At 63.5% G+C, this 55,817-nt stretch carries 56 protein-coding genes (1 of these 56 cut by a window edge); 35 read left to right on the top strand and 21 right to left on the bottom strand.

What is annotated here, in order from left to right:
• The first annotated feature begins 131 nt into the window (after window positions 1-131).
• From KIO74_RS28945 to ilvA, 14 genes are all read left to right on the top strand, one after another.
• Window positions 132-833 (top strand): GntR family transcriptional regulator, encoded by a 702-nt coding sequence (locus tag KIO74_RS28945; RefSeq protein WP_213338879.1) that lies wholly within the window; start codon window positions 132-134, stop codon window positions 831-833.
• 223 nt (window positions 834-1,056) lie between these two features.
• Window positions 1,057-1,857 (top strand): GntR family transcriptional regulator, encoded by an 801-nt coding sequence (locus tag KIO74_RS28940; protein WP_213338877.1) that lies wholly within the window; start codon window positions 1,057-1,059, stop codon window positions 1,855-1,857.
• 35 nt (window positions 1,858-1,892) lie between these two features.
• A complete protein-coding gene (locus KIO74_RS28935) occupies window positions 1,893-3,395 on the top strand; it encodes an ABC transporter substrate-binding protein (protein ID WP_213338875.1) in 1,503 nt (500 codons plus the stop codon).
• An 89-nt stretch (window positions 3,396-3,484) separates the two neighbouring features.
• Complete coding sequence (locus KIO74_RS28930; protein ID WP_213338874.1) at window positions 3,485-4,987, top strand: ABC transporter substrate-binding protein; 1,503 nt, start codon at window positions 3,485-3,487, stop codon at window positions 4,985-4,987.
• A gap of 494 nt (window positions 4,988-5,481) precedes the next feature.
• Window positions 5,482-6,411, top strand: coding sequence for an ABC transporter permease (locus tag KIO74_RS28925; protein ID WP_213338872.1), 930 nt, complete (start codon window positions 5,482-5,484; stop codon window positions 6,409-6,411).
• The gene (locus KIO74_RS28920; RefSeq protein WP_213338870.1) at window positions 6,408-7,277 is read left to right on the top strand and encodes an ABC transporter permease; all 870 of its coding nucleotides are present in this window, start codon (window positions 6,408-6,410) and stop codon (window positions 7,275-7,277) included. The genes KIO74_RS28925 and KIO74_RS28920 overlap by 4 nt, the downstream gene beginning before the upstream one ends.
• An 8-nt stretch (window positions 7,278-7,285) precedes the next feature.
• On the top strand, window positions 7,286-8,077 hold the full coding sequence (locus tag KIO74_RS28915) for an SDR family NAD(P)-dependent oxidoreductase (protein ID WP_213338868.1): 792 nt from the start codon (window positions 7,286-7,288) through the stop codon (window positions 8,075-8,077).
• 11 nt (window positions 8,078-8,088) lie between these two features.
• Window positions 8,089-8,991, top strand: coding sequence for a polysaccharide deacetylase family protein (locus tag KIO74_RS28910; RefSeq protein WP_213338867.1), 903 nt, complete (start codon window positions 8,089-8,091; stop codon window positions 8,989-8,991).
• 5 nt (window positions 8,992-8,996) lie between these two features.
• Complete coding sequence (locus KIO74_RS28905) at window positions 8,997-10,550, top strand: gamma-glutamyltransferase (protein WP_213338866.1); 1,554 nt, start codon at window positions 8,997-8,999, stop codon at window positions 10,548-10,550.
• Window positions 10,540-11,538, top strand: a complete 999-nt coding sequence (locus KIO74_RS28900; RefSeq protein ID WP_213338865.1) for an ABC transporter ATP-binding protein — start codon at window positions 10,540-10,542, stop codon at window positions 11,536-11,538. The genes KIO74_RS28905 and KIO74_RS28900 overlap by 11 nt, the downstream gene beginning before the upstream one ends.
• 13 nt (window positions 11,539-11,551) lie before the next feature.
• Window positions 11,552-12,574 (top strand): oligopeptide/dipeptide ABC transporter ATP-binding protein, encoded by a 1,023-nt coding sequence (locus KIO74_RS28895; RefSeq protein WP_213339330.1) that lies wholly within the window; start codon window positions 11,552-11,554, stop codon window positions 12,572-12,574.
• A gap of 12 nt (window positions 12,575-12,586) precedes the next feature.
• Window positions 12,587-12,994: a RidA family protein gene (locus tag KIO74_RS28890; protein ID WP_213338864.1), complete on the top strand. Its 408-nt coding sequence runs from the start codon at window positions 12,587-12,589 to the stop codon at window positions 12,992-12,994.
• A 250-nt stretch (window positions 12,995-13,244) separates the two neighbouring features.
• Complete coding sequence (locus KIO74_RS28885; protein WP_213338858.1) at window positions 13,245-13,712, top strand: RidA family protein; 468 nt, start codon at window positions 13,245-13,247, stop codon at window positions 13,710-13,712.
• A 307-nt stretch (window positions 13,713-14,019) separates the two neighbouring features.
• Window positions 14,020-15,546, top strand: a complete 1,527-nt coding sequence (ilvA, locus tag KIO74_RS28880; protein WP_213339328.1) for a threonine ammonia-lyase, biosynthetic — start codon at window positions 14,020-14,022, stop codon at window positions 15,544-15,546.
• Window positions 15,547-15,684: 138 nt separating this feature from the next.
• On the opposite strand, the gene KIO74_RS28875 is transcribed toward ilvA, so the two are convergent.
• Together KIO74_RS28875 and KIO74_RS28870 are read right to left on the bottom strand one after the other, a co-directional pair.
• Window positions 15,685-15,927, bottom strand: coding sequence for an HP1242/YdcH family protein (locus KIO74_RS28875; RefSeq protein ID WP_213338856.1), 243 nt, complete (start codon window positions 15,925-15,927; stop codon window positions 15,685-15,687).
• 116 nt (window positions 15,928-16,043) lie between these two features.
• Window positions 16,044-16,274, bottom strand: a complete 231-nt coding sequence (locus tag KIO74_RS28870; RefSeq protein WP_213338855.1) for a hypothetical protein — start codon at window positions 16,272-16,274, stop codon at window positions 16,044-16,046.
• A gap of 142 nt (window positions 16,275-16,416) precedes the next feature.
• Between KIO74_RS28870 and KIO74_RS28865 the strand changes: the two genes are divergently transcribed.
• Window positions 16,417-17,841 carry a helix-turn-helix domain-containing protein gene (locus tag KIO74_RS28865; protein WP_213338854.1) on the top strand — a complete coding sequence of 475 codons (1,425 nt, stop codon included), beginning with the start codon at window positions 16,417-16,419 and terminating at the stop codon, window positions 17,839-17,841.
• A gap of 207 nt (window positions 17,842-18,048) precedes the next feature.
• Here KIO74_RS28865 and KIO74_RS28860 read toward each other — a convergent pair whose 3' ends face one another.
• On the bottom strand, window positions 18,049-19,200 hold the full coding sequence (locus KIO74_RS28860) for an ABC transporter ATP-binding protein (RefSeq protein ID WP_213338853.1): 1,152 nt from the start codon (window positions 19,198-19,200) through the stop codon (window positions 18,049-18,051).
• A 326-nt stretch (window positions 19,201-19,526) separates the two neighbouring features.
• On the opposite strand from KIO74_RS28860, the gene KIO74_RS28855 reads away from it, so the two are divergent.
• Window positions 19,527-20,258 carry a glyoxalase superfamily protein gene (locus KIO74_RS28855; RefSeq protein ID WP_213338851.1) on the top strand — a complete coding sequence of 244 codons (732 nt, stop codon included), beginning with the start codon at window positions 19,527-19,529 and terminating at the stop codon, window positions 20,256-20,258.
• A gap of 47 nt (window positions 20,259-20,305) precedes the next feature.
• Here the strand turns inward: KIO74_RS28855 and KIO74_RS28850 are convergent, their stop codons facing one another.
• Together KIO74_RS28850 and KIO74_RS28845 are read right to left on the bottom strand one after the other, a co-directional pair.
• Window positions 20,306-21,211 carry a DMT family transporter gene (locus KIO74_RS28850; RefSeq protein ID WP_213338850.1) on the bottom strand — a complete coding sequence of 302 codons (906 nt, stop codon included), beginning with the start codon at window positions 21,209-21,211 and terminating at the stop codon, window positions 20,306-20,308.
• A gap of 226 nt (window positions 21,212-21,437) precedes the next feature.
• Complete coding sequence (locus tag KIO74_RS28845) at window positions 21,438-23,531, bottom strand: copper-transporting P-type ATPase (RefSeq protein ID WP_502762137.1); 2,094 nt, start codon at window positions 23,529-23,531, stop codon at window positions 21,438-21,440.
• 111 nt (window positions 23,532-23,642) lie between these two features.
• Between KIO74_RS28845 and KIO74_RS28840 the strand changes: the two genes are divergently transcribed.
• Complete coding sequence (locus KIO74_RS28840) at window positions 23,643-23,876, top strand: hypothetical protein (protein WP_213339360.1); 234 nt, start codon at window positions 23,643-23,645, stop codon at window positions 23,874-23,876.
• A 110-nt stretch (window positions 23,877-23,986) separates the two neighbouring features.
• Here KIO74_RS28840 and KIO74_RS28835 read toward each other — a convergent pair whose 3' ends face one another.
• The gene (locus KIO74_RS28835) at window positions 23,987-24,367 is read right to left on the bottom strand and encodes a hypothetical protein (protein WP_213338848.1); all 381 of its coding nucleotides are present in this window, start codon (window positions 24,365-24,367) and stop codon (window positions 23,987-23,989) included.
• 424 nt (window positions 24,368-24,791) lie between these two features.
• Here KIO74_RS28835 and KIO74_RS28830 point away from each other — a divergent pair, with 424 nt between their 5' ends.
• From KIO74_RS28830 to KIO74_RS28815, 4 genes are all read left to right on the top strand, one after another.
• Window positions 24,792-25,079: a UxaA family hydrolase gene (locus KIO74_RS28830; protein WP_213338847.1), complete on the top strand. Its 288-nt coding sequence runs from the start codon at window positions 24,792-24,794 to the stop codon at window positions 25,077-25,079.
• Between the two features lie 12 nt (window positions 25,080-25,091).
• Window positions 25,092-26,333 (top strand): UxaA family hydrolase, encoded by a 1,242-nt coding sequence (locus tag KIO74_RS28825; protein WP_213338842.1) that lies wholly within the window; start codon window positions 25,092-25,094, stop codon window positions 26,331-26,333.
• 82 nt (window positions 26,334-26,415) lie between these two features.
• Window positions 26,416-27,351 (top strand): hydroxyacid dehydrogenase, encoded by a 936-nt coding sequence (locus KIO74_RS28820; protein WP_213338840.1) that lies wholly within the window; start codon window positions 26,416-26,418, stop codon window positions 27,349-27,351.
• A gap of 20 nt (window positions 27,352-27,371) precedes the next feature.
• Complete coding sequence (locus tag KIO74_RS28815; protein ID WP_213338838.1) at window positions 27,372-28,364, top strand: Ldh family oxidoreductase; 993 nt, start codon at window positions 27,372-27,374, stop codon at window positions 28,362-28,364.
• A 338-nt stretch (window positions 28,365-28,702) separates the two neighbouring features.
• On the opposite strand, the gene KIO74_RS28810 is transcribed toward KIO74_RS28815, so the two are convergent.
• A complete protein-coding gene (locus KIO74_RS28810; RefSeq protein ID WP_213338837.1) occupies window positions 28,703-29,680 on the bottom strand; it encodes a tripartite tricarboxylate transporter substrate-binding protein in 978 nt (325 codons plus the stop codon).
• 509 nt (window positions 29,681-30,189) lie between these two features.
• Between KIO74_RS28810 and KIO74_RS28805 the strand changes: the two genes are divergently transcribed.
• Window positions 30,190-30,924 (top strand): GntR family transcriptional regulator, encoded by a 735-nt coding sequence (locus KIO74_RS28805; protein WP_213338834.1) that lies wholly within the window; start codon window positions 30,190-30,192, stop codon window positions 30,922-30,924.
• A 76-nt stretch (window positions 30,925-31,000) separates the two neighbouring features.
• Here KIO74_RS28805 and KIO74_RS28800 read toward each other — a convergent pair whose 3' ends face one another.
• Together KIO74_RS28800 and pxpB are read right to left on the bottom strand one after the other, a co-directional pair.
• A complete protein-coding gene (locus KIO74_RS28800; RefSeq protein ID WP_291978340.1) occupies window positions 31,001-32,023 on the bottom strand; it encodes a 5-oxoprolinase subunit C family protein in 1,023 nt (340 codons plus the stop codon).
• On the bottom strand, window positions 32,020-32,754 hold the full coding sequence (gene pxpB / locus KIO74_RS28795) for a 5-oxoprolinase subunit PxpB (RefSeq protein WP_249731515.1): 735 nt from the start codon (window positions 32,752-32,754) through the stop codon (window positions 32,020-32,022). Before pxpB ends, KIO74_RS28800 begins: the two co-directional genes overlap by 4 nt.
• 398 nt (window positions 32,755-33,152) lie before the next feature.
• On the opposite strand from pxpB, the gene KIO74_RS28790 reads away from it, so the two are divergent.
• Window positions 33,153-34,238, top strand: coding sequence for a tartrate dehydrogenase (locus KIO74_RS28790; protein WP_213338825.1), 1,086 nt, complete (start codon window positions 33,153-33,155; stop codon window positions 34,236-34,238).
• Between the two features lie 168 nt (window positions 34,239-34,406).
• Here the strand turns inward: KIO74_RS28790 and KIO74_RS28785 are convergent, their stop codons facing one another.
• The 5 genes from KIO74_RS28785 to KIO74_RS28765 all read right to left on the bottom strand — a co-directional run bounded on the left by KIO74_RS28785 (window position 34,407) and on the right by KIO74_RS28765 (window position 38,905).
• Window positions 34,407-35,525, bottom strand: coding sequence for a L,D-transpeptidase family protein (locus KIO74_RS28785; RefSeq protein WP_213338823.1), 1,119 nt, complete (start codon window positions 35,523-35,525; stop codon window positions 34,407-34,409).
• A gap of 243 nt (window positions 35,526-35,768) precedes the next feature.
• A complete protein-coding gene (locus KIO74_RS28780; protein WP_213338822.1) occupies window positions 35,769-36,350 on the bottom strand; it encodes a DUF924 family protein in 582 nt (193 codons plus the stop codon).
• Window positions 36,351-36,363: 13 nt separating this feature from the next.
• Window positions 36,364-37,566, bottom strand: coding sequence for a low temperature requirement protein A (locus KIO74_RS28775; RefSeq protein WP_213338817.1), 1,203 nt, complete (start codon window positions 37,564-37,566; stop codon window positions 36,364-36,366).
• A 10-nt stretch (window positions 37,567-37,576) separates the two neighbouring features.
• The gene (locus KIO74_RS28770) at window positions 37,577-37,837 is read right to left on the bottom strand and encodes a hypothetical protein (RefSeq protein WP_249731514.1); all 261 of its coding nucleotides are present in this window, start codon (window positions 37,835-37,837) and stop codon (window positions 37,577-37,579) included.
• 294 nt (window positions 37,838-38,131) lie between these two features.
• Complete coding sequence (locus KIO74_RS28765; RefSeq protein WP_213338814.1) at window positions 38,132-38,905, bottom strand: SDR family oxidoreductase; 774 nt, start codon at window positions 38,903-38,905, stop codon at window positions 38,132-38,134.
• 143 nt (window positions 38,906-39,048) lie between these two features.
• On the opposite strand from KIO74_RS28765, the gene KIO74_RS28760 reads away from it, so the two are divergent.
• Window positions 39,049-39,966 (top strand): LysR family transcriptional regulator, encoded by a 918-nt coding sequence (locus KIO74_RS28760; protein ID WP_213338813.1) that lies wholly within the window; start codon window positions 39,049-39,051, stop codon window positions 39,964-39,966.
• A 208-nt stretch (window positions 39,967-40,174) separates the two neighbouring features.
• On the opposite strand, the gene KIO74_RS28755 is transcribed toward KIO74_RS28760, so the two are convergent.
• A complete protein-coding gene (locus KIO74_RS28755; protein ID WP_213338812.1) occupies window positions 40,175-40,924 on the bottom strand; it encodes an SDR family NAD(P)-dependent oxidoreductase in 750 nt (249 codons plus the stop codon).
• A 247-nt stretch (window positions 40,925-41,171) separates the two neighbouring features.
• On the opposite strand from KIO74_RS28755, the gene KIO74_RS28750 reads away from it, so the two are divergent.
• Complete coding sequence (locus KIO74_RS28750; protein WP_213338811.1) at window positions 41,172-42,035, top strand: IclR family transcriptional regulator; 864 nt, start codon at window positions 41,172-41,174, stop codon at window positions 42,033-42,035.
• Window positions 42,036-42,180: 145 nt separating this feature from the next.
• Here the strand turns inward: KIO74_RS28750 and KIO74_RS28745 are convergent, their stop codons facing one another.
• The gene (locus tag KIO74_RS28745) at window positions 42,181-43,185 is read right to left on the bottom strand and encodes a LacI family DNA-binding transcriptional regulator (RefSeq protein WP_213338810.1); all 1,005 of its coding nucleotides are present in this window, start codon (window positions 43,183-43,185) and stop codon (window positions 42,181-42,183) included.
• 128 nt (window positions 43,186-43,313) lie between these two features.
• Between KIO74_RS28745 and KIO74_RS28740 the strand changes: the two genes are divergently transcribed.
• From KIO74_RS28740 to KIO74_RS28705, 8 genes are all read left to right on the top strand, one after another.
• Window positions 43,314-44,270: a DUF6772 family protein gene (locus tag KIO74_RS28740; RefSeq protein WP_213338808.1), complete on the top strand. Its 957-nt coding sequence runs from the start codon at window positions 43,314-43,316 to the stop codon at window positions 44,268-44,270.
• 11 nt (window positions 44,271-44,281) lie between these two features.
• On the top strand, window positions 44,282-44,626 hold the full coding sequence (locus KIO74_RS28735) for a DUF6385 domain-containing protein (protein ID WP_213338806.1): 345 nt from the start codon (window positions 44,282-44,284) through the stop codon (window positions 44,624-44,626).
• A 49-nt stretch (window positions 44,627-44,675) separates the two neighbouring features.
• A complete protein-coding gene (locus KIO74_RS28730; RefSeq protein ID WP_213338804.1) occupies window positions 44,676-45,968 on the top strand; it encodes an ABC transporter substrate-binding protein in 1,293 nt (430 codons plus the stop codon).
• Between the two features lie 90 nt (window positions 45,969-46,058).
• Entirely contained in the window at window positions 46,059-46,928 is an 870-nt protein-coding gene (locus KIO74_RS28725) for a carbohydrate ABC transporter permease (protein ID WP_213338802.1), read from the top strand.
• Window positions 46,921-47,748 carry a carbohydrate ABC transporter permease gene (locus KIO74_RS28720; protein WP_213338801.1) on the top strand — a complete coding sequence of 276 codons (828 nt, stop codon included), beginning with the start codon at window positions 46,921-46,923 and terminating at the stop codon, window positions 47,746-47,748. The genes KIO74_RS28725 and KIO74_RS28720 overlap by 8 nt, the downstream gene beginning before the upstream one ends.
• 6 nt (window positions 47,749-47,754) lie before the next feature.
• A complete protein-coding gene (locus tag KIO74_RS28715) occupies window positions 47,755-48,564 on the top strand; it encodes an SDR family NAD(P)-dependent oxidoreductase (RefSeq protein ID WP_213338799.1) in 810 nt (269 codons plus the stop codon).
• A complete protein-coding gene (locus KIO74_RS28710) occupies window positions 48,564-49,097 on the top strand; it encodes a cupin domain-containing protein (RefSeq protein WP_213338790.1) in 534 nt (177 codons plus the stop codon). The genes KIO74_RS28715 and KIO74_RS28710 overlap by 1 nt, the downstream gene beginning before the upstream one ends.
• Before the next feature lie 13 nt (window positions 49,098-49,110).
• The gene (locus tag KIO74_RS28705; RefSeq protein ID WP_213338787.1) at window positions 49,111-50,745 is read left to right on the top strand and encodes a GMC family oxidoreductase; all 1,635 of its coding nucleotides are present in this window, start codon (window positions 49,111-49,113) and stop codon (window positions 50,743-50,745) included.
• A 14-nt stretch (window positions 50,746-50,759) separates the two neighbouring features.
• On the opposite strand, the gene KIO74_RS28700 is transcribed toward KIO74_RS28705, so the two are convergent.
• The gene (locus KIO74_RS28700; RefSeq protein WP_213338786.1) at window positions 50,760-51,092 is read right to left on the bottom strand and encodes an ArsR/SmtB family transcription factor; all 333 of its coding nucleotides are present in this window, start codon (window positions 51,090-51,092) and stop codon (window positions 50,760-50,762) included.
• A gap of 267 nt (window positions 51,093-51,359) precedes the next feature.
• On the opposite strand from KIO74_RS28700, the gene KIO74_RS28695 reads away from it, so the two are divergent.
• On the top strand, window positions 51,360-51,785 hold the full coding sequence (locus KIO74_RS28695; RefSeq protein ID WP_213338785.1) for a YeeE/YedE family protein: 426 nt from the start codon (window positions 51,360-51,362) through the stop codon (window positions 51,783-51,785).
• Between the two features lie 6 nt (window positions 51,786-51,791).
• Window positions 51,792-52,247 carry a DUF6691 family protein gene (locus KIO74_RS28690; protein WP_213338784.1) on the top strand — a complete coding sequence of 152 codons (456 nt, stop codon included), beginning with the start codon at window positions 51,792-51,794 and terminating at the stop codon, window positions 52,245-52,247.
• 82 nt (window positions 52,248-52,329) lie between these two features.
• Here the strand turns inward: KIO74_RS28690 and KIO74_RS28685 are convergent, their stop codons facing one another.
• From KIO74_RS28685 to KIO74_RS28670, 4 genes are all read right to left on the bottom strand, one after another.
• Window positions 52,330-53,865 (bottom strand): ABC transporter substrate-binding protein, encoded by a 1,536-nt coding sequence (locus KIO74_RS28685; RefSeq protein WP_249731513.1) that lies wholly within the window; start codon window positions 53,863-53,865, stop codon window positions 52,330-52,332.
• Between the two features lie 74 nt (window positions 53,866-53,939).
• On the bottom strand, window positions 53,940-54,776 hold the full coding sequence (locus KIO74_RS28680; protein ID WP_213338782.1) for an ABC transporter permease: 837 nt from the start codon (window positions 54,774-54,776) through the stop codon (window positions 53,940-53,942).
• A complete protein-coding gene (locus KIO74_RS28675) occupies window positions 54,773-55,750 on the bottom strand; it encodes an ABC transporter permease (RefSeq protein ID WP_213338780.1) in 978 nt (325 codons plus the stop codon). Before KIO74_RS28675 ends, KIO74_RS28680 begins: the two co-directional genes overlap by 4 nt.
• Window positions 55,747-55,817 carry the end of an ABC transporter ATP-binding protein gene (locus KIO74_RS28670; protein ID WP_213338779.1) on the bottom strand. 1,633 nt of this gene lie beyond the right edge of the window, so the window shows 71 of its 1,704 coding nt (coding positions 1,634-1,704); its start codon lies beyond the right edge, outside the window; it ends in the stop codon at window positions 55,747-55,749. Before KIO74_RS28670 ends, KIO74_RS28675 begins: the two co-directional genes overlap by 4 nt.

Here is a 55,817-nt window from a genome sequence, read left to right as displayed (position 1 = left end):
GCATGAACGGGAGACGGCTTGGATCAGAGACGGCTTGGACCTAGCGAAGACGTTGGACCCGCCCCCGACGGTTCGCGCGGCCCTGTCGGCTTTCCGCTTTCGAGAATCGGCCAAAGGCTATAAAGGTCACGATGATGGAGCCCATACGCGAGCCCGCTTTGCCCCCTTCCGACCGACCCGGCCGGAGCGATCTGCAGCGCTCCAATCTCGTCGACCAGATCCACGACGAACTGCATCGTCGCATCACGGACAGGTTGATGGCGGCGGGGGAGCGCATCATCATCGACAAGCTCGCGGCCGAATTCGGCGTCAGCCTCATTCCCGTGCGGGAGGCGCTCGCCCGTCTCAAGGTCGAACGGCTGGTCACTCATGAATCGAACAAGGGCTATCGTGTCGCCCCGGCCCCCGAGGGCTTCGAGATGCGCAAGCTCTTCGAGGCACGGCTCGTCGTGGAACTGGGGGCGCTCGAGCAAGGCTTCGCCAACCTCACCGACGCACTCGTCGAACAGCTCGCCGCCATCAATGCGACCATTCGCAACGGCGACTATGGCCCGGAGTTCGCGAGCTTTCGCGACTTCATCGATCGCAATGCCCATTTCCACCGGCTGATCGTCGGGCTCGCCCAGAATCCGTTCATCGACGAGGCCTACAGCACGCTGGGTTATCATCAGCGTGTCGCCCAGACGCTGTTCGGGCGCGGTCCCGACAATCTGGATATGATCGTGAGCGAACACGACACCATCGTCGAGGCTTTGCGCAGGCGCGACCTCGCCGCCGCGAAGCAGGCACTCGGCGACCATATTCGCCACGGCATGGACCCTTATCTGGCATAGAGCGCGGCGCTCCGGGCCCTTCCTGGAACGACAGGCGGTCGCGTGAGCGGGCCACGTCAGATCGCGCCTTCCGCGCCTCCTTTTTCATGACGGCAACACACATCGCGCTTTCCTAGCTCAACGCGAGGATGCGGAAAGCTCCCGCCATCTTGAGCACAAACGCGCCTGCCAATTTGTGAGATCTCACAAATCTCTTGTGAGATCTCACAAGCTGTGCTCAGCTATGCATATGCTTGACCGATCGTCTCCGTTTCTGACCACGGCACCTCCCGGGCCTGCGACCAAGAACGCAGTTGCCGGACAGGTACTCCGCCACGCCCTTCTGACCTGTGACATCGTGCCGGGCTCCGCCTTTTCCGAGGTCGAAGTCGAGCTCCGTTACAGGTTGGGGCGAGCGAGCATCCGTGGGGCGCTCGCTGGCCTTGCGGGAGAAGGCCTCGTGACGCCCCTGCCGCGTCAGGGTTGGCGCGCCGCGCCGATAACCGGGGCTTTGATCAGCAGCCTCATTGCGGCGCGGCGCCAGATCGAGCCAATGCTGGCTAAACGCAAGCTTTCGACCGCCGAAATATCCCGCCTTGAATCGCTCGTGATGCTCGATGTCGCGCTCGCAGGCAGGGAAGACTTGCAGGCCATCACGACCGCGCGCGTCACCGATCGCCAGATCATGGACGTCATCGCCATCGACAGCGGGGTCTTCCAGCGCAAATGGCTCACGGAGGTTTGGGACCATTGCACCCGTGTTCTCGCCTTCCTCGAGACCGGTGAGGACAAGTATCATCCGGCATCGCGAGCCGATCTCGTTGCCGCGCTCAGGGCTGGCGACGCGAGCCGAGCCAGTGCGGAACTGCTTCGCGATATCGATGCCTTTGAACATTTTGTCGGGCAGGCGGCCCTGAAGCGCTCGGATTTTTCCATGGGTGCTATGGAAAAGCGGTCCGCGCGCCGTGTTCGCGACAAGTCGACATCAAATGCAACGACGAGCGTGCCACCCATCGGGACATTGGATACGCCACGCAGATCTTGAGCATGACAGTCTAGCGCGTTTCGGGGAGAACTCAGATGACGTCACTTAGCTCTAAAGTCGCAGCAATTTTACTCGGGTTTTCTGTCGCGGCCGCGCCGGGTGCGCTTCTCGCCAAGGACAGGCTGACGGTGGATCTCGTCAATGAGCCTTCCTCGCTCGATCCGCAAGTGCAATGGAACCCGGACAGCTACTACGTCTACCGCAACATCTTCGACAATCTGCTGACCCGGGACGACAAGGGCGACATCATTCCCCAGGTCGCAACATCCTGGAAATACCTGTCCGACACCGAGATCGAATTTCAAATCCGTGACGACATCACCTTCCATGACGGCAAGAAACTGACTGCCGAGGATGTGGCTTTCAGCGTGCAACGCATCACCGATCCGAAGTTCGGCAGCCCTCAGCTCGGGCAGTTCAACAAGATCATCAAGGCCGAGGCTACAAGCCCGACGACGGTGAAGTTGACGACCGACGGCGCCTATCCCGCGCTGCTCGCCCAGCTCACCAAGCTGTCGATCGTACCGAAACACGTGGTCGAGGCCCTCGGCAAGGATGCCTTCAACCTGAAGCCGATTGGCAGCGGGCCTTACAAGTTCGACAACTGGCAGCGCGGCGTGCAGGTGACGCTCACGGCGAACGCCGACTATTGGGGGGACAAGGGCCCCTTCCCGACCGCCGTGTTTCGCGCGGTGCCGGACGCCTCGACGCGCGTCGCCAATCTGCAGGCAGGCACCAGCGACATCGCCGTCACGCTCGATTCCGATCTGGCCGAGCAGCTCAAGTCCTCCGCGAGGGCCAAGGTGCTCTCGGTGCTGACCGAGCGCGTCGCCTATCTTCGTCTCAACCCGACGAAAGCCCCCTTCGACAACACGAAGGTGAGGCAGGCGGTTGCTTACGCGATTGACAAGGATGGCCTGATCGACGGGATTCTCGGCGGGTACGACAAGCCCGTGCCGGAGATGCTGACCCCCTCGCATGTGGGATGGGTCGCCGATATCAAGGCCCCCTCCTATGATCTCGCCAAGGCCAAGGCCCTGGTGGCCGAAGCCGGCCCCGCGGCCAAGGCCGAGATCGAACTCGCGACGTCACCCGTGTTCGACCAGCGGATCGTGCAGGCGATCCAGCAGATGCTGGCGGAGGCCGGTTTGAACGTGAAGATCAACATGTCCGACATGGCCAATTACCTGAAGCGCGCCCAGGGTGGCGTCGACGCGACGCCCGCGCTCAGCTTCGGCCGGTGGTCGTGCTCGTGCCAGGATGCCGACGGTGTTCTCTTCCCGCTTCTCCACAAGAGCAGCTCCTGGTCCGTCTATCGCAATGACAAGGCCGATGCCTTGCTCGAGGACGCCCGCGCCACCCTTGATGAGAAGAAGCGGCTCGAGGACTATCGGCAGGTCCACGAGATCGTCGCCGAGGACGTGCCGCTTGTGCCGCTTTACCAGGTCGCGGCGATCTATGGCGCTGCAAAGCCTCTACAGTGGCAGCCCTCACCCGGTGAGAGCCTCTTCCTCAACCGCATGAGCTGGAAAGAATAGCCGAAGACTGGGGATGCCCGCCCCTCTTTTGAACCAATAATGACGGGCTTCACAACACATTTCAGACGGAACTCAATGGGAGAACTGATATGTCGATGCGAGGCAGGGGGCTCGTGGCGGCCCTTCTTGGGTTATGCCTGACGGTCGCGCCAGGTGCGCTGATGGCGAAGGACAAGCTGACGGTGGATCTCGTCAACGAGCCGTCGTCACTTGATCCGCAGGTGCAATGGAATCCGGACAGTTACTTCGTCTACCGCAATATCTTCGACAATCTCGTCACGCGTGACGACAAAGGCGAGATTGTCCCGCAGATCGCGACATCCTGGAAATACCTGTCCGATACGGAAGTCGAATTCCAGATCAGGGATGACGTCACCTTCCATGACGGCAAGAAACTGACTGCCGAGGATGTGGCTTTCAGCGTTCAGCGCATCACCGATCCAAAGTTCGGCAGCCCGCAGCTCAGCCAATTCAACAAGATCATCAAGGCGGAGGCCGTCAATCCGACGACGGTGAAGTTGACGACGGATGGCGCCTATCCCGCGCTGCTCGCCCAGCTCGTCAAGCTGTCGATCGTGCCGAAGCACGTGGTCGAGGCCGTCGGCAAGGACGCGTTCAACCTGAAGCCCGTCGGAAGCGGCCCCTACACATTCGACAACTGGCAGCGCGGCGTGCAGGTCACCCTCAGCGCCAACCCCACTTACTGGGGCCAGAAAGGCCCCTTCCCCACCGCCGTGTTCCGCGCCGTTCCGGATGCCGCGACCCGCGTCGCCAATCTCCAGGCCGGCACCACGGATCTCGCCGTGACGCTCGATTCCGACCTCGCGGCGCAGCTCAAGAATTCGCAGAGGGCGAAGGTTCTTTCGGTCCTGACCGAACGCGTCGCCTATCTCGCCATGAATGTGCAGAAGGCGCCGCTCAACGATCCGAAGCTGCGTGAGGCCATTGCCTATGCCATCGACAAGGAGGGGCTCGTCGACGGCATCCTCGGCGGTTATGACAAGGCGGTTCCGCAGATGCTCTCGCCAGCCCATGTCGGCTGGGTCGAAGGCATCGAGGCCCTGCCCTTCGATCTCGCCAAGGCCAAGGCTCTCGTGGCGGAAGCCGGCCCCAAGGGAAAACAGGAGATCGGGCTCCTGACCTCGCCGGTCTATGACCAGCGGGTGGTGCAAGCCATCCAGCAGATGCTGCGCGAGGCCGGCCTGAACGTCAAAATCGACATGACGGACATGGCGACCTGGCTGAAGCAGATGCAGAGCGGGCCGGATGTCATTCCGCAGATGGCGTTCAGCCGCTGGTCCTGCGCCTGTCAGGATGCGGATGGGGTGCTATTTCCGATCCTGCATTCGTCGAGCGGCTGGGCCAACGCCAACGACAAGGCGATCGACAGCCTCCTGGTGGACGCACGCCAGACACTTGACGAGAAAAAGCGTCTTGACGCCTATCGCGGCGTGCACGAGCGGGTGCGGACCGAGCGGTTCATCATTCCGCTCTACCAGGTCGGCATCGTCTATGGCGCCGCCAAGGGCCTGCAATGGACGCCGACGCCCAACGAGAGCCTGTTCATCAACCGCATGAGCTGGAAGGACTAAGGTCGATCGATATTCAGCGGAAAGGATGCGTTCTCGGCTCCTGTCATCCCCGGCGGCCAGCATAGCTGGCCGGGAAGGCGATCCATGAAGCGGCGCCTTGATGTCTGGATCCCCTTCCCGGCGCGACGCGCCGCCGGGGATGACAACGGGGAGCCGTCGCGGTTGATCTCTCCCCCCTCGGGGGGGAGGGTGGCCTCGCGTCAGCGAGGTCGGGTTGGGGCGCGCGGGCGGAGACGATACTTCTGGCCAGCAAGTAATATTGCCTTTCGGTCGGGGCAGCGTCGGGTGGCCCCACCCGGCGCCTACGGCGCCACCCTCCCCTTGAGGGGAGGGATCGGCCCGTTGCGAGGGGCTTGATGACACAGGGGTTGCCAAGCCTCGTCCCGGCTGAAGGACCAAACGTCGGTCGATCCCGCAGACCTCCCCGGGGGTCCTTCGGGATCCCCAGACGCGATACCATCACGTTTCACCTTGATCGGCAGGAATGCAGATAGATGCGGCGGTTCCTCATTAGGCGGATAGGACAGGTGATCGGCACGATTTTCGGTGTCGTTACCCTGATCTTCTTCCTGCAGCGCCTGACCGGAGATCCGACGTTCCTGCTCGTGCCGGAGACGGCGACGCAGGCGGATATCGACGCCCTGCGTCATTCGCTGGGTTTCGATCGCCCGCTGATCGTGCAGTATCTGGATTTTCTGGGGCAGATCGCCAGGTTCGACCTCGGCCGTTCGGTCATTCAGAACATTCCGGTCTGGGATATCATCGCCTCGCGCCTGCCCTACACATTGCAGCTCGCGGGCGGCGCCTTCCTCGTCGCCTTCGGGCTCGGCATTCCCGTCGGCATCGTGCTGGCCTTGCATCGCGAACATATCGCGGCACGCCTGCTCGCCGGCATCGTGCTGTCCGCCCAGAGCATGCCGACGTTCTGGAGCGGCATCCTCCTGATCATGATCTTCGCGGTCACACTTGGCTGGCTGCCGCCGTCATCGGCGGGGGGCATCGACCATCTCATCATGCCATCCTTCGCGCTCGGCCTCCTCAGCATGGCGACCTTCGCGCGCATCACACGCACATCGCTGCTTGATGAACTGTCGAAGGACTATGTACGGACGGCACGCTCGCGCGGCGTCCCGATCGGCAGGCTGCTCGTCCGCCACCTCGCCCGCAACGCCTCCATCCCCATCATCACGGTCTCGGCGCTGGAAATTTCCAACCTGCTCGCCGGTGCCGTGATCGTCGAGACCGTCTTCGCCTGGCCGGGCCTCGGGCAGGTCACCGTCCAGTCCATTCTTGCGCGCGATTTTCTCGTCGTCCAAGGTGTCGTCCTGCTCGGCGCCTTCGTGACCGTCGCGCTCAATCTCGCCGCGGACCTCCTCTACAGCGCCGTCGATCCGCGCATCCGTCTTGACGGAGCGGGCCGATGAGCGCGGTGATATCAGCGCCCACCCGCCGCAAGCCGCGCGCTCACCTCGCCAGACGGGCGCTGCGCTGGGCTCCCGTTGCCCTGATCGTATTCGCCATCCTTGTTGCCGTATTCGCGCCGTTCATCGCCCCCTATGATCCCAACGCGCAGAATCTTCTCGGCCGGATGAAGCCTCCGGGCACGGTCTCCCGCAGTTTTCACTACCTCCTCGGCAGCGATGAACTAGGACGGGACCTGCTGAGCCGGTTGATCTTCGGCGCGCGCGTCTCGTTGTTCGTTGCCTTCGCTTCCGTCATCCTGTCCGGTGTCATCGGCGTCCTGCTCGGAATGCTGGCGGGCTACCTGCGCGGCTGGGTGGAAGTGGTCGTGATGCGGCTCGTCGATGTCTTTCTGTCGATTCCGGCGATCCTGCTGGCCATCATCACGGTCGCCGTGCTCGGCCCGGGCCTCATCAACGTCATCGTGGTGCTGGCGCTGACGCGTTGGCCGCGTTACGCCCGCATCGCCTACGGCCAGACCCTCGGCGTCGCCAATATGCCCTATGTCCGGCTCGCGGCCTTCATGGGCGCCTCCGCGCCGCGCATCCTGCTGCGGCATATCCTCCCCAATATCATCGGCGCCGTCACGGTGGTGGCGACGCTCGAGTTCGGGCTCATGGTCCTGTTCGAGGCGGGCCTCTCCTTCCTCGGCATGGGCGTGCAGCCGCCGACATCGAGCTGGGGCGCCATGTTGAGCTCAGGCCGCAACTATCTCGCCACCGCCTGGTGGATCGCCACCTTCCCCGGCATCTGCTTGTTCCTGCTCGTCCTGGCCGTCAATTTGATCGGCGACGATCTGCGTGATCGTTTCGATCCTCGTTCACAGTGAGGCATTTCATGGATTTCTTCTCCGATATTGCCGGCAAGCGCGCTGTCGTTACCGGCGCCTGCGGGGTCATTGGCCGCTGGATAGCCCAGTCGTTGCGCGACGCGGGCGCGGATCTCTGCCTCACGGACACGGATGGCGATGCCCTCAAGGCCTACGCGGACGAGCTTGGTCTCGGCGGCGCGGGGTTCACCCATGCCGCCGATCTGACGGACGAGGCTTCGATCAACGGCCTCGTCAATGCCATCGACCAGCATTGGGGAGCGGCGGATATCCTCGTCAACAACGCGGGCATATATCCAAGCGGCTTCCTGCTCGACATCTCCACGCAGGATTTCGACCGGATCTTCGCGATCAACCTGCGCGCGCCTTTCATCCTGACGAAGGGCATTGCCTTGCAGATGATCGCCAAGGGCATCAAGGGCTCGGTCATCAACATCTCATCCGGCGCTTCGCGCAAGATGCGGCGCACCGTCGTGCCCTACTGCACATCGAAGACGGCGCTCGATCGGCTGACGAAGGGCTTTGCCATCGAGCTCGCCGAATTCGGCATCCGCGTCAATGCGCTGGAGCCGGGCTTCGCGGCCGGTTCATCCGTCAGCAGCCTCACCGAGGACCATATCAGTAACACCATCGCGGCGATCCCGCTTGGCCGGCCTTCCTCGCCGGGTGACGTGGCCAATGGGCTCCTCTATCTCGCAAGCGATGCCTCCGCCTATGTCACCGGCGCGACCCTGACGATCGACGGCGGCAATTCCATCGGCTCGCTCGCCGTCCACCAGGCCAAGAAGCACCCGTTGTGAGCGAGGCCGAAATGCCTGATCAGTCTTCCCGCGCCAATCCCTCACCGCGCTATGTCTGGCCGGAGGGCAAGCAAAGCGCCTTTGCCTTCTCCATCGACGTGGATGCGGACGCGCCCCTTCTGTGGAACGTCCGGGACGAGCCGCCGTCACGCCTGCTCGGCCATATGGAGCAGCGGCTGTTCGGGCCGCGCGTCGGCATCTGGCGGATCCTCGATCTGCTCGACCGCTTCGGGGTCAAGGCAAGCTTCTATGTGCCCGGCGCCGTGGCGGAACAGCACCCGGACCTCCTGCCCGCCTTCGTCGCGCGCGGCCATGAGATCGGCCTGCACGGCTATTTCCATGAGATCGTTTCCCAAGTCTCCGACGACGAGTTCACGGGCGCGCTCGAAGCCTCCCTGGCGATCTTCCAGGCGCAGGTCGGCATCAAGCCGAAGGGCTTTCGCTCGCCGGCCTGGGAAATGACGCCGCATATGCTGGCCGAGATCAGAAAGTACGGGCTGTATGACAGCTCGCTCTCCGGCTTCGACCATCCCTATACGATCGGCGATGTGGTCGAGGTGCCGGTGCAGTGGGCGATCGACGACGCGATCTATTTCAAGTTCCTCGGCGGCGGCGCCGATGCCTGGCCCCCACAGGCAACCCAGCCCATCCTCGACAACTGGCTCGACGAATGGGACATGCTGCATGCCGAAGGCGGCCTTTTGATGCTCACCGTCCATGACTGGATCTCAGGGCGCGCCCATCGCATCCGCATGCTGGAGCGGCTGCTGACGCGCATCACGGCGACGTCGGGGGCCTGGATCGCGACTGTCGGCGAGATAGCCGCCTACCACGCGAGTTCCACCAATGCCGCGCGGTTCACAGTCCCCGTGAGAACGCCCGAGCCGATCGCCGATCGGCGTTTCGGAAGATAGACATCATGCAGACCTTCTCGATCCACAAGCCGGCCGTGCGCTCCCGCCACGGTCTCGTCGCCGCCCAGAACCGCTACGCGGCGGAAGCGGGCGCCGCCGTTCTCGCCCGTGGCGGCAATGCCATGGACGCGGCCATCGTCACGGCGCTGGTACTCAGCATTGTGGAGCCCTGGCTCTCCGGCATCGGCGGCGGCGGTTTCCTGCTCCATGCCGATGGCACGACTGGCGAGGTCTCGACGCTCGATTTCAACGTCATGTCGCCGCGCGCGCTCGACCCGGCGGATTATCCCCTGTCCCGCGCCAAGATCGGCAACTGGTTCGACTGGCCGACCGTCGAGGGTGAGCGCAACGTCTCCGGCTATACCTCCATGTGCGTTCCCGGCGCGATCGCCGGCTTCGCGGAAGCCCTGGCGCGCTTTGGCACCCTGTCCTGGGAGGAAGCGCTGCAGCCGGCGATCGCCCATGCGGAACGCGGGCTGGAAGTCGATTGGTTCACATCCCTTTCGCTTGCGGTCGAGGCGGCGGCCCTCGCCCACTATCCGGCGAGCGCGGCCCTTTTTCTCGAAAACGGCCGGGCGCCCCGCGCCGGCGACGCCAATAATCCCCACTTCCGCCCCATGCCCGAAAAGGCAAAGCTCCTGAGGCGCCTCGCCCATGCCGGCGCGCGAGATTTCTATGAAGGCGAGGTAGCCCGCACCCTCCTCGCTGATCTCACGGACGGCGGTTGCGTTATCGACGCACGGGATCTCGCCGACTACCGCCCTGTCTGGCGGGCGCCCGCAACCGGCCGTTACCGCGACCTCGACATTCACGTCATTCCCGGCCTGAGCGGCGGGCCGACCTTCCTCGACGCCTGCCGGCGGCTCGCGAAGCATGATCTCGCGGCGAGCGTGCCGATGGCCGATGCCGCGCTCGCCTATGCCACGGCGATCCGACAGGCCTATGAGGAGCGGCTGACCACGATGGGCCATGCGGCGACGCCTGCGGCGGGCTGCACCAGCCATCTCAGCGTCGTGGACTCCAAGGGCACGATGGTTTCGCTCACCAACACCCTGCTGTCGCGCTTCGGGTCCAAGGTGGTGCTGCCGCGCGCCGGTATCCTGATGAACAATGGCGTGATGTGGTTCGACCCGCGCCCCGGCCAGCCCAATGCGATCAAGGGAGGGGTGAAGCCGCTCGCCAACATGTGCCCGCTCATCGCGAGCCGGCGGGGCCAGCCGCTGCTCGCGATCGGCGCGGCCGGCGGACGGACCATCTTCCCCACCGTGCTCCAGATCATGTCCTATATGGCGGACCGTGGGCTGACACTGGAGGAAGCCTTCCATACGCCGCGTCTCGACGCGAGCACGCCAACCATCCGCGTCAATACCAAGGCTGATCGGGGCGTCGCGGCCAGAGTCGGAACGCGCTATCCCGTGGAGATCGTCGAGGATACGCTCTATCCCGTCAATTTCGCGGTCCCCTCCGCCGTCATGCGCGAGGGCGCCGACAATATCGGCATGGCTCATCCGACAAGCCCCTGGGCCTCTGTCGCGGTCGGAGCACCCGATGGCCGCTGACATCGCCGCCCGTGGCAACGAGCCCCTGCTCGCGATCGATAACCTGCGCATCGCGATCGCCGGTGTCAACGTGGTGGACGGCGTGTCGCTTACGGCCGATGCGGGACGCATTCTGGCGATCGTCGGCGAAAGCGGTTGCGGCAAGAGCCTGACCGCGCTCTCGATCCTGCGTCTTCTCCCCAAGGCCGCCAGCGTCACCGGGGGCACGATCGATCTCGAGGGCACGGATCTCATCCGCATCTCCGATGGCGAATTGCAGACCATCCGTGGCAATCGCGCGTCGATCATCTTCCAGGAGCCGATCGCCTCGCTCAACCCCCTGATGCGTGTCGGCACACAGGTCGAGGAGGCGCTGCGCCTGCATCGCGGGTTGTCGCATGGGCAAGCGCGGCGCGAGGCTGTCGCGATGCTGGCGAGCGTTGGCATTCCGGACCCGGAGCGGCGCGCCGGCCAATATCCGTTCGAGATGTCCGGCGGGATGTGCCAGCGTGTCATGATCGCCGCCGCGCTCATCTGCCGCCCGCGCCTCCTGATCGCCGACGAGCCGACCACGGCGCTCGATGTGACGATCCAGGCCCAGATCCTCGATCTCATGAAGCGGCTTCGCGACGAGGTGGGCACCTCGATCATCATCATTACTCACGACATGGGCGTGGTGGCCGAAATGGCTGACGATGTCGCTGTCATGTACGGCGGACGTGTCGTCGAGAAAGGGACGGCCGACGCGGTGTTTTCAGAGCCGGCGCATCCCTATACGCGCCTGTTGCTGGCAACGGTTCCGCGCCTCGATGGACATCGCAAGGAGATTTTGCGCACGATCGAAGGTATCGTACCGAGCGTCGACCAGTGGCCGCGGGGGTGCCGCTTCCGCAGCCGTTGCCCGTTGGAGAGCGAGATCTGCGAGACGCGGCCACCGCTCAACCCTGTCGGAACGCCGGCTCACGCGGCAGCGTGCTGGCACACCGACCGCGTCGCGGAACTGGCTTGAGGGAGAGCGCATGATGAACGCCGCAGGGCTGCTCCTCAGCGTCCGCGATCTCAAGGTTCATTTTCCGGTGCGCGACGGCCGCAACGGCGTCGTGAAAGCCGTCGACGGCATCACATTCGATGTGCCGGCGGGGCGCACGATTGCCCTGGTCGGCGAAAGCGGCTGCGGCAAGTCCACGACCGCCTACGGCATTATCGGGCTGGAACCGGTCACATCAGGCTCGATCCTCTTTGAGGGGCGCGAGATAGCGCGGCTCGACAGGAAGGCTCGCCGCGCGCTCGCAACCGAAATGCAGATCGTGTTCCAGGATCCGAGCGCGGCTCTCAATCCCAAGATGACGATAGGCGAGAGCATCGCCGAACCGCTGATCGTGCAGGGATGGCGCAAGCGGGACTGGCGCAAGCGGGTCGCGGAGCTGCTCGACAGGGTCGGGCTGCCCGCCGCCTATGCCGAGCGCACGCCCAACGCGTTGTCCGGCGGCCAGCGCCAGCGCGTCGTGATCGCCCGGGCGCTTGCGCTGTCACCAAAGCTGCTCGTGCTCGACGAGCCGGTATCGGCGCTCGACGTCTCCATTCGCTCGCAGATCCTCAACCTGCTCATGGTTCTGCAGAAGGAGCTCGGTCTCGCCTATCTCTTCATCTCGCATGACCTGTCGGTCGTCCGCCATATCGCGGACGAGGTCATCGTCATGTATCTCGGCACTGTCGCCGAGCGCGGGGAAACGGGCGTCCTCTTCGATCATCCGTGCCATCCTTATACCCAGGCGCTCATCTCGGCGATCCCGTTGCCGGACCCACGGGCGCAGCGCGCACGCGAGCGCATCATCCTCAAGGGCGACCTGCCGAGCCCGTTCAATCCGCCTGTTGGCTGCCCCTTCGTCAGCCGCTGCCCCATCCGGATTGAGCCCTGCGACACGATGCGCCCCAGCCTGCAATCGGTTCCGACCGGTACGGAAGCCGCCTGTCTCGTCAGGGCGCCGGCGCCGCTGGCCGGTCACGCACAAACGTCCACCCGCGCCAAGATCCTCAGTGCATAAGCGAACAAGACCATGATCGAACGCAAGAACCCGCCGAACCTCGCCCCACCCGTCGGCCGTTATCATCACCTCACGGTTATTCCGGCCGGCAGCGACATTCTCGCGATAGCGGGACAGGTCGGCCTCGATGAGGAGGGCCATCTCCCGGACACGGTCGAAGAGCAACTCGCCAATGCCTTCGCCAATGTCACGCGGATCCTCGAAAGCGAAGGCCTCGACCATCGCGCCGTGTTCAAGATCAACATGTGGCTGACGAAACCGGTGACCCGCGAGCGTTATGTCGAGATCTGGCGGGCTTTCCATCACGACGAACCGCCCGCCAGCATGTTCGCCTATGTCGCGGCGCTGATCAGCCCCGAGTATCTCGTTGAAGTCGAGGCCTGGGCGGCGCGTCCCGCCAAGGCGACGCTTCCGGCTTGAGCACGCGGGACAGAGGCTGGACGGCAATACCCGGTTGAGCTCAGCGCCTATCGGCATGCAGTGTTTGGCGCCGGAGACTCTGTGTCATCTTAGACTCTGCAACGCCCGATCCCTCCCCCGGCGTGTCTCCCGGGCTCACCACGAAGCAACGCCCCGGGATGACCGGCTCGGGCTATCCTTGAAGGCCGATTCAGCCTAGACCTTGCCTCAGCCTTCGTGGCGCAGGCGCGACGACAAGGGGAGGATCGACATGACACCGGAAGACAGACTGGCTGCGCTCGGGATCACGTTGCCGGCGGCGCCAAAACCCATTGCGAATTATGTGCCCTGCCGCATCATCGGAGACATGCTGTATCTCTCCGGGCAGGGTCCGCGCCAGCCGGGCGGCGGCTACAGCGTCGGTCGTCTCGGCAAGGACGCGACTATAGAGCAAGGCTATCAGGATGCCCGCACCTCCGGGTTGCTCCTGCTTGCGGTCGCCAAGGACGCGCTGGGTGATCTCTCCCGCGTCAAAGCCGTCGTCAAGTTGCTCGGCATGGTCAATGCCGAACCCGATTTCGCCGATCACCCCAAGGTCATAAATGGCTGCTCGGATCTCTTCGTCGAGGTGTTCGGCGAGGCTGGCCGCCATGCGCGCTCGGCCGTCGGCATGGGCTCGCTGCCCAACCGGATGACGGTCGAAGTCGAGGCCATCCTGCAGATCGACGCGTCGAACTGAGACGCGTCACAGCCGACGTTCCTCCAAGATTTCTTGCAAGGCTTCTTGCAAGACCTCTTGCGGGGCTTTTCGCCAAGCTTAGTATTAAGTCCTCGCAAGTGCTTGATCTTAGAAAGAATCCAGCCAAGCATCAAGCTATTGACCCCTCGGTCGGCCGGCACTAGACCAGTCGCGATCGGGAGGTCGCGAAGGCGCATCTTCCGTGACTGTCCTGTCCGCCACAATGAGGATGCTCGTGGTGCGGTATTGCGCGCCGACATCCCCTGGATGTCGCCGCGATGTCCGGCACACGGGCGATTGCATGACCATGCTGGATTACATCAAGCGCATCCTGACCGCTTCCGTTTATGACGTTGCGGTGGAAACCCCGCTCGACCCGATGCCGCGCCTGTCCCAAAGGCTCGGCATCAAGGTGTTGCTGAAACGTGAGGATCTCCAGCCGGTCTTCTCCTTCAAGCTGCGCGGCGCCTATAACAAGATCGCTCGGCTCTCGGCGGATGAGCGCGCCCGTGGTGTCGTCTGCGCCTCGGCGGGCAACCATGCCCAGGGCGTCGCGCTGGCAACGGCGCGGCTTGGCATTCGCGCCATCGTCGTCATGCCGCGCACCACGCCGGGCATCAAGGTCAGCGCCGTGCGCAGCCATGGAGCCGAGGTGGTTCTCCACGGCGATACCTTCGACGAGGCGCGCGTCCACGCCGAAGCGCTCGTGGCGCGCGACGGCCTCGTTTTCGTCCACCCCTATGACGATCCCGATGTCATCGCCGGCCAGGGCACCATCGGCGTCGAGATCCTGCACCAATGCGCCGGCCCTCTCGACGCCGTCTTCGTGCCGATCGGCGGTGGCGGACTGGCAGCCGGCGTCGCCACTTATGTCAAATTCCTCCGACCTGACGTGAAGGTCATGGGCGTGGAGCCCGATGACGCAGCCTGCATGGCGGCCGCCATCGAGGCGGGTGAGCGTGTCGTTCTACAGCATGTCGGCCTGTTCGCCGACGGCGTCGCGGTGCGCCAGGCGGGCGCCGAGACTTTCCGGCTCTGCCGCGATCTGCTCGACGGCGTCGTCCGTGTGACCGGCGACGAGATCTGCGCGGCGATCAAGGACATCTTCGACGACACGCGCGCCATCGCCGAGCCGGCCGGCGCGGTGGGGCTCGCGGGACTGAAGCGCTATTGCGAGGACAATGCGGCCTTCGGAAAGGTGATGATCGCCATCAACTCAGGCGCCAATCTCAATTTCGACCGTCTGCGCCATGTCGCGGAACGCGCGGAAATCGGTGAGCGGAGCGAAGCGCTGCTCGCCGTCACCATTCCCGAGGAGCCGGGCAGCTACCGCGCCTTCATCCGCACGCTGGGCGACCGTTCCATCACGGAGTTCAACTATCGCTATGCGCCCGGCGCCGACGCCCGGATCTTCGTCGGCGTGAAGCTCTCGGACGGCGACCGGGAGAAGCAGCACATCGTCGACCATCTCACAGGTAAGGGTTTCCCCGTCATCGACATGACCGACAATGAGCTCGCCAAGCTCCATGTACGCCATATGGTCGGCGGACGCGTCGCGCAGCTTGAGGACGAGCAGCTTTATCGCTTCCAGTTTCCCGAGCGCCCGGGTGCCCTGCTCGCCTTCCTGGAGGGTCTCAGGCCCGACTGGAACATCTCCCTGTTCCACTATCGCAATCACGGCGCCGACTACGGGCGGGTGCTTGCCGGGGTACAGGTTCGCAATGGCGGACAGGCGGCCTTCGAGCGCTATCTCGACACGCTCGACTGCCCCTATTGGAACGAAACCGACAATCCGGCCTATCGCCTGTTTCTCGACGGGCATGCCGCCAGGTGAGCGAGGCGGTGGACACGGTTGATCGCCACGGCCTTGTCTGAGCGGCCTAGCGAATGCGAGGGCCTCGCGGCGGCGCGGAGACCGGATAGATAGCGGCGATGCCGATATGGTGTCACATCGGCACCTGTGCGCCGCGATTTAGCTCGCGTCAGCGAGGGCGTTCGTGATGGCGTCCTTCAAGGCGAGGCGTTGTTTGCGCAGGGCCGTCTCGACCTCCTGGCTGACGGGCTCGATATTGGTCTCCGCCCGGTGAACCTGGTCGTTCACCGCATCATAGTCCTCAAGGATCTTCGCGAAGGCCGCGTCCTTCACCTTGAGCGCATGGATGGCCTCGAGCTGCTCGGGGAATTCCTCGCCGAGCGTATGGGGCGTATTCGACATGTCATCTCCTTGTACCGGTCTGTTCGCTCAACCTAGGGATTGAGATGTAGACGACATTGATCGGCGTCAATGCGACGGTCGGTCGTTGATGAAGCTTGTCGATCAGGATGGAGGCCTCAACCGGCCGCCCGCCGCGCGAAGGTCGCCGCGATCAGCTGTTGGCCGCCGAACATGGGCTGGCCGCCATCGGCATTCGCCATGGTGAAGCTGTGCCGGCCGGCGCGATGGACGATCGCGAACTGGCGCCCGGAGAGCCCCTGTTCCTGGAAGGTCCGGTGGATCTCGGTCATGTCGGCGCCGATGATGGTGACGAATTCCGTCTCGTCGTGGGGCTGCTGAATGTTCATGACGAACCTCGCTGTTTGCTGTCAGTAAATATTTGACAAGCCCGCCCGAATGGCAAGATATATAACGATATGAGGGTGTTAAGTTGTAAATCCTTGTAAAGATCGCCGTCCGTTTTTGTAAATCGCGCTGTCGGGACATGACATGGCCAAAGACAATCCGCAGATCGGCGCCCGTATCCAGCGGCTGCGCCGGCAGGCCAGGACATCGCAGGCGGAGCTTGCGGATATCCTCGGCATCTCGGCGAGCTATCTTAATCTCATCGAGCACAACCGGCGGCGCATCACCGTGCCGCTCCTGATGAAGATCGCCGGCCATTTCCGGGTCGAGCCGGGGGAGCTCGTCGAAAGCGACGAAACGCGCCTCACCGGTGATCTCATGGAGATCTTCGGCGATGACCTCTTCGCGGAAAGCGCATTGACCAACCAGGACATCCGCGATTTTGCCTTCTCCAATCCGTCCGTCGGGCGGGCCGTCGTGCGTCTCTTCGACCAGTATCGCCAACTCAAGACGAACAGCAGGCTCGGCACGGGCGCGCCCGCCGAAACGGGGCATCATGTGGCCACCGATGCCGTCTCCGACTTCATCCAGCTCAACGCCAATCATTTTCCGACGCTCGAGGCGGCGGCGGAGCGCGTGCGCGCCGACATCGACCAGATGTCGGAGAACCTGGAGCATGGCCTGCGCTCCTATCTGTTCAACGTCTTCGGGCTCAACTGGCGTCTGGCCACCCTGCCGCCCGGCATCATGCAGCGCGTCGACACGCCGGGGCGCGAAATCCTGACGGCCGAGGCCCTGCCGGCGGAGACGAGCCTGTTCGCCGTTGCCCATCATCTGGGCCTTCTGGCGGCCACCCTCGATATAGAGAGACTGATCGGCGAAAGCGAGTTGCCCGCCGACGCGCCCGTGCTGGCGCGCAATGCGCTCGCCAGCTATTTCGCCGCCGCGCTGATCATGCCCTATGAGCCGTTCCTGAAGGCCTGCCGGGAAACGCGCTACGACATCGAGCGGATCGGCCGACGTTTCCGGGTCAGCTTCGAGCAGGTCTGCCACCGCATGACGACCCTTCAGCGCCCGGGCCAGGCCGGCATTCCGCTGCATCTCGTGCGCACGGATATCGCCGGCAACATCTCCAAGCGCTTCTCGCTGTCAGGAATCCATATTCCCCGCCACTCCGGCGCCTGTCCGCGCTGGAACGTCTACGGCGCCTTCCTGCAACAAGGACAGATCAACGTGCAGATCAGCCAGATGCCGGAAGGACAGCGCTACTTCTGCATCGCGCGGACGCAGACGAAGAGCGGGCCGCAATACAACGCGCCCCGGCGACATTTCTCCATTGGCCTCGGCTGTCACGTCAGCCAGGCCACGCAGATGATCTATTCGGATGGCATCGACCTCAACAATCCGGCGCTCTCTGTGCCGATCGGCGTCGGCTGCCGCATCTGCCCGCGGCTCGATTGTGAACAGCGCGCCCACCCGCCCGCCGACCACCGCTTCACCTCCGACGGCCGCGAGGGCGAGCGCGGCGAGAGCATCTATGTGCATCCGAACGCGCAATGGGGGCGGTAGATTCAAGGCGGCAGCCTAGGATAGCCGGCGCAAATCCTGGCTATCGCGTTGCAGGCAAGGTCGGCACGGGTTCCTCTATGTCATCCCCTTCCCGGCGCTACGCGCCGCCGGGGATGACAAAGGCTGGGAACGGAACCTCTCGGCTGATCGTTGCCCCCAGAGCAGATCCGTCTGCTGCGGGCTTGCCCCTCCTCACTATGGCCGCCCTCACGGCTTGAAGAGGCGGCCATCGGCGGGCTCCCAGGTGAGGGTGACGGGTGTGCCCTGGGTGAAGACGGTGGCGCCGGCGCCGTGGGGTTGCTCGGCGGTGATCTCCACCGGCGCGGCGTCGAGCCCCACCACATATTGCACGGTCGAGCCGCCGAAGATCATCTGCCGCACCACGCCGGTCGCCCGCGCCGATCCTGCATTGTCGGTGCCCGGGGTGCTGCCGCCGGCCGCGCCGATGCGCACCCGCTCGAAGCGCAGCGCCAGGGTCGCATCGCCGGCGAGCGCCTCGCGCGCCACCGCCGTGAAGGCGAGGTCGCCCAGCCGCACCCTGACAAGCCCGCTGGCCATGGCCGCCGCCGCAGGAGCCGCCACATGTGCCGCCGCATGTGCCGCCATCTCTGCGGCCGGCCCCTCCACCGTCACCGGCAGCAGATTGGCATGGCCGATGAAGCCCGCCACGAAGCGCGTCGCCGGCGCGTCGTAGAGCTCCTGCGGCGAGGCGATCTGCTCCACCCGCCCGGCATTCATCACCGCCACCTTGTCCGACATGGCGAGCGCCTCGCCCTGGTCATGGGTGACGAAGATGAAGGTCGTGCCGATCTCCTGCTGGATGCGCTTCAGCTCGATCTGCATCTGGTGGCGCAGCTTGAGGTCGAGCGCGCTCAGGGGCTCGTCGAGCAGGAGCACCTTCGGCCGCTTGACGAGGGCGCGCGCCAGCGCCACGCGCTGCATCTGCCCGCCCGAGAGCTGGCCCGGCTTGCGGCCGGCGAAGCCCGAAAGGCCGACGAGCGCCAGCGCGTCACCGACCCGGCTGCGGATCTCGGCGCGCGGCCGGCCCTCCGCCTCCAGCCCGAAGGCGACGTTGGCCTCGACGCTCATGTGCGGGAACAGGGCCCAGCGCTGGAACACGATGTTGGTCGGCCGCCGATAGGGTGGCACGTCGGTCATGTCCTGGCCGGCGATGCGGATCGCGCCTTCATCGGGCGCCTCGAAACCCGACAGCATCCGCAACGTCGTCGACTTGCCGCAGCCCGACGGCCCCAGCAGCGAGAAAAACTCCCCGCTGCCGATCCCGAAGGAAATGTCATCGACCGCAAGATGCGACCCGAAGCGCTTCGTCACGCCAACGATTTCAACCGTTCCTGACACGTTGCAAGGTCCCCTCAGATCACCGCCATGCAATGCTCCATTGCCATCGGGGACTACGCTGCCGTCAAGCGATTCTCGCGCCAATTTGACCGTCGCCCCTGCCCGATGATGCGTCGCGGCAAAGAGGACGAATTCGGTGCTATTGGCCGTTGACGCTGCGCCGGAGAATCACCCAGATTGCATCCAAGGCTCGTGCAGCCTGCCGCTCGCTCCCATCCGGGAATGGTGAATGCACGGTTTCTTATGGATGATCCCTGTTTGCGACGGGCCATTCGTCAGCAAGGCGAGCACTGATCTTCAGGGCCCTCCGTGCACAGGATCAGACCATGCATAGCTTTCTCGATGCCAAGATCATGGCCAGGACGCTACGTACAGCGCTTGGCGAGCGTGCCATCCCCTTATCACACAGCGATTGCCTTGAACTTGTGGCGCGGCAGTTCGGTTGCGCAAACTGGAACGTACTTGCCGCGCATATCGCCGCCGCAATGCCCGATGACGCTCCGCTAACCCTCCCACAGGGATGGCAGGCCGTCCGCAACCATGGCCATGATAAGCACTATCGGTTGGGCCTCGACCCTGCCCACGCCGGAACGGCGCTCATCGCATGCCGGCATGCGCGCCACAGTGGCTTCGTCCTGCCCGGCGATTGCTTCGGCGTCCTCATGCAAAGCATCATCGCCGCACCCTATCGAGGCCATCGGGTGCGGTTGACCGCCAGGCTGCGCACGGAGGACGCGGACGCGAGCGCGATCTGGATGCGGGTCGACAAGCAGCCCGGCAGTGTCCTGCGCTTCGACAACATGCTGGAGCGCAAGGAGCGGGGCGCCTTGCGCGGCACTGGGGCGTGGACCGCCTGCGAAGTGGTGCTCGACGTGCCGGAGGACGCGGGCAGCATCCATTTTGGCTTCCTGCTGCAACGCTATGGCAAGGCTTGGGCACGCGATTTCCAGCTGGAAACGGTCAGCGACGCCATCGCGCCGACCGCGGGCAACGGGTGCCATCTGCCAAAGCCGACCAATCTCGACTTTGCCGCAGCAGGCCAGCGCATCGCCACCTGAGCATCGCCGCTCCACCCGGCGGACCGTCCACCCGCGGGCTCTAAAATCTAATGGGTGTTGAGCAACAGCAGGCCGACACCCACCACGATCAGAACCATGCCGGCGATGTCCCGCCGGCTGGTGTCCTGGGCCATCAGACGATGGGACACGGCCTGGGCGAACAGCACCTCGACCAGCGCCAGGGTGCGGACATTCGCGGCGCTCGTCAGCGAAAAGCCGATGAACCAGAACTGTGAAGCGAACGCCCCCGTCAGGCCGGCGAGGATCGACACGCGCCACGCCCGCAGCGTCGCCAGGAGCTGCGGCCGGTTGAACGCCAGCATCCAGACGACAAGGATCACCGATTGCAGGAACAGGCTGAGCGCGAGGATCGTCGTCGCGCGGACCACGAAGGAGCCCGACGGCAGATCGATGATCGCCCCGCGAAAGCCGATGGCCGAGAGGGCGAAGAGCCCTCCGGCAATGACGCCCATCGCCACCGACCGGCCGCTGAGCCAGCTCGCCGCCGATCCCGGCTTTACGGACAAAAGGACAACCCCGGCCGTCGCGATGACAATGCCCGCCGCCGCCCACGTCGTCGGGATATCCCCCAGGATAACCATGCCCGCGAGCGCCACCAGGATAGGCTCGGTCTTGAGCAGCGCGATGGTGACGGAAAAGGAGCGCTCCTTCATCGTCACCAGCATCAAGGCCGTGGCGAGGATCTGTGAAACCGCCCCCATGGCCGTGAACAGCAAGGCTTGCCGGCCAACCTGGGGCAGGCTCTCGCCGCCGACGGCGAGAACAAGCCCGAGGAAGAGAAGCGAAAAGGGCAGTCCATAGAGGAAACGGACCTGTGTCGCTCCGACGGTGCCGAGCGCGCCGGTGAGGCTGCGCTGCATGGCATTACGCGCGGTCTGGGTCAAAGCCGCAATCAGCGTTGCGGGAATCCACAAGAGCGACAAACTGAACACGCCGAACCTCACCATCGATCCACGCCCGGCCAGGCAACCATGCCACCCGGCTTTCGGGTCGGTGATCACGCACGGCGGGATCGATCATGCTATGGCTTGACGGGACGAACGGCCAAACTCTAGTGCAATGCCGGTATGGGACAACCGCCGCCGGACGCAGGGCTGGCCTGCGTTGACACCGATTTGGCGCCGATGCGGCCGAGGGCGCTCCGACCGTCCCGCCCTGTCAGATCGCGGTGACGCGCAGGCGCAATGCGTTGGCGATGACACTGACGGATGAAAGCGCCATTGCCGCGGCCGCGATGACGGGCGACATGAGGATCCCGAACAGCGGATAGAGGACACCAGCGGCGATAGGCACGCCTGCCGCGTTGTAGATGAAGGCGAAGAACAGGTTCTGCCGGATATTGGCCATCGTCGCCTGGGAGAGGCGCCGGGCGCGGACGATGCCGGTGAGATCCCCCTTCAACAACGTCACACCGGCGCTTTCTATGGCAACATCGGTGCCAGAACCCATCGCGATACCGACATCCGCCGCGGCGAGCGCCGGCGCGTCATTCACGCCGTCACCGGCCATGGCGACCACCCTGCCCTCCCGTTTGAGCTTCTCGACGACGGCGCTTTTGGCGTCTGGCAGCACGTCCGCTTCGACGTCGTCGATGCCGAGGCGGCGGGCGACCGCGTTGGCGGTCGTCAGGTTGTCACCGGTCAGCATGACGACGCGGATACCGTCCTTGCGCAGCGCCTCAAGCGCGGCCGGGGTCGTTGCCTTGATCGGATCAGCGATCGCGAAGATGCCGGCAACCTTTGCATCGACGCCGATGAAGATGGCTGTTGCCCCTTCCGTGCGGAGTGCGTCCGCCCTTTCTGCGATCTCATCTACGACAACACCATGGTCCGCCAGAAAGGACGCGTTGCCGAGTACGACAGCCTTGCCCTCGACGGTGCCCAGCGCGCCCTTTCCCGTTGGTGAATCGAAATTGGCGACATCCGGAACGGCCATGGCGCGGCTCTCCGCCGCCGCAACGATGGCGGCCGCCAGCGGATGCTCGGCCGCGCGCTCGACGCCGGCCGCCAGACGGAGGATCTCGTCCTCGGTCCACCCATCGGCCGGAACGACGGCGGTCACCGACGGCTTGCCCTCAGTCAGCGTCCCTGTCTTGTCGATGACAAGGGTATCCACCTTCTCCATGCGTTCGAGCGCCTCGGCATTCTTGATGAGAACGCCAAGGCCCGCGCCCTTGCCGACACCCACCATGATCGACATCGGCGTGGCTAGGCCCAGCGCACAGGGACAGGCGACGATCAGCACGGCGACAGCCGCCACCAGCCCATGGGCGAAGCGAGGCTCCGGCCCCCATATTCCCCAGGAGATAAATGCAAGAACCGCGATCCCGATGACGAGCGGCACGAACCATCCCGATACCGTGTCGGCGAGGCGCTGGATCGGCGCACGCGAGCGCTGGGCATCCGCAACCATCTGGACAATGCGCGCGAGCATCGTCTCGCTGCCGACCTTCTCTGCACGGATCACCAGCGCGCCGGTCTGGTTGAGCGTGCCGCCAGTCACTTTGTCACCCACAGTCTTGGTGACTGGCATGGATTCGCCCGTCACCATGGCTTCATCGAGGGACGAGCGCCCGTCCTCGACAACGCCGTCGACGGGTACCTTCTCCCCTGGCCGCACGCGGAGCTTGTCGCCGACCGCGACGGAATCGAGTGCCACTTCCGCCTCCCGGCCATCCGCCTCGATACGCCGCGCCGTCTTCGGCGCGAGGTCGAGCAAGGCCTTGATGGCGCCGGACGTCTGCTCGCGGGCCCTGAGCTCCAGCACCTGCCCCAGCAGCACGAGCACGGTGATGACGGCGGCCGCCTCGAAATAAACGGCGACGGTGCCGTCCATGCTCCTGAATGCAGCGGGAAAGAGGCCAGGCGCCAATGTGGCAACCACACTGTAGGCCCAGGCCACGCCAGTGCCCATGGCGATCAGCGTGAACATGTTCAAGCTGCGATTGACGAGGGATTGCCAGCCCCGCACGAAAAAAGGCCAACCGGCCCAAAGCACCACGGGCGTCGCGAGCGCGAACTGCACCCAGATGGAGACGGCAGGTGGCACGAGGTGATGGATGGCGGGCAGGAGATGGCCGCCCATCTCCAGAATGAAGACCGGCAAAGCCAGCACCAGACCAGCCCAGAACCGGCGCGTCATGTCCTGGAGTTCAGGACTTGGCCCTGCCTCCGCCGTCGCGACGATCGGCTCCAGCGCCATGCCGCAGATAGGACAACTGCCCGGCTCCGCGCGTCTGATCTCCGGATGCATCGGGCAGGTGTAAATCGTTCCCGGTGGCACGGGCGCGGTCACGCCCGGCGCGCGCGCTCCATGGTCGTGGTGGTGGCTCGCGTGGCCTGCGGTCTTATTGACGACTTGTGCGTGGCAAGCCGTCTCCTTCGCGGCTTCGTGGCCACATTCGTGACCGCCATGCCCATGCGCGTGTTCATGCCCGTGCCCGTCGTGATGCCCATCATGCGCAGCTGTCATCGGTGGCTCACCATGATGCTGTTCATCACGGCCGTGATTGTGTCCGTGATGCTGCTCTCGCATCTTCTCGAGGCCTTCACCCTTTGGATGATGGTGATCTTGGCTCGCCGTTGCCGGCACGCTTGATTTGTCCATCTTCACAGCTGTCGCGTTGTTATCCGATGATCCGCCAGATCTTCATAGATTGGGCGGCCTGACGCGAATGTCCACCCAGGCAGCCGGCGTAGCCTGACCTGTCAAAGCGGTTCCACCGAAACAATCTGATAAGTATGCATGTGCTCGTCATCGCGGATCGAGACATACTCTCCTGGCTGGAAGCTTTCCTTGTTGAAGCGGAAGCCGGATTCGTCATCAGCGTCGCTGCCGCGGTCATAGTCGAAATACCAGCTACCGCCTGGTTTGCGAGCGAGACGACCATGCTGATCCGTTTCATGCGCGCGAAAACGCCGGACCCGGCAATGCTCCGCGTGCTTTTTCCACGTCGCGGCATCGATGTGTCCATCGGGCATGAGCGGGGCCGCGAATTCGTAGCCGTCGAGCGGGCTTCCAACGGGATGGCCCGGTTCGCGCGCCAGTTCCAACCTGATCCTGCGGAAATTCGCGGGTAGCTCGACCATGTCAACCTCCTCGTCGGAAAGGGCCTGTGCGGCCGACCCTGTACATATAGTCAAATAATCAACGCGGTAGAGCCCACCGCCGTTGCGATCATGCGTTTAAATAAACGGAAACAACCCCTCCCGTCCTGATCCTGATCAAGAAGACTCAGCCGACGCGGCCCGCGTCGGGTCTAGGTCCCTAATCAGGCAGACGGTTGACTCGGCTGAAGATCTTATGTCTTATATAAGATATGAATACGGCCCGTCTGGTGGCCGGGGTGCCGGCTGGGCGAAATGTTGATCGCTCAGCCAGACCTGAGAGCCAGGCCTTGGCCGGCGCGGGAACGACTGGAAAAAAGCTGATTGCGGCCGGTTCCTTTCCCGGACTCCAAGTCACCGGGGCTCCAAGGCCGGCACAATCACGACAGGGAGTTGGGACAGACCCATGAGCATTCCGCAATGCCTCGTTCACACGCCCCAGGACAGCTGTGGGGTTGTGGTCGTCGAAGATCTGAAGGCCGGCACTGAAATGCTGTGCCTGATCACGGAGAACGACACGACCTTCACCCTCACGGCGGCCCATGACGTGCCGATCGGCCACAAGGTCGCCCTCAAGGACATCCGGGCCGGCGATACCATTCTCAAATACGGCGAGGACATCGGCAAGGCCATCGCCAACATCGGCAAGGGCGAACACCTGCACGTCCATAACGTCAAGACAAAGCGCTGGTGAGGAACAAAGGCCATGCAGAGCAATTCGGAAGCCGCGATCGCCGCTTCAACCGCCCAGACAAAAGCCCTGTTTGCCAACGGCGACTACAGCAAGCTGACCTTCCATGGCTGGAAACGCGAAAACGGGCGCGTCGGCGTGCGCAACCACGTCGTCATCCTGCCGCTGGATGATCTCTCCAATGCCGCCTGCGAGGCGGTCGCCAACGCGATCAAGGGTACGATGGCGCTGCCGCATGCCTACGGCCGCCTGCAATTCGGCGAGGACCTCGATGTCTTCTTCCGCACACTGATCGGCGTTGGCTCCAATCCGAACGTCGCGGCTGTGGTCGTCATCGGCATCGAGGAGGGCTGGACCAAAAGGGTGGTCGACGGCATCGCCAAGACCGGCAAGCCCGTGACGGGCTTCGGCATCGAGGGTCATGGCGACATCGCGACGATCGCACGCGCCTCTTATGTCGCCAAGCAATATCTGCAATGGGCGACCGAGCTGCAGCGGGAGGAATTTCCCATCAACGAGCTCTGGGTTTCCACCAAATGCGGGGAATCCGATACCACGACCGGCCTGTCGTCCTGCCCCACCGTCGGCAACATGTATGACAAGCTGATCCCGAACGGCATCTATGGCGTTTTCGGAGAGACCTCCGAAATCACCGGCGCCGAGCATCTCTGCAAGGCGCGCGCCGCGACGCCCGAGCTTGGCGAACGCTGGTACAAGATGTGGAAGGCCTATCAGGACGACGTGATCGAGGCGCACAAGACCGATGACCTCTCCGACAGCCAGCCGACCAAGGGCAATATCGCCGGCGGGCTGACGACCATCGAGGAAAAGGCGCTCGGCAATCTTGAAAAGATCGGCCGCAATTCGAAGTTCATCGATATCCTCGAGCCGGCCGAGGCGCCCGCGAAGGGCCCTGGCCTCTACTACATGGACACGTCGTCAGCGGCCGCTGAATGCGTCACGCTCATGGCGGCGGGCGGCTATGTCGTTCATACCTTCCCGACGGGCCAGGGCAATGTGATCGGCAATCCGATCCTGCCGGTCATCAAGATCACCGGAAATCCGAAGACCATGCGCACCATGTCCGAGCATATCGACCTTGACGTGACCGGCATCCTCCGTCGCGACCAGACACTGGATAGCGCCGGCGATGCCCTGATCAGCATGATCCAGCGCACGGCCAACGGCCGGCTCACCGCAGCCGAATCCCTCGGCCACCGCGAATTCGTGATGACGAAGCTCTATCGGAGCGCCTGATCCGGTTTTGGATCAGTCCTAGAACATCGGACTGAGCTCGGCGCCAGCCGGACTCAGCTATGGACATATCGAGGCCGAGCCGATGATCGTGATCAGCGAATTCATGGATGAAGAGGCTATCCGCAGTGGCCTCGAGGGGTTCGAGGTCCTTTACGATCCCAGTCTCGTCGACCGTCCGGACGATCTGGCGGTCGTCCTCGGCCAGGCTGACGCGCTCATCGTCCGCAACCGCACACAGGTGCGTGGCGCCCTGCTCGACGCCGCGCGCAATCTCAAGGCTGTCGGCCGGCTTGGCGTCGGCCTCGACAATATCGACGTGGCGGCTTGCAAGGCACGCCGCATCGCCGTCTATCCGGCTTCCGGCGCCAACGACGTGTCGGTTGCGGAATATGTGATCGCCACGGCGATGCTGCTTCTGCGGGGCGCTTATGGCGCCAGCGCCGAGGTCGCGTCCGGGGCATGGCCGCGCAATGCCCTCATCGGCCGCGAGATAGCTGGCAAGCGGCTCGGCCTCGTCGGCTTCGGCGCGATTGCCCGGGAAACCGCGAAGCGCGCGGCCGCGCTCGGCATGACGATCGCCGCTTATGATCCCTATCTGCCGCCGTCCGCCGAAGCCTGGAAGCAACCCTGGGGGCCTGTCGAGGCGCAGCCCCTGAATGCGCTTCTGGCGCAGGCGGACGTGGTGTCGCTGCACGTGCCACTGACCGATGAAACGCATGGACTGATCGACGGGAACGCCATCGCCCTGATGAAGAAGGGTGCCCTCGTCATCAATGCGGCACGGGGCGGGGTGGTGGATGAAGGTGCCATAGCCGCCGCGCTCCGCGCCGGCCATCTCGGCGGCGCGGCGCTCGACGTCTTCGCGGAAGAACCGCTCACGGCCGATCACGGCTCAATATTCGCGGGCACCCCGAACCTCATCTTGACGCCCCATATCGCCGGGGTGACGGTGGAATCGAATGTTCGTGTCTCGTGGGTGACGGTGGACAATATCCGCCGCCATCTCACCGCGGCATAAAGCCAGCCAAAAGGTACGCCATGCCTGTCCTGTCACTCGCGGAAGCGCGGGATCTCGTCGCCGCGGCGCTTGTCCGCTCCCGCGTCAACGGGGCCAATGCCGCGAGCGTCGCCCGCGCTCTGGTCGCCGCCGAGGCGGACGGATTGAAAGGCCATGGGCTGTCGCGCGTACCAAGCTATGCAGCCCAGGCCAAGGTCGGCAAGGTGGATGGCTTTGCCCGTCCCGCCGTCACGCGGCCGGCTCCCGCCGTAGTCGCCGTCGATGCCGCCCACGGCTTCGCCTACCCCGCCCTTGACGCCGCGCGCGACGCGCTGCCCGCCGTCGCGCGGGGCGAGGGCGTCGCCGTCGCGCCCATCCGCCGCTCGCACCATTGCGGTGCCGCCGGCCACGCCGTCGAGAAACTGGCGGAAGCCGGGCTTGTCGCCCTCATCTTCGCCAACACGCCGGCCGCCATCGCGCCCTGGGGCGGTTCCCGCGCGGTCTTCGGCACCAATCCCATAGCCTTCGCCTGCCCGCTCGAGAACGCCGCCCCGATCGTCGTCGATCTCTCCGTATCAAAGGTGGCGCGCGGTAATATTCTCGCGGCCAAACAGAAGGGCGAGGCCATCCCCGCCGGCTGGGCGCTCGACGCGTCCGGGCAGCCGACGACCGATCCGGACGCGGCGCTCAAGGGCACGATGCTGCCGCTCGGCGATGCCAAGGGCACGGCGCTCGCGCTGATGGTGGAGTTGCTGGCCGCCGGCCTCACCGGAGCCCATTATGCCGCCGAGGCCTCCTCTTTTCTCGATGCCGAGGGGCCTCCACCAGACACCGGGCAACTGATCCTCGCGCTCGATCCCACCCGCCTCGGAGGGCCGAACGCCATGGCGCGTTTCGCCGTGCTCGCTGAAGCGATCACCGCGCAGGACGGTACCCGGTTGCCGGGTGCCCGCCGCCTCACCCTCCGCGCCAAGGCTGAAAAGGACGGCCTGACGGTCGCCGACGGCCTCCTTGCCGAGATCCTGGGGCTTTAGCCAACCGGCAGTCCGACAGGGCCAAGGAACCCTCCGTGTCATGTCATCGGCGCGCAGATTCAACTGGCTTGATGACACGACAGAGCTGTCGCGTTGATCCCTCCCCTAGGGGAGGGTGGCCTCGCGTCAGCGAGGTCGGTGGGGATACGCTGGAGAACGAACCCTCAAGCCGGCAGCAGTTCCTGCCCTTCGGTCGGATCAAAGTCAGCTGGCCCCACCCGGCGCCTGCGGCGCCACCCTCCCCGGAGGGGAGGGATCATTGCGGCGCGAGTGACTTAGAGACACAAGGCGGACGGGCACGCCGGGACCAGGGGCCTGCGTGCCCGGATTGTTCTGGTTCAGTTCTTCACTTCAGTCTCACCGATGACAGCGCGCCAGGTCGCGATCTCCTTGGCGAATTGGGCCTGATGGGCCGCCGGTGTGCGCTCCGCCGCCGGGAACAGCTGCGTGCCGACTTCCGCGAAGCGAGTCTGCACGGTCTTGTCGTCCAGCGCCTTCAGGAGCGCCGCGTTGAGCTTGGTCACGACGTCGGGCGGGGTCCCCGCGGGGGCATATAACCCATGCCAGATGGTGAAAGCGAAATCCTTGAGCCCGGTCTCCTGCAATGTCGGCAAATCCTTGAGCACGGGAAGCCGTTCCTTCGACGTCACCGCGAAACCTTTGACGGTATTGCCGTCGATCTGCGGGACAGCGGTCGTCGACTGGTCGCAGAGCACATCGACCTGCCCGCTCATCAGGTCGTTCATGGCGGGGCCGGTGCCGCGATAGGCAACCTGTGTGAATGTCACGCCCAGTGCCTTCTGCAAAAGCAGCGTGCACAGATGGGAGTTCGATCCGACGCCGGCGTGGGCGAGCGTCGCCTTCAACCCGTCCGCCTTCAATTTGGCTGTGAGGGCCGCCGCATCGGTCGCCGGATAGTCTTTTTTCGACATCAGGACCATCGGCCCGGAATTGACAAGTCCGACCGGCGCGAAGGCCGTTGCCGTGTCATAGGTGAGCTTGGGATAAAGCGAGGCGCCGGCCGCGAGCGCGACATGGTGGATGAGAAGCGTATAACCATCGGGATCCGCCTTGGCGACCCGCGCGGCGCCCGAGGTGCCGCCGGCTCCGGCGACATTCTCGATCACGACCTGCTGCCCGAGCGTTTCCGACATTGATTGGCCGACGAGGCGCGCGATCGCATCGCTAGGCCCTCCCGCCGCGAAGGGAACGACCAGCGTTATCGCTCGTGAGGGATAGGATTGCGCCTGGACCGCGCCACTCGCCGTCACCACCGCCATTAGGCCGGCCCCAATGACCTGCATCAATATTCGCATCGATAAATTCCTCCCGCCGTTTGTTGGCGTTGCAATATGTCCGGCGTCGATACGCACGGTTCGTCGACCAGACTGACGCTGGCTTCCGACGAGGAACAATGGTGTTCAGGCGCCACGGGTTCGATACGCAGCCACGGGGCCCAACTGATAATATAACAGATATCTTATATAACACGAGGATTGCTCGCGTCGGCCATAGAGCCTTAGGAGGCAGGCGGGACAACGCGGAACGTCCGGTTTAGGAAGAACCAAAGTTGCCCGCGAAAGCCTCGCCGCGCAAGCGTCTGCCCGAGGCAGAGCCGGCACCAGCCGTAAATGCCCGTGCCGGAAACGGGACAGCGCCCTCTCTTTCGTCTGATATTTGATATAAGATAGCTGTCTGGACGAAGGAGTCGCGAGCAATGATGTCAGCGGTGACTTCAAACGCATCTGACGGATGAGACACACACGGTTTGCATGGGCACTTCCGCTTATAGAGGCATTTTGCCCGAGGGTACCGACGGGAACGCATGACAGCGCCTCAGGACGACATCGAAACGCTGGGCTTTCGCCCGCTCTACCGCCAGGTCCGCGACCGGCTCATCCGCAATCTGGTCGATGGCGTCTGGGCGCCCGGAGAGGCGCTGCCCAGCGAGATGCAGCTCGCGGCCGATCTCGGCGTGAGCCAGGGCACCGTGCGCAAGGCGCTCGATGCGATGGCGGCCGAAAATCTCGTCGTACGCCGCCAGGGCCGAGGCACCTTCGTCGCGCGCCATGATGAAGAGCGCATCCTCTTCCAGTTTTTCAAGCTGGTCCCCGACAGCGGCCCGCCAAGCTTTCCCGATAGCCGGGTGCTGTCCCTGTCTCAGGGACGCGCCGATGCCAACGAGCGCTCCCTGTTCGCCCTTGCGCCGGGAAGCCGGGTCATCCGCATCAAACGCGTTCGATCGATAGAGAACCGGCCCGTCATCGCCGAGGCGATCACGCTTCCCGCGGCGCTCTTTCCCGATCTCGCGGGCATGGCCGTGCCGAACAATCTCTACGGTCTCTACGCCATGCACTACGGCATCACGATCGCCAATACGCAGGAAAAGCTCAAAGCTGTCGGCGCTTCCGCCGACGACGCCGCCATCCTCGGCATCGCCCCCGGCGGGCCTGTCCTGCAGATCGACCGACTTGCGCTCGCCCTCGACAAGACCCCCGTCGAAAGGCGGCTCAGTATCTGCGTGACGCATGATCTGCACTATCTGTCGGATTTGAGCTGAGGATACTGATGGTGTGGGCGCGAGATCCTTACCTCTCGGACAACTCAATCACCCGAACGGGTCTATACGGCGCCTTTCAACTGTCCTCCACAGGATATCGGCCGTCGACCACACCGCTGATGAGGTTCAGCGCGAGTAGCCGGCGCGAGTCGAGCTCGGGGCGGGCGGGCTTCAGGCGGTCGCCAAGCGCGGCGATGGCGGCGCGATGCTGGCGGGCCAATCGCACCGCCTCGTCCTGCCCGATCGCCCGGAACGTCAGCTCCGTGCCGGGCATGGATTGCGCCAGACGATCAAGATCGGCGCTTATCACCGTCGCGATTTTCGGGTAGCCGCCCGTCGTCTGCCGGTCGCGCATCAGCACGATCGGCTGGCCATGCCCCGGCACCTGCACATGGCCGCTGACGATGCCGTCGGATACGATATTGTGGCCACGTGCGGTGATGAGCTTCGGCCCCTCGAGTTGATAGCCCATCCGGTCGATACGTGGGGAGACCCTATAGCTCTCCCCGAGAAAGCGAGCGATTGTCGCCGGCTCGAAATAGTCGTCCTGCGGGCCGAGAACAACACGGATCGGGCCTTCCTCGACAGGCGGCCCCTCCGTGATCCGACTTGACCGGGCCTGCCCCGCGACGGCGCAGGGCAATCGGTCGCCGGCTGCAAGCGGCCGGCCGACAAGGCCGCCCATGCCCGAGCGACGATGCAGGGAGAGGCTGCCAAGTTCAGGCGCCGCATCGAAGCCACCCGCTACCGCCAGATAGGCATAGAGCCCGGCGCGGCACGCACTCACCGTCAGCACCTCGCCGTCATGCAGCAAAACGGAGGTGAGCGGCTCGACCGGCTTGCCATCCACGGCAAGCGTCGCGCCGCCACCGGCGAGCGCCAAGTGAACAGACCCACCCTCTGAGATCAGTGAGCCTCCCTGCACCATGAACTCGATGGCGGCGACCTCGGCGGCGTTTCCGACCAGCACATTGGCAACCGCGAGCCCAGACCGGTCCATCGCGCCGGCCGGGGACACGCCGAAGCGCTGGTAGCCGAACCGCCCGCCATCCTGAAGGGATGTCGCTGGCCCGCAATCGCGCAGAATAAGAGCGCTCACGATGTCACCAGATCCGCGACTGGCTCGCCGGCGCCGGCGGCCTTGTCGAGGGCCAGCCAACGGTCGGCCGCGACCGGCTCGAACACGATCTCGTCACCCGCCGCGATCAGGAAGGCGGGATCACGGCCGGGTTGATAGGGCCGGACGGGGGTTCGCCCCAGAAGATGCCAGCCGCTCGGCCCGGCGATCGAACTGATCGCCGCCTGCGCGCCCCCGATGATGACCGAGCTTGCGGGGATGAGCGCACGCGGCTCCGCCCGCCGCGATGTGGCGAGCCCGGGATCGAGGCCGCCCAGATAGGTGAAGCCGGGCAGGAAGCCGATCATGTAGACGCGATAGACCGGCGCGCAATGGGCCTCGATCAGCGCCGACTGTGAGAGACCGTGCTGGGCCGCGACATCAGCAAGATCCGCCCCGAATTCACCGCCGTAGACGACGGGAATGCGCCAGCGCCGCGCACTCGCCTCACCGGGCGGCGGGTCGGCCGCGAGCGCGAGAAGCGCCTCAGCCAACGCCGCAGGGTCCGCCGCGACCGGGTCCAAATGGACGAGCAGCGAACGATAGGTCGGCACCGTCTCGACAACGCCGGCGAGAGGCCGTGCCTTCAGGGCCTCGTCAAGCGCCAGGACCTTGGCGTTGAGAGCGGGATCGACCGCGTCGCCGAATTCGACGGTCAGGGCTGTATCGCCGCATGGGCGCACGCGCGGATAGGTGGTTGGGGTGGAGGACATGCGACGGAGCGCCATGTCAGGAGCCCCGCACGCATGGCTTCCGTGCGAACCCCGTTGCGCGATGTGGTGCCATCAGGAACCTGCTTCTCGTGGCCATGCGTTGTGGTCGTTATGCCGATATCAGATCGTTCTCACAAAGCCGTATAGCCCGCGATATGCAAGAGCTTTTGCCGCGCCCTCATCGATCCGCGCAGGCAGTCGGGCGGTGACCCCGCTTCCGCCGTCGATCAGCAGCGGCGGCGCGGCTGCCGGGGCTTGATCGATATTCACGGGCAACCCGCGCCGGTCATCCCCGGGACGAACGGAAGCTCGTGTCCGGGATCCACCTGCGATTGACCCCGGTGGCGGGCCGTGCTTCGTCTTCCAGGAAGATTGAAGAAAATCGCGAGGAAGCCCCGATGAAAACCTACAGGCTCGCAGTCATTCCCGGCGACGGCGTCGGCAAGGAGGTCATCGCGGCCGGTATAGAGGTGCTCGAGACGCTTGCCCAGCGAGAAGGCAGCTTCGCCTTCGCTTTCGACCATTTCGACTGGGGATCGGACTACTACAAGCAGCACGGCCGTATGATGCCGGATGATGGGCTGGCGCGGATCGCCGATTGCGACGCCATATATTTCGGCGCGGTCGGCGCTCCGGATGTACCGGACCACGTCACTCTCTGGGGCCTTCGGCTCGCAATCTGCCAGCCGTTCGACCAATATGCGAACGTGCGACCGACACGCATCCTGCCGGGCATTCGCACGCCCTTGCGCGACATCGACGACAAGGCCCTCGATTGGGTCATCGTACGCGAGAACTCCGAGGGAGAATATGCCGGCCAGGGCGGGCGCTCGCATCGCGGCCTGCCGGAGGAGATCGCCACCGAGGTCTCCATCTTCACCCGCGCTGGCGTCACCCGCATCATGCGTTATGCCTTCGCGCTGGCCCAGTCGCGGCCGCGCAAGCTCCTGACGGTCGTGACGAAATCCAACGCGCAGCGGCACGGCATGGTGCTGTGGGACGAAATCGCGGCCGAGGTTGCCCGCGACTTTCCCGACGTCACCTGGGACAAGATGCTGGTCGACGCGATGACCATCCGCATGACACTGAAGCCGGAGAGCCTCGATACGATCGTCGCCACAAATCTGCACGCCGACATCCTGTCGGATCTCGCGGCGGCGCTGGCCGGCTCGATCGGCATCGCCCCGACCGCCAATCTCAATCCGGAGCGCCGTTTCCCCTCCATGTTCGAGCCGATCCATGGTTCAGCCTTCGACATCATGGGCAAAGGCATCGCCAACCCCATAGCCACCTTCTGGTCGACGGTGATGATGCTGGACCATCTCGGTGAGCCGACGGCGGCCGCGCGTCTCATGCGCGCGATCGAGCGCGTCACCGCGGACCCCGGGCTGCACACACCGGATCTTGGCGGCAAGGCGTCAACCCGCGACGTCACCCGCGCGCTCTGCGAGGTGCTGCGGGGCGACAATACGGCGCTTGGCTAAAGCACTTTTCGGCCAGTTCAACGCGACGAACGTCACCCGTCATGGCCGGGCTGGTCCCGGCCATCCCGATAACTGAGGCTTATGCCCTTCCGATCGGGATCCCCGGCACAGGGCCGGGGATGACACCGCTGGGACCAGGCGATTGGATGCAATCGAACCGAACCCTCATTATCGGATGGAACTGGTGACTTCCACGCCGTCGAGGAATTCAACGGGGACCCCCGGCTGCACCAGCTTGACCAGTTCCTCCACGTCCCAATTGGTCAGCCTGATGCAGCCATGGCTATTCGTCTTGTCGATGCGGCTCGGTTCCGGGGTCCCGTGAATGCCGTAGGTCGGTTTGTCCAGGCCGATCCAGACCGACCCGACGGGGTTGTTCGGACCTGGGGCGATGCGGAGTGCCTTCGTGTTGTCGCCCTGCTGGAAATTGACCGCGGGCCGATACCAGTATTCCGGATTGACGGCGATCGCCCCAATCAGGTGCACGCCGGTGGGCGATGGAAGGTCGCGGCTACCGATCGTCGCGGGATAGGCGACGACGAGTTCGCCCGTCGCGCTGTAGCCGAGCAGTTGCTTGGTCGATTTGTCCGCGACCAGTTTCGCGACCTTGGCGCGCGCCTTTTTCTGACGGACGTCGGCGACGACGATCGTCTCACCCGGCGTCTCAAACGTCGCTCCGGGATTGAGGCGCCGCAACAGGTCTTCGTCCATGTGGAATTTCTCGGCGAGCAGTTCCACAGGATTGCGATAGGCAAGCCGATAGCGTGTCGCCAACGCGCCGTAGTCCTTCGGCATGTCCGGCACGAATGGCCCAGCGACATCCTCGACCGCGATCGCATAGGCCATCAGCGGCGGCTCAGGGGTCTCCCGCTCCAGGATGTCCCAGATGGCCTGGTTGAGGACGCCGTTGACCGGCAGGTTCCGCATGGTCTGGAAAGCGGAAATGGCCTTCGCGACGTTGCTGCCGAGATGCCCGTCAATCACGCCAGGGGATGCATGCACACGATCGAGCATGATCTGCAGCTTCACGATCGCGGGGCTGACCTGGGACTGCTTCGGCAGTGCGCGCGGAAAGGTCGCGGCGCGTGTCACGGCGACCCATTCCTCACGCGTCGTGGGAAGCGGATCGCTTATGGCGGCCGTTGTTTTCGGCTTGTCAGCGGGAGGGGCGTCCACGCCGACGGCCTGAGCGCGATCCGTGCCGGCCTCCGGCGCCGCGAGCGCCGGAGCGCCATGGAGAACGGTACCGCAGATCAGAACGAGGGCAGCACTCAAACGCATCGCCATCCATACCCCATCGATACGCGTCGCTAACTCTGAGCATCCCCTAGGCAGGTGAGAAACAGACACCCGAGGCAATGCGCATCGCGACAACAAGGAGATAGCAGGATTGGCTTAAAAGGAATTGAACGCGCCGACCTCCAGCTCGGGACCTTGATCGCGACAAGCCTGCCAGCCCCGTCCGCGCGATGGGCGGCAACAGGCCCGCACTCCCGCCGCCGATCCGCCCCGAGAAAAGGGGGCAACGCCCTACCCCCTGAAACCGCCGGCGTTCAGGAATGCCGCCTCTTCCCGCGTCGTCTCGCGCCCCAGCATGGGGTTGCGATGGGGAAATCGCCCGAAACGCCGGATGATGTCGCGATGCCCTTCCGCGTGCTCCAGCCAGGGCTGCCCGAGCTGCCTGTTCAGCGATACCGCGATATCCTGGTCCGCCTCGTCCTCCGAATGCGAGAATGGCAGGCAGAAGAAGAGCCGCAACGCCGGCTCCACACGCTCCATATGCCCAAGCGCCTGCGACTGCCGGGCGTAGAGGCGCGCGAGGGGATCGGTGGCATACATATGCCCGGTGCCGCGAAATGCATTGCGCGGAAACTGGTCCGTGAGGATGAGGAGCGCGAGGGCGCCCTCCGGTGTCTCCATCCACCGATCGTGGCGGCGCGCCGCGACAGCCATATGCAGGTCGAGACAACGGTCACGAAAGGCGCTGTCGAAGCGCTTGTCCTTCACAAACCACTTGTCCTCCGCCGCCCGCCAGAACTGGACGACCTCCACAGGGCGTTCAAGGCTGCCTTGGCGGGCTCCGCGGCCGGCTAAAGCCGTCTCAGACCACATGTCGTGTAAGCCCTCAATGGACTGCGGAGACCGGGATGACTTCATCGCGGCGATTGCGCAATACTCTTCCCTCCCAGAGACAGACAGCGAGCATGATGATCGTCGTCAACCAGCCCATCGCGAGCAGATCGACGAGAGGGGCAATCGGTAGGAGCAACAGGAGAAAAACGATTCCCGCCAGATGGGACATCGGCAAGATGCCATAGACTACCTTTTTGTAGACGGCACTCCCGAGCAGATAGATGATCGGACCGGCTGACAAGATCAGCGCATAGGCAACCTTCACCGGGTCATCCGGATGGGCGAGCACCAGGTCATTGCCGACAGCCGTGGTGATGATCCCCGCGATCAGGATGGCATGGACATAGTGGAAGTACGCGCCAATCCGGCCGGGATCGCTCGATCGGGTGATCGTATGGGTCGCGTCCTTGCTGGATGTGCCGAAATAAAGCCACCACATCGCCAGGGTGCCAAGGAAGGTGGCGAGCATTGCCGAGAGAACCGCGATGCTCCAGCTTTCGGTGCCGGCCATGGTGGCCCCTGTGGCGAGCAACGTTTCGCCCAGGGCCACGATCACGAAGAGCTGGCAACGCTCCGCAAGATGGCCGCCTTCGATCGTCCAGTCGCTCGTGCGTGAGCGGCCAAGCCCTGGGAGGGCGAAGCCGAACATCGGCGAAATATACTCGCAGGCAACCGCAAGCGCCCATAGTGCTGCCCGCGTCCACGGCTCGGCGAAGGCGCCCGCAATCCAGAATAGTGCGGAAATCGCGAGCCAACCGAGCATTCGTCTGTAGTTGGCAGCGAGCGGATGCGCAGGCCCCAACTCCCAGACAATATAGGCCGTCCGCCCCAGCTGGATCGCGACATAGGCGAGCACGAAAATAATGGCGCGTTCACCGAACGCCTCAGGGATAGCAGAAGCCATCACAAGCGCGGCCAGCATCACTCCGAAAAGCAGGGAGCGGATTCGCGGCGTTTCAGGGTCGAACCAATTGGTGACCCAGCACGTGTATTGCCAGCCGAGCCAAACCGCGAACCAGAGGATGATGGTCTCGATAATGCCGGGTACGGTAAGACTGTGGAGCAACTTGTGGCTGAGCTGAGTAATCGCGAAAACATAGACCAGATCAAAGAAAAGCTCTTCAAAAGTCACGCGCGCATGGTGGCCATCGCGGTGGCGCAGAAGGGAATGGGGTTGGCGCGTCCTGTCGATCATGTCGCCTCCTTCAGCGCGCAAGGCGCCAGATCGCGATCCCCGCGACTGCCGCGGGTATCGCGAAGACAACAAGGAGTATTGGCAATTCCTCGCGCACGGAATAGCCAGCCCTGGTCACGCCAACCCACATATTGATCAGGGACATGAGAAGCCAAGCCGGAATGAACATCCCCGCCGCCTTCTCCAGCGCCTGCCCATTGCCGCCCCACAGCCAGCCGAACAACAGAAACAAGGCGAGCAGAACGAGCCCGCCGCCAATCACCATCGCCATGTGCATCCGCCGCACTCCTTAGGAATACCACATCATAGCCCTTCGCGATGTATTGGCCGCCACAATAGACCGATCGACGGCTGACGGTCTCATTTGCGGCGGCAGAAGGGGACCCGGAGCATGGGGGCATGAACCCCGGATCCCCTTCCTGGCCAGCTACGCCGGCCACCAAGTGAGAGAAGAACACGCTTGCGCGGTGTTCCTTCCCCAGCACGTGGGAAACACAGGTCCAGCCTCTGGCTCTGCGCATGTCCTCCACGTGAACCGCGTCACCGTCTCCCGACAATACTTGCTTTATTTCGTCGTATAGCCACCGTTGACGAGGATGGTCTGGCCTGTCATCCACCAGCCTTCCGAGACCATGAAACGGATATAGGGGACAATATCCTCGATATCCGTGAGACCCGTTTTTGAGAACTTGGACAACGCCGCGGCCGTTTTGTGATAGGCGACCGCGTCAGAGCCCTCCGCCGGATAGAAGAACGGCGTGTCCATGGGGCCGGGCCCAATGGCGGTCACCGAAATGCCGCGCTCGCCGAACTCCTTCGAGGCAGCCCGCGTAAAATGTTCGACCGGCGCCTTGGTGCCCGCGTAGGCAGCATAGAAGGGCGTATAGGCGCCAAGCAGCGAAGTCACGAGCGTGCAGATCTTGCCATTGTCGTTGAGATGCTTGCCGGCTTCCTTGATGAAGAAGAAAGCCGACTTGGCGTTGACCGCGCTCATTTCGTCGTATTCGGCCTCCGATATATCCAGAATCGGCTTTTTAAGCACTTTACCAACAGTATTGATTGCAATGTCGGGGCGCCCAATCGCCGCGACCGCGTCGGAGAAGAACGTCTCCATGGCGCCCGCGGCTGTCAGATCCGCTTGGAACGCGACGGCTTCCGCGCCAGCGGCCTTCACGGCCGCGATGGTGGCCTCGGCTTCACCCTTGGTGGCCGCGCTGTTGTAGTGGATCGCCACCGCTTTCGCGCCATGGGCGGCCAAGTCGCGCGCGATCAGTCCACCGAGATTCTTGGCTCCGCCGGCGATAATCACGGCCTTGCCCTTGATAGTGTGGTCGGTCATGGCGTTGAGCCTCCTTTACCATCACGCCGCCGCGTCTCAGCGGCCGCTTTTGCAGGGAGAGAATATCGTCTAAGCTCAACTGATAAAGTTGCCGATTTTGACATCAGCTGTCAGAAATTACGAACAATGGGGTGCCGTCGCCGGTGGACCGTATCGAGCTTTTCCGCATCTTCACACGGGTGGTTGATTGTTCGAGCTTCACGCGCGCGGCCGATACACTTGGCCTGCCGCGATCTTCCGTATCGGCCGCCGTGCTCGAGCTCGAGGGGCGGGTCGGAGCGCGCCTCCTGCATCGTACGACGCGCAAGGTCGCCCCCACCCAGGACGGCCTCGATTTCTACAAGCGGTGCCTGCGCCTCGTCGCCGATGTGGAAGAAACGGAAAACCTCTTCCGCCAGACAGATGCCGGCCTGGTGGGCAAACTGAGGATCGATGTTCCCGGTCGGATCGGACGCTTGATCATTGCCCCAGCGTTGCCGGATTTTCTCGACCGTCATCCCGGCATCGACATTGACCTCGGCGTCACCGATCGCGCCATCAATCTGGTTGAGGACAGTATCGACTGCGTTCTGCGCGTAGGTACATTGAGCGATTCGGGCCTGATCGCCCGCCCCATTGGCAAGCTGCCACTCATCAATGTCGCGAGCCCCGCCTACCTTGATCGCTGCGGTGTTCCGAAATCCCCTCAGGAACTCGTCGACCATTGGGCGGTCAACTACGCCTCCCCCTCGAACGGCCGGGTCGAAGATTGGGAGTGGATGGAGGGCGATACACCACGCGCGCTGCCGATGCGTGGCCGCGTCACCGTGAATAGCGCGGAAGCCTATATCGCCTGTTGCCTAGCGGGATTAGGGCTCATCCAGATCCCGGCTTATGACGTCAAGCATCATCTCGAAGCCTGCGAGCTCATCGCCGTCATGCCGCACCATTGCGCCGCGCCGATGCCCATGACGATACTCTATCCGCACCGTCAACATCTTTCCCGTCGCTTGCAGGTCTTCGCGGATTGGCTCGAACCCCTGCTGAGACGCGAACTTCTCGTGCACCCGCGCGCCCGATGAGCATGCAGGACAGAAAGGCCTTCATTCCGGGAACCAGCCGTCCGGAGCGGCGCCGGTTAAACAATCGACGCCTGCCGCGAGACGGCCAGCGACGCTCGTGACTAGAGCACGTCTCTGTTTTTATGCACTTTCTTCACGCGAACCGGTTTCCACTTCGCTCGAAAATGCTCTCGGAAGGAGCGGGCGCGCCGTCCCACCCCAAGCTCTGTCAATAGGTCGCGCGTCCACCCGAGACGTCGAATACACCGCCTGTGGTGAACGAGCATTCATCCGAAGCCAGCCAGCAGATGAGCGCCGCGACTTCCTCGATCTGGCCAAAACGTCCCATGGGAATCTTGGACAGCATGAAATCGATGTGGCTCTGGCTCATTTGATCGAAAATGGCCGTGCGCACGGCGGCCGGCGTTACGCAATTGACGGTGACCCCGCTCTTGGCGAGCTCCTTGCCGAGGGATTTGGTGAGCCCGATCACCGCGGCCTTGGAGGCGCTGTAGGCCGGCGCATTCGGGTTGCCTTCCTTGCCGGCGATCGAGGCGATGTTGACGATGCGCCCGTAGCTCTTCTCAAGCATGAAGGGCACCACGGCCTTGTCGCAATAGAAGACGCCGTTGAGGTTGATGTCGATGACCCGGCGCCAGTCCTCGACAGGATAGGTCCAGGTTGTGGTGTTGGGGCCGGTGATGCCCGCGCTCGCCACCAGGATATCGATGCCGCCGAAGGTATCGGCTGTCTTTTTTGCGGCCGCCTCGACCGCCTCCCAGTCCGACACGTCGAGCGCGATGCCGAGGCCGCTGTCACCCAGCTTCGCAGTGGCGGCCGCGATCGCGGCAGGGTCCCGATCCCAAAGGGCGACCTTTCCGCCTTCGGCGACGATACGGCTCGCGACGGACAGGCCAATACCCGCCGCGCCACCTGTAATGACCGCGACGCGGCCGGCAAAACGTGTTGGATCGGTCATCACTTCTTCTCCCTCATACCCTGGCCTGCCGCCGGCCGTTCAGATGGTCTCGGACGGCTGCATCCCAATTTCATGGCGCCGCCCTGTTCAAATCCCACAATATGGTATTTTATCTCATATTATGGGATAGTTGAGGGGTCGGCGGTTGAATTGTCAAGAAGCATTGTCAGCCGCGCCGCCTTTGCAGGCCTTGTCCGAAGGTCCGTGCCGGGTGTGCCACGCTTAGGATTGGGAGGCTGGAGAATCGATGCGAAAAGCATTACCGACCGGTTCGCTGGAGAGCGGCACCAGGCGCGATCGTGCGCTAGGCGATCGGCCAGAGGCCACGGGCACGCAGGGCGCCCAGACGCTCATGCGGGGACTCGACGTGCTGGAAGCGATTGCCTCCGGCGCGACTGATCTGCCCGCGCTCGCAAAGCAGCTCGGCACCACCCGGACAACGACGCATCGCCTTGCGTCTGCCCTGGTCGACCGCGGGTATCTCACCTTCACACCACGCGAAGGCTACAGCCTCGGTCCGAAACTGCTCGAACTCGGTTTCCGGGCTCGGCGGGACATGCCCCTGAGCAAGGTGGCCCACAGCCATCTGCAGCGACTGGCGGAACACACGCTCGACACCGTGCAGCTCGGCATCCTCGATGAAGGCGTTGTGTTTTACATCGACAAGGTGCCCGGACAGCGCCGGTTCGAAATCCGATCCAGCGTTGGCGATCGCCATCCCGTATGGTGCACCGGACTTGGCAAGGCGCTCGTGCTGGACATGAGCGAGGCGCGATGGGGCGCGTTTTTCGACGCGCGCGGCCCCGATCTGACGCCCCCCTCACCAGGCGCCCGGACAACCTGGTTCGACCAGATGCGAAGCTACGCAGAGAGAGGCGTGGCTTTCGATCTCGAGGAATCGGAGCCACAATTGCGCTGCGTCGCGGCGCCCATCCGGGATGCCAGCGGTATGATCGTCGCGGCCGTCAGCGTATCGAGCCTTGCCCCGTATATGCAGCCGGAGCGAATGCAGACGCTTTCACGCGACGTTCTGGAGACGGCAAGCGCCATCAGCGCCGCGCTGGGCTGGAATGCTCAAGCCTCCATTCCCGCCGGGGCGACGGCCCGCTAGATGGCACGTCCGGATCGGCCTACGGCGCGGCGCGGCGCGGGCTACAAGCATGGGCGCGGCGACCTTTCAGGCTGAAAGGATAAGCTTCCGCACAGCCGGAAGGACAAATAACCGCAACGTCTCCGCGCAGGCGCGTCGGGCGTACTCACGTGCTGTCGCGAATGACGATCGAGAAGCCGAGGTCGAGTTGCGCCCGCCCTTTTTCCGTGGAGTTGAGGCGCGCGAGAATCTGCTCGGCGGCTCTCTGTCCGATTTCTCGCGCGCGCACCTGAACGGTCGTCAGGGCCGGCACAAGCACTTGCGCGACGGGCAAATCGGAAAAGCCCATGACCGCTATCTGCTTGGGGACAGCAACACCGCGACGCTGGCACTCCAGGAGAACGCCCATGGCAATCATGTCATTGCTGCAGAAAATCGCGTCGACGTCGGGCGTCACAGCAAGCAACTGCCCCAGCGCCTCGCACCCGGCGAGCACCGACGAAGGCGATGGTGAAGGGATCCGCACCACTGACGGCGCCGGCAGGCCGGCTGAGAGAACCTCCGCGCAATATCCCTTCAAGCGAGCCCCTGAGCGCAGATCCATACCGCCGATGAAGCCGAGCCGTGTCCGCCCTCGATCGATCAGATGCCGCGCGGCGGCTCCGGCTGCGTCCTCATTGGAAAAGCCGACCAGCATATCAATGGGGCGGGGGCCGAGTTCCCAGGTTTCGACGACCGGAATGCGGGCCGCCTTGATGCGTTTGCGCAAGGCGGCATTGCGCGTGAGGCCAGTGAGAACGAGCCCGTCAACCCGGCGGCCGATGAAGGTCTCCACCAGCTCCGCCAAGCGTTTTTCATCATACCACGTCTGCCCAAGCAGCAACTGATACCTGTTCTCCGTGAGAACCGTGGATAGCCCGTCGATAGTCTCCGAGAATATTGAGTTCGTAATTGTCGGCACAACGGCCGCGATAATCTTGGAGCGGTTTCCCGCCAAGCTCCCCGCAGTCAGATTCGGTGTATAGCCAAGGCGACCGGCAACGCGTCGCACCCGCTCGACAGTATCGGCACTCACGATGCCGGGCTGGTTGAAAACCCGCGAAACAGTCGCCAGCGATACACCGGCCTCCCGCGCTATGTCTTCCATTCTCAGAACTGGTGAATCGTGCATGCGCGAATTCTGACCTCAACTGTTGAGCCAACTGTAGCCGATCACAGACCGCTGTGCCACGGCTTGACAAACGGCTTCGCATTTCATAGCAATGAAAGCGCTTTCATAATCACGCCGCGTGAGACACGATGCTAGACGGGCACCAACCATCTGACAATACTCTTGAATTGGCGCTGAGCCGCGCAATTCGCCGGAGCGATCCGTTGCTAAGCCGGTTCAATCCTCTGCCGCGCATCCTCTTCGTCAACGACTTCGATGACGGCAGCCATGGCTGGTGCGAGTTGAGTGGCAACCACGACAACAATCTCGACAGTCTGCGCCGCATGGCGCGAGATCTGCGCCCTCCCCAACTCAGTAGCCTCACGTTCTTTGATACCGGAACACACGGTTCGATCGACGGGACCTACGCATTGAAGCTCGCTACACGGCCACGCGCCAATCACATGAGTCAGGCGATCAAACGCTTTACCTATGTGAAACGCGGCCTTGTACAGTTCGAGATGTACTTCACGTTCAAGGCCGAAACCATCTTCAACCAACCGAAAGTCGGAGAAAGAGCCTGGGATGGCAACTTCCATCCTTCCGCCTCCCAGTTCGGCGACTTCACGATCAGCAATGACGTGGGTGAAGGTGAGAACGGCGAGCGTTATCATTGCGCGCTTCGCTATCAGAATACCGACCATGCCGGCAAACTTTTGCAGCAATGGCAGTACAAAACCTCTGTCCAGCCAACGACCATGATGGAAAAGCAGGGACTGGCACAATCACCGGAAGACTATCACGTCTGCCATCCCGGCGATTGGGAGCCGATACCGGGCGGCCATCAGCCGCTCTGCTACAATGAGATTCCCACAAAAACAAATTGGCACTATCTGCGATGGGTCTTTGATACGGAGAAGCGTGCCAATACCGAATTGCAGGTCAATGATCTGACAATGGACCTTCGTGATCTGCCGGTACCGCGCTACGACCATCCCTATTGGGGCTGCGAGCGGTTGCTCAACTTCTGTCTCGATGTACGGACACACTGCAATGTGCGGAACTTTCTCTGGGTCGACTCTGTCGTCGCATCGGTGGATTGGTGAGGGGTGCCGCGATGAAGCGATCATTCACGGCTGTTATCGAACAGGGCAACACCTACGACACTCACTTCGAGACGGAGCCCTATGAGGCCGGCTGGGCGACCGAGGCTCGCTGGTTTCTGCGCATTCAGGATGCCTCAGAAGGCGCGGGGCCGATTCTGATCCGACCGGAAATATCGCCCGATGGGCTTCTGTGGCTTGCTGATGAAGGCCCGACCCAACGGATCGAGGCGAAGGCCGGCGAGGCGATCACTTTCGTGCAACGCGAGTTCGGCAACTGGCTCAGGCTCCAGATCGGGTTTGAGGAGAAGAGCGAAGGCTCCATCAAGTTTCTGATTTATCTGGTGCTCAAGGAATAGCGTGCAGATCCGCAAATAGTATGCACCATCATCCAAGGGGAGGAGACCAATGAAATTTCGTCTGGGTTCTTTAGCCGTTGCCTGCGCTGTACTGCTCGGCACCACGGCTGCACTCTTCGCGCAGGACAAGAAGCCTGAAGTCACGCTCACGATCCTGTCTCACAAGGTCCATGAGAACGTGGCGCGCGGCCTCGTGCCCGGAACGACGGGTGGCGATATCGCCGGCGAATGGGCCGCGCGCAACAATGTGAAGCTCAACTGGATCACGGCGGACATCGACCCGATGCACGATCGGTTGCTGCGCGAGCTTTCGCTGCGCTCGACGTCGATCGATCTGGTACTTATCATCAACAAATATGCCACGCCCAAGATGAGCAGGCTGCTCGAGCCTCTCGACGCCTGGAACGAAAAGGCGCCCATCGAGGATTTTGCCGGCATTCCACCCAATCTTCGCGCTGCCTTGACCTATGACGGCAAGATGTTCGCCGTTCCCTTCCGCCATGCGACGACAGGCCTTCACTATAACGAAAGCCTCTTCAAGGAACGGGGCATCCCACATCCGCCGCGCACCCCCGCCGAGGTTCTTGAATTCGCGCGCAAGCTGACTTTCACGCGGGATGATGGCACGAAGGTCAACGGCCTTGCGGTTCCCGCCGGGGCGGGGCCATTCGCGGTTCTGTCGATCCTCAACATGTTCGGCGCCGAGCTGATTGATCAGGATCGCAATGTGAAGGCCGGAAACCCGGAGATGGTCAACGCGCTTCGGACAATGAACCAGCTGTATAAGGAAGGCGTCCTACCCTCGAATTACGCGACACTCGGTATCGATGAAGTCATTACGGGCGTACAGAACGGTCAGGTCGGCATCGATTTCGACCCCTTCGCGCGCTACACGACATATAATGATCCCAAGAAGTCGAAATTCGCGGGCCACATAAAGGTCATCCCCATTCCGGCCGATCCCAAATCGGGCAAGGATGTGGTTGCGATGACGGAAATCTGGTCCTTCGCGATCCCGAAGAATTCGACCCACAAGGAACTGGCCTGGAGCCTCGTCCAGGAGTTGTCGAGCCCCGCCAATACTATCCGCGCGGCTTTGAACGGCAACGGGCCGGTTCGCCCGGCGGCCTACCAGGACAAACGGCTGAAGGAGCTTCTGCCTTATACGCAGGAGGAAGCCCTTGCGATTTCCGAAGCCGTGACCATTCCCTCGTCCTACGACGCCTCCACACAGGTCAATTTGATCTTCATGGAGGAATCCCAGGCGGCTGTTCTCGGATTGAAGACGCCCGAAGAAGCGGCCGCCTCCATGCAGAAGCGGATCGCCCCGCTTGTGAAGTGAAACGCCAGGCATGATACCGGCCGACGGAAGGAGCGCTCCTGATTACGCTTCTTCCGTCCGCCCGCCCCTGCTGCTTCCGGATCTTCTCTGATGAAGGCAATCAATCTGTCCGCGCTAGGCCTGCTCGCGCCGGTGCATCTGCTTCTTCTCGCTGTCATCGCCGTGCCGTCTCTCGCCGTCTTCTGGCTGAGCCTCAATGCCTCAACTTACGGCGTTTCCCCTGAATTCGTCGGGCTAGCCAATTATTGGACGGTCCTCTCGGACAGCTATTTCTGGCGCTCGGCGCTCAACACATTCGTCGTCGTCAATGTCGTCGTCTACGCCGAAATTCTGCTCGGGCTTGGGCTCGCCTTGCTGTTTGTCGGCAAAGTGCCATGCCGCAACCTGCTCTTCGCGATCATCCTCATGCCCTATGCGGTCTCCGAGGTTGTCGGCGTGCTTGCCTGGAAAATTCTGATGAATCCGAGTTACGGCGCGATCAGCCGTACACTTGCGGAAATCGGGCTAAGCCTCAACTGGAGCGCGTCCCCCACGCAAGGCCTGGCGCTCGTCTCGATCATCAGTATCTGGCATCATCTGCCGTTTACGTTCCTGCTGCTCTATGCGGCATTGCTCGCGATCCCGCGCTCGCTTTACGAGGCGGCGAGCATCGACGGCGCCGGAGCCCTGCAAACTTTCGTCCGCATAACGCTACCATTGCTTGTGCCGGCCTTGCTCATCACCGTCATATTCCGGCTCGTCTTCGCCTTCCGCATGTTCTCCGAGGTATGGCTTCTGACAAAAGGCGGGCCAGCCCGGCTGACGGAGGTGCTCGCGGTCTATCTCTACCAGGGCGCGTTCCGAAACGGTGACTTTGGCACGGCCTCTGCCACGGGCTGGCTTATGGTGCTCAGCTCGCTGGGTGTTGCATCCTTCTATCTCTATCAAATGCATCGGCGGATTGCGGGTGGCCATGCGTAATTTTGTAATATCGACAGCGCGATACTTCGCCATACTGATGTTTCTGATCTGGTCCGCCGGGCCGATTCTGTTCATCATCGTCTCCTCGCTCAAACCACAGACGGAGATGTTCGCTTATCCTCCGTCACTGATCTTCCAGCCGACATTCGAGCACTATGTGACGCTCTGGAACGAGTGGGATGCCTTCTTCGCGACGATGCGCAACAGCCTGATCGTCGCCTTTGGTGCGACGCTGCTCGCGGTCTTCGTGAGCTTCCTTGGCGGCTATGTCTATTCCCGCTACTCCGGGCGGCTCCTGGGCGCGAGCGCGATCTACATGATCGCCATCCGCCTGCTCCCCCCCATCGTCGTTACCTTGCCGCTCTTCCCCATCGTCGATGCGCTCGGCCTCAGCGACACCCACATCATCCTCATCCTGCTCTATGCCGCGTTCTGGGTCTCGCTCTGCACCATGATCATCAAGACATTCATCGACGAGGTGCCGCGCGAGCTCGACGAGGCCGCTTTCGTGGATGGCGCCTCACAGTTGCAAACAATCGCGCGGGTGATCTTCCCGCTTGCGCGCCAGGGTATCATGGCAAGTGCGATATTCGTCTTCGTCTTCTCCTGGAATGAATATCTGTTCGCCCTGATCTTCACCACGCAGCATGCCAAGACCGCTCCGCTCGTCATCAGCGAAGTGATGGATGCGATCTACGGTACGGACTGGGGCGTTCTGTTCGCCGGCGTGACCGTTCAACTTCTGCCGGTCGTTCTGCTCGTGATGCTGGCGCAGCGGTTGCTTGTCGCCGGATTGACCGCCGGCTCCGTGAAAGGCTGAGATCTCATGCCCACCGCCGCTTCCACCGCCGGGAACGATATTCCCTCGACACCCGCCGCCGCGATCTATCCGAGCCTGCGTGACCGAACGGCCATCGTCACAGGCGGCGCATCCGGAATAGGCGCAGCGATCGTCCTGCGGCTCGCCGAGCAGGGTGTCCGAACCGGGTTTCTCGACATCAATGCTGATAACGGGGCGCGCACCGCCGCCGTGATCGGCGAGCGCACCGGCACGGCGGTTCTTTTCCGGCAGTGCGACATCACAGACATTGCTTCGCTCCGGAGCGAAATTGGCGAGCTTCAGGACGCTCTCGGGGACGTCAGCATTCTCGTCAATAACGCGGCGAACGACGAGCGTGGTGTCGTGGCGGATATCGAGCCCGATGATTTCGACAAAGGCCTTGCCGTGAACCTGCGGCACCAGTTCTTCGCCGCGCAGGCGGTGCGGGCGGGAATGGCGCGTCTCGGCCATGGCGCGATCATCAACATCGGCTCCCACGCCTGGTATCTGGGAGCTCCCTCGATGAGTCTCTATCTGATGGCCAAGGCCGGGGTCGCGGGACTCACTAAGGCGCTCGCGCGCGAGCTCGGGCCGGAGGGCATCCGTGTCAATCACGTCGTTCCCGGCTGGGTTCTGACCGAGCGACAGCGACGTTTGTGGTGGAGCGAGGAGGCCGAGGCCCGACGGCGGCAAAACCAGTGCATCCCGACCGAGATCGAGGGGAGCGATGTCGCGGAGATGGTCGTGTTTCTCGCCTCCGACGCGGCTCGCGCCTGCACCAACCAGAGCTACTTCGTCGACGGCGGGAGAAACTGATGACTTCTTACCGCCGCATTGTGACCGGCATCAACGCTGAAGGGCGCTCGGAGATCCAGCAGGATGGTCCGCCTTCATCCATCCTGAACACCCCAGGGGGTGGGCAGATCATCGAGTTGTGGCGAACCGGGGCTCCCTGCGACCTGATGGCCAGCATCGCCACAACGGATGCGGACCCGATCGCCTTCGCCCCGCTCCCCGGCGGGACATCCTGCCGGGTGGTTCGTATCCCGCCGGACAGCAAGCGTTGGGGCGCAGGGCTCGCATCCGCGGATCTTTTCGCGGCCATGGGCGCGAGCGGCGCGCGCAGCGGCGATCAGGCCCGGCATCCCGGCATGCATGTGACGCCGACAATCGACTATGTCTGCGTTATTCGCGGAGAGATCGTCGCGGTCATGGAAGACAACGAAGCCCGTCTCGCGCCCGGCGACATGCTGGTGCAGCGCGCAACCGTGCATGCCTGGAAAAACGAGACGGACGACTATGCCGAGATGTTCGTGGTGATGGTCGGCATAGACCATCAGGCTCGATAGGCGCAGGCTCTCCATGCAGATACCGGATGAAGTCGACTATATCGTCGTCGGCGCGGGCGCCGCCGGCTGCATCGTGGCGAGCCGGCTCGCGGAAGACGGACGCGCTTCGGTCTGTCTCGTCGAGGCGGGCGGACGGGACAATAACCCGTGGGTCAAAGTGCCCATCGGCTACGCCCGGCTGATGAATAATCCAAAGGTGAACTGGGGTTACACCACCGAGCCGGAGCCCGAACTCAACGGGCGCCAGATCCGTTGGCCGCGCGGGAAGCTGCTCGGCGGATCCGCGAGCATCAACGGCCTCGTCTTCCTGCGTGGATCCCCCGGCGATTTCGATCTCTGGGAACAGGCCGGCGCGCACGGCTGGTCCTACGGGCAAGTCCTGCCCGCCTTCCGCAAGCTCGAGCGCTGCCTTTATACGGAAGCGGAGGAAGCGTGGCACGGCTTCGACGGACCGATACCTGTCGCTATGGCCAAGCACCCCTCAGCGGTCGCGCGTGCCTTCGTGGATGCCGCGCTTGAGCTAGGCTATCCCTATAATCCCGATTTCAACGGACGGACGCTCACGGGAGCCGGTTTCCTGCCGTTCAATGTCGAGCGCGGCAAGCGCCACACCTCCGCCGCGACCTACCTGCGGCCGGCTATTCGTCGCGGCGCCCGCATACATCTGCAGCTGAATACGCTCGTCCACCGCATCGTTGTCCAGGACCGCCGTGCCACCGGCGTGGTGATCGTGCCGGCGGGAACCACGGACACCCGTATCCTGCGCGCCCGGCGCGAGGTCATTCTTTGTGGCGGCGCCCTCAATTCACCGCAACTGCTGATGCTCTCGGGCATTGGCGACGCGCGGGCGTTGTCGACGCTCGGCATCCCCTCGGTCATCCATTCACCGCAGGTCGGCTGCGGCCTGCAAGACCATCTCATGGCGCGGTTCGCCTTCCGCTGCACGCGCGCGGTCACCTTGAACGACATCATGCGCAATCCCCTCCGCATCGCCGGGATGGGAATGCGCTATGCGCTGACCGGGACTGGCCCCATGGCCATTTCGGCCGCCGAGGCGAGCCTGTTCGTGCCGACACAGGCCCAGCCGAAACGCATCCCACCTTCCGGCGATCCTGCCCTGCAGTTCCAGGTCGCCAATTTCAGCCTTGATAGCTACGAGACGGGTCTACATCCCTTCCCGGGCTTCGTCTACAGCGCCTGCGTCTGCAGGCCGGACAGCCGGGGACGGGTCACGCTGGCTTCACCTGATCCGCATGGCAAGCCGCACATCGCCGCGAACTATCTCTCCGAAACTTTTGACCAGAAGGCGATGATCGAGGGTTTTCGCATTGGCCGGAAACTGGCGCGGACACAGGCGCTCTCGCCGTGGATCGTGGACGAGTTGAAGCCCGGCTGCCTGGTGGACACCGACGAGAACCTCATCGATTACATCAGGGCAACCGCCTCGACGACCTTTCATCCCTGCGGCACGGTTGCCATGGGCGGAGAACAAGCCCCGCTCGATCCCAGGCTCAAGGTTCGTGGGGTCGAGGCGCTGCGCGTGATTGATGCCTCGGTCATGCCGATCATCCCGTCGACCAACATCCATGCGGCAACATTGATGGTGGCCGAAAGGGGAAGCGACATGGTCCTGAGGGGCGGTGTGTGAGGTGTGCCGCACACTCACCCGTCGGGCTCGCAGTAGACGCGATATAGCGTTTCGAGCACGGCCCGCGCTTCTGGACTGGCCAGCCGATAATACACAGTGGCGCCGTCGCGACGGGTCCCGACAATATTCATGGCACGCATGAGCGCGAGATGCTGGGATAAGGCGGCCGGAGACAATCCCACCATATCCGCAAGCCGCCCCGCCGCCTTCTCGCCCTCTACGAGCTGGCAGAGGGCCAAAAGGCGTTTTGGATTGGAGAGAACCGACATCAGCCGCGCGGCTTCCTCAGCCTTGCCTTCCAGTTCGTTCACCGCTGCCTCGCCACCGTTTGATCTTGCCAACGACATATTTTAGAATTTAAGATATTTCTTAACAATCTTACTTATCAAGCCTTGATGCAGCAAGGGGGCAATATGGGCTCGATCGATCGCCCACCACGTTCCGCTCTCGCAGCACTTCTCGCAGCCGCTGCCTTCGATCGGAAGCCGGCCGGGCCGACTGGCGATATGGGCTGGCGATCTGCATCGTCATTACGCCGGGGGAACCGGGCTGCCCTGGTTCCCCCGGCCCACTCCCTCCCCGATGTTCACTCCCGGACGCTGGAGAACTGCTGAATGGCAACGCAATTTACCCCGATCGCATCGTTTTTCGGCGGCGTGTTGATTGGACTGTCGGCAGTGCTGCTCATGCTCTTCGCAGGCCGCATAGCTGGCATAAGCGGCATCGCCGCGCGGCTGTTGCCGCCCTATGGCGATGATCAATTCGCCGGACGACTGGCCTTTGTCGTGGGGCTCGTTCTCGCGCCAGCAGTCTACGGTTTTCTGGCAGGTGGCCTTCCCACGCCCACGCTGGCGGCCGGTCCATTCGTTCTCATTGTCGCAGGCCTTCTCGTCGGGTTCGGCGCGGTCTGGGGCCGGGGCTGCACCTCCGGACACGGCGTCTGCGGCCTTGCCCGCCTGTCGCCGCGCTCGCTGGTCGCGACCACTGTCTTCATGGCAACCGCGATCGCCACCGTGTTCCTTATGCGCCACGTCCTGTGAGGAAACATGGCCATCCTGCTTCAGTTCATCACTGGCCTCATCTTTGGCCTCGGGCTCATCGTCGCCGGCATGGCCGATCCGGCGAAAGTCCTGAACTTCCTTGATCTCGCCGGTCACTGGGATCCGAGTCTCGCCTTTGTCATGGCCGGGGCGATTGCTGTGACCTTCTGCGGCTTCCGGCTCGTCCTGCGCCGCCCGGGGCCGCTTTTCGCGAAACGCTTCCATATGCCAAGCGCCCGCGCCATCGACGCCCATGTCGTGCTCGGTCCAGCGATCTTCGGCATCGGCTGGGGGCTGGCCGGTCTCTGTCCGGGGCCGGCGCTCACATTGCTCGGGTTTGGGCTGCCCTCCGCCTTCCTATTCGTCGCGGCGATGGCAGCCGGCATGGCGATCGCGCGCTGGCTCGATGGCAGGCCGGCGAAGCAGGCGGGAAATGCCCACACCTCGCTGCGCCGGACCTGACGGGCCTGTATCTTAAAAAGAAAAGGGCAGCACATCGTGCCGCCCTTTCCATGCCGATGAGGTGTCGGTGACGCGCTAATGCCTATTTGACCTCGGTATCCTCGACGGTGATGCCCGACTGGAAGGTCAGGAACCCCGGAATATTGGTGAAGCCCTTGACGTTCTTGCGCAGGCCGAAGCTCTGGTCGCGCCACATCAGATAAGCGAAGGGTGACAGCTCAAGCGCGCGATCGACAAACTGGCCATAGATCTTCTCGCGCTCAGCGGGGTCGAGGGTCACGCGGCCCTTGTCGAGCAGCTCGTTGATCGTCGGATCGTCGAAATAGGCCGAGTTGTTCAAGCGCACGAGTTGCTTGCCGCCGTAGAAGAAGTTGCTCAGCCAGTCGGCATCGGCAATGTCGCCCGCCGTGCCCGCCACCAGGAAGTCATAGTCGCCGGCGTTGTTCTTGGCGATACGACCGGACCAGTCCGGCAGGTCGAGCGTGACCTTGATGCCGATCTTGGCAAGCTCGGCCTGTACGGCGACTGCCGTGTTGTTGTGGAAGCCGTATTGCGACGTCGACAGAAGGCGTGCCTGGAAGCCATCGGGATAACCCGCCTTCGCCAGAAGGTCCTTCGCCTTCTGTACGTCGTGGCTGAAGTAGTTCGCCTTGTCCTTGGAATAGCCCATGTAGCCTTCGGGAATGGCGATGCCGAAAAGCGGCGTGCCACGGCCGTTGAAAGCTGTATTGATCACCGCGGCGCGGTCGATGGCATAGGAAATCGCCTGTCGGACTTCCGGCTTGGAGAACGGATCGAACTTGGTGTTGAACTGCAACATCATGAACGGACCGGATGTGCTGGCCAGCCGCAGGTCGGAATTGGCTTCGATCGCGGCGGCATCCTTCCACGGCACATAGTCGATGATGTCCACGTCGCCGGATTTCAGCGCGTTCACGCGTGTGTTCTCATCGCCATAGAAGACATAATGCACATCATCGAGATGCGGCTTGCCCTGCTTGTAGTAGCCATCGAACTTCTCGACGGTGAGCTCGCGGCCACGTTCCCAGTTCGCGAATTTGAAGGGGCCGGCGCCGACCGGCGCGGCGTTGGGATCGTTGCCATGCTGCTTGAGCCAGGCGGCCGGCACAATCGCTGATTCCGGCAGCGCCAAATAGTGGATCAGCGGGACGAAAGGCTTCGACAGCGTCAGCTTGACGGTCTTTGCATCCGGCGTTTCAATGCCTTCGATCACGCCAAGTTCGTTCTTGTAGGTCGCCTTGCTGTCCGGCGCCTTGATACGCTCCAGCGACGCCTTGACATCCGCCGCCGTCACCGGCGAACCGTCGTGGAACTTGGCGTCGCGGAGCTTGAAGGTATAGGTCAGCGCGTCCGGCGAAACCTCGTGGGACGCTGCCAGCTCGTTCGACAGCTTGCCGTCAGCGCCGTAGTTGACGAGGCCGCGATGGATGGCGAGGCGGATGGTGCGCGCCGGCGTGCCGGCATTGATGGTCGTATCGAGCGTCGAGGGCTCGCCCGAGAGACCGAAATAGAGCGTGCCGCCGTCGGCCGCGAGGGCCTGGCTGATGGCAAAGCTCGATGCGAGCGCGAACAGCGCTCCGAGAACCCGCTTTTTCATGATGTTACCCCTTGCTGGCCTTGTTGTTGAGCACGCGTTTTCCACGGTTCTTGTCATGACCATTGTCATGTCGATTATTCCTCCCTGAGACGTGGATCGAGATCGTCGCGCAGCCGGTCGCCCATCACGTTGATGGCAAGAACGGTCAGCGCGAGAAGGAGCGAGGGCCAGATGGCATACATCGGGTGCTGGCTGAGATAGCCGCGCGCCGTGCCGATCATCTGTCCCCACGACGGTTCCGGCGGCACGATCCCGAGACCGAGGAAGCTCAAGCCGGATTCGAGAAGGATGGCGGCAGCCACGGTCAGCGTCGCCTGGACGACAAGCGGCGAGAGTATGTTCGGCAGGATGGCGACGCCCACCACGCGCCGCACGGAAGCGCCCATCGCGTGTTCGGCTTCCATGAATTCCTGCCGCGTGACCTGCAGCGTCGCGGCATGCGCGACGCGGGCGAAATGGGGGATGTAGAGGACGCCGATCACCACCGCGAGGCTGAAGACGCCGCTTTCCCAGAAGCCGACGGCCAGCAGCGCCAGAAGGATCGGCGGGAAGCTCAACATGATATCGACGCCCCTCATGATGATGAAGGACAGGGCCGGCCGGCCATAGGCCCCGGCGATGCCGAGCAGCGTGCCGAAAAAGCCGGCGATCACGGTCGCGCCGATCGCCACCAGCATGGTCGGCCGCACGCCGATCAACAGCCGGCTCAGGAGGTCACGGCCAAACTCATCGGTGCCAAGCCAATGCTGGGCCGAACTGCCCTGGTTCACCGCCGAGGGATTGATGGCATAGGGATCCTGCGGCGCAAGCCACGCGCCGAAAATGGCAACGAAAACGACCGCGCTCAGGATCGCAAGGCTCACGGCGAAAGCCGGCTGGCTGCGCGATAGGCTGAGGAGCCTGCCTGTCATGAGCGCCTCCTGCGGATACGCGGATCGAGCAGGCTGTAGAACAGCTCCACGATCAGGTTGATCAGGATGAACAGCGCGGCGATGGCCAGCATCGAGCCCTGCACCAGCGGATAGTTGCGGGCAGAGACCGCGCTGACGAGGAGCGTGCTCAGGCCTGGCCAGTTGAACATCGCCTCGACGAGGACGGTACCGCCCATGAGATTGCCGAGCTGCAGGCCTATAATTGTGACGATCGGAATGGCCGCGTTCCGCAGCACGTGCTGCCAAATGATGCGGTGCTCGGACATGCCCTTGGCCCTGAGCGCGCGCACGAAGTCGCGGCCGAGGATCTCGAGCATCGACGAGCGGGTCATCCGAGCGATCGATGCAGCGAGGCCGAAGCCGAGCGCCAGCGCCGGCAGGGCAAGCTTGCGGAAATGCTCGACCAGATTGCGCGAGATGTCGGTGTAGCCGCTGGCCGGCAGCCAGCCGAGCTTGATGCTGAAGAACAGTACGAGCAGAGTGCCCAGGATATAGACCGGCACCGAAATGCCGATCGTGGCGATCGAGGTCAGGACCGTGTCGCGCAGGGAGCCGCGCTTCAGCGCCGCGGCGATGCCGAGCGGCACCCCGATCAGCGTCGCTACAATGATCGCGGCGAAGGCCAGTTCCAGGGTGCGCGGCAGGTTGCTCTTGACATAGTTGGCAACGGGATAACCGTTGGTCAGCGACTTGCCGAAGTCGAGATGCAACGCGTTCCAGAGCCAGACGAAATATTGGCTGATCACCGGCTGGTCGAGACCAAGCTGGCTGCGCATCGTGGCGACCGCCTCCGGGGAGGGGTTGCTCTCGGCACCAAGCAGCAGCAGCACGGGATCGCCCGGCATGATGTACATCACCGAGAAGATCAGCGTCGCCACCACCAGAAGCTGGACGAATGCGGTCAGAAGCTTGCGTCCGACGAGGGCGAGCGCGCCTGCGAATGTCGCGTTCATGCGGCTCCCCTCCCCCCGCGTTCAGCGCCGACGGTGGGAACCGCATCCAGGAGAAGCCGCGTATAGG

It is taken from the genome of Chelatococcus sp. HY11 (assembly GCF_018398335.1).
GTDB lineage: Bacteria > Pseudomonadota > Alphaproteobacteria > Rhizobiales > Beijerinckiaceae > Chelatococcus.
The sequence above is the reverse complement of the archived record's forward strand: the minus strand, read 5'-3'. Positions and strand labels throughout refer to the sequence as shown.

Bases quoted from the DNA above. Each gene is read 5' to 3' on its own strand.
- KIO74_RS28705 (WP_213338787.1), top strand. From the start codon at position 49,111: ATGCAGATACCGGATGAAGTCGACTATATCGTCGTCGGCGCGGGCGCC.
- KIO74_RS28925 (WP_213338872.1), top strand. From the start codon at position 5,482: ATGCGGCGGTTCCTCATTAGGCGGATAGGACAGGTGATCGGCACGATT.
- KIO74_RS28775 (WP_213338817.1), bottom strand. From the start codon at position 37,566: ATGATCGACAGGACGCGCCAACCCCATTCCCTTCTGCGCCACCGCGAT.
- ilvA (WP_213339328.1), top strand. From the start codon at position 14,020: ATGCTGGATTACATCAAGCGCATCCTGACCGCTTCCGTTTATGACGTT.
- KIO74_RS28715 (WP_213338799.1), top strand. From the start codon at position 47,755: ATGCCCACCGCCGCTTCCACCGCCGGGAACGATATTCCCTCGACACCC.
- KIO74_RS28920 (WP_213338870.1), top strand. From the start codon at position 6,408: ATGAGCGCGGTGATATCAGCGCCCACCCGCCGCAAGCCGCGCGCTCAC.
- KIO74_RS28815 (WP_213338838.1), top strand. From the start codon at position 27,372: ATGCCTGTCCTGTCACTCGCGGAAGCGCGGGATCTCGTCGCCGCGGCG.
- KIO74_RS28895 (WP_213339330.1), top strand. From the start codon at position 11,552: ATGAACGCCGCAGGGCTGCTCCTCAGCGTCCGCGATCTCAAGGTTCAT.
- KIO74_RS28885 (WP_213338858.1), top strand. From the start codon at position 13,245: ATGACACCGGAAGACAGACTGGCTGCGCTCGGGATCACGTTGCCGGCG.
- KIO74_RS28905 (WP_213338866.1), top strand. From the start codon at position 8,997: ATGCAGACCTTCTCGATCCACAAGCCGGCCGTGCGCTCCCGCCACGGT.
- KIO74_RS28835 (WP_213338848.1), bottom strand. From the start codon at position 24,367: ATGGTCGAGCTACCCGCGAATTTCCGCAGGATCAGGTTGGAACTGGCG.
- KIO74_RS28935 (WP_213338875.1), top strand. From the start codon at position 1,893: ATGACGTCACTTAGCTCTAAAGTCGCAGCAATTTTACTCGGGTTTTCT.
- KIO74_RS28910 (WP_213338867.1), top strand. From the start codon at position 8,089: ATGCCTGATCAGTCTTCCCGCGCCAATCCCTCACCGCGCTATGTCTGG.
- KIO74_RS28945 (WP_213338879.1), top strand. From the start codon at position 132: ATGATGGAGCCCATACGCGAGCCCGCTTTGCCCCCTTCCGACCGACCC.
- KIO74_RS28805 (WP_213338834.1), top strand. From the start codon at position 30,190: ATGACAGCGCCTCAGGACGACATCGAAACGCTGGGCTTTCGCCCGCTC.
- KIO74_RS28700 (WP_213338786.1), bottom strand. From the start codon at position 51,092: ATGTCGTTGGCAAGATCAAACGGTGGCGAGGCAGCGGTGAACGAACTG.
- KIO74_RS28730 (WP_213338804.1), top strand. From the start codon at position 44,676: ATGAAATTTCGTCTGGGTTCTTTAGCCGTTGCCTGCGCTGTACTGCTC.
- KIO74_RS28870 (WP_213338855.1), bottom strand. From the start codon at position 16,274: ATGAACATTCAGCAGCCCCACGACGAGACGGAATTCGTCACCATCATC.
- KIO74_RS28675 (WP_213338780.1), bottom strand. From the start codon at position 55,750: ATGAACGCGACATTCGCAGGCGCGCTCGCCCTCGTCGGACGCAAGCTT.
- KIO74_RS28695 (WP_213338785.1), top strand. From the start codon at position 51,360: ATGGCAACGCAATTTACCCCGATCGCATCGTTTTTCGGCGGCGTGTTG.
- KIO74_RS28865 (WP_213338854.1), top strand. From the start codon at position 16,417: ATGGCCAAAGACAATCCGCAGATCGGCGCCCGTATCCAGCGGCTGCGC.
- KIO74_RS28755 (WP_213338812.1), bottom strand. From the start codon at position 40,924: ATGACCGATCCAACACGTTTTGCCGGCCGCGTCGCGGTCATTACAGGT.
- KIO74_RS28740 (WP_213338808.1), top strand. From the start codon at position 43,314: ATGCTAGACGGGCACCAACCATCTGACAATACTCTTGAATTGGCGCTG.
- KIO74_RS28820 (WP_213338840.1), top strand. From the start codon at position 26,416: ATGATCGTGATCAGCGAATTCATGGATGAAGAGGCTATCCGCAGTGGC.
- KIO74_RS28745 (WP_213338810.1), bottom strand. From the start codon at position 43,185: ATGCACGATTCACCAGTTCTGAGAATGGAAGACATAGCGCGGGAGGCC.
- KIO74_RS28855 (WP_213338851.1), top strand. From the start codon at position 19,527: ATGCATAGCTTTCTCGATGCCAAGATCATGGCCAGGACGCTACGTACA.
- KIO74_RS28750 (WP_213338811.1), top strand. From the start codon at position 41,172: ATGCGAAAAGCATTACCGACCGGTTCGCTGGAGAGCGGCACCAGGCGC.
- KIO74_RS28680 (WP_213338782.1), bottom strand. From the start codon at position 54,776: ATGACAGGCAGGCTCCTCAGCCTATCGCGCAGCCAGCCGGCTTTCGCC.
- KIO74_RS28915 (WP_213338868.1), top strand. From the start codon at position 7,286: ATGGATTTCTTCTCCGATATTGCCGGCAAGCGCGCTGTCGTTACCGGC.
- KIO74_RS28875 (WP_213338856.1), bottom strand. From the start codon at position 15,927: ATGTCGAATACGCCCCATACGCTCGGCGAGGAATTCCCCGAGCAGCTC.
- KIO74_RS28685 (WP_249731513.1), bottom strand. From the start codon at position 53,865: ATGAAAAAGCGGGTTCTCGGAGCGCTGTTCGCGCTCGCATCGAGCTTT.
- KIO74_RS28770 (WP_249731514.1), bottom strand. From the start codon at position 37,837: ATGGCGATGGTGATTGGCGGCGGGCTCGTTCTGCTCGCCTTGTTTCTG.
- KIO74_RS28810 (WP_213338837.1), bottom strand. From the start codon at position 29,680: ATGCGAATATTGATGCAGGTCATTGGGGCCGGCCTAATGGCGGTGGTG.
- KIO74_RS28735 (WP_213338806.1), top strand. From the start codon at position 44,282: ATGAAGCGATCATTCACGGCTGTTATCGAACAGGGCAACACCTACGAC.
- KIO74_RS28780 (WP_213338822.1), bottom strand. From the start codon at position 36,350: ATGTGGTCTGAGACGGCTTTAGCCGGCCGCGGAGCCCGCCAAGGCAGC.
- KIO74_RS28900 (WP_213338865.1), top strand. From the start codon at position 10,540: ATGGCCGCTGACATCGCCGCCCGTGGCAACGAGCCCCTGCTCGCGATC.
- KIO74_RS28765 (WP_213338814.1), bottom strand. From the start codon at position 38,905: ATGACCGACCACACTATCAAGGGCAAGGCCGTGATTATCGCCGGCGGA.
- KIO74_RS28845 (WP_502762137.1), bottom strand. From the start codon at position 23,531: ATGCATCCGGAGATCAGACGCGCGGAGCCGGGCAGTTGTCCTATCTGC.
- KIO74_RS28830 (WP_213338847.1), top strand. From the start codon at position 24,792: ATGAGCATTCCGCAATGCCTCGTTCACACGCCCCAGGACAGCTGTGGG.
- KIO74_RS28825 (WP_213338842.1), top strand. From the start codon at position 25,092: ATGCAGAGCAATTCGGAAGCCGCGATCGCCGCTTCAACCGCCCAGACA.
- KIO74_RS28940 (WP_213338877.1), top strand. From the start codon at position 1,057: ATGCATATGCTTGACCGATCGTCTCCGTTTCTGACCACGGCACCTCCC.
- KIO74_RS28710 (WP_213338790.1), top strand. From the start codon at position 48,564: ATGACTTCTTACCGCCGCATTGTGACCGGCATCAACGCTGAAGGGCGC.
- KIO74_RS28790 (WP_213338825.1), top strand. From the start codon at position 33,153: ATGAAAACCTACAGGCTCGCAGTCATTCCCGGCGACGGCGTCGGCAAG.
- KIO74_RS28690 (WP_213338784.1), top strand. From the start codon at position 51,792: ATGGCCATCCTGCTTCAGTTCATCACTGGCCTCATCTTTGGCCTCGGG.
- pxpB (WP_249731515.1), bottom strand. From the start codon at position 32,754: ATGTCCTCCACCCCAACCACCTATCCGCGCGTGCGCCCATGCGGCGAT.
- KIO74_RS28725 (WP_213338802.1), top strand. From the start codon at position 46,059: ATGAAGGCAATCAATCTGTCCGCGCTAGGCCTGCTCGCGCCGGTGCAT.
- KIO74_RS28890 (WP_213338864.1), top strand. From the start codon at position 12,587: ATGATCGAACGCAAGAACCCGCCGAACCTCGCCCCACCCGTCGGCCGT.
- KIO74_RS28930 (WP_213338874.1), top strand. From the start codon at position 3,485: ATGTCGATGCGAGGCAGGGGGCTCGTGGCGGCCCTTCTTGGGTTATGC.
- KIO74_RS28785 (WP_213338823.1), bottom strand. From the start codon at position 35,525: ATGGCGATGCGTTTGAGTGCTGCCCTCGTTCTGATCTGCGGTACCGTT.
- KIO74_RS28720 (WP_213338801.1), top strand. From the start codon at position 46,921: ATGCGTAATTTTGTAATATCGACAGCGCGATACTTCGCCATACTGATG.